Annotated in this window: 50 protein-coding genes (2 of these 50 cut by a window edge); 23 read left to right on the top strand and 27 right to left on the bottom strand. The window is 59.5% G+C overall.

The genetic code is table 11. From position 1 onward, the window contains the following. From B9Z40_RS02340 to B9Z40_RS02295, 10 genes are all read left to right on the top strand, one after another. Positions 1-372, top strand: partial view of a TRAP transporter small permease gene (locus B9Z40_RS02340; RefSeq protein WP_199172469.1) — the 3' portion only. Its footprint begins 168 nt before the window's first position; only the last 372 of its 540 coding nucleotides appear in the window; the start codon falls outside the window, past its left edge; it ends in the stop codon at positions 370-372. Between the two features lie 14 nt (positions 373-386). Further along, positions 387-1,664 carry a TRAP transporter large permease gene (locus B9Z40_RS02335; protein WP_100171705.1) on the top strand — a complete coding sequence of 426 codons (1,278 nt, stop codon included), beginning with the start codon at positions 387-389 and terminating at the stop codon, positions 1,662-1,664. Positions 1,665-1,752: 88 nt separating this feature from the next. After that, positions 1,753-2,784 (top strand): TRAP transporter substrate-binding protein, encoded by a 1,032-nt coding sequence (locus tag B9Z40_RS02330; RefSeq protein ID WP_100171704.1) that lies wholly within the window; start codon positions 1,753-1,755, stop codon positions 2,782-2,784. A 66-nt stretch (positions 2,785-2,850) separates the two neighbouring features. Beyond that, positions 2,851-3,291, top strand: coding sequence for a type II 3-dehydroquinate dehydratase (aroQ, locus tag B9Z40_RS02325; RefSeq protein ID WP_100171703.1), 441 nt, complete (start codon positions 2,851-2,853; stop codon positions 3,289-3,291). A gap of 24 nt (positions 3,292-3,315) precedes the next feature. Next, positions 3,316-4,149 carry a shikimate dehydrogenase gene (locus tag B9Z40_RS02320; RefSeq protein WP_100171702.1) on the top strand — a complete coding sequence of 278 codons (834 nt, stop codon included), beginning with the start codon at positions 3,316-3,318 and terminating at the stop codon, positions 4,147-4,149. Positions 4,150-4,171: 22 nt separating this feature from the next. Continuing rightward, positions 4,172-5,047: a 4-hydroxyphenylpyruvate dioxygenase gene (locus B9Z40_RS02315; RefSeq protein WP_100171701.1), complete on the top strand. Its 876-nt coding sequence runs from the start codon at positions 4,172-4,174 to the stop codon at positions 5,045-5,047. Positions 5,048-5,055: 8 nt separating this feature from the next. Then, the gene (locus B9Z40_RS02310) at positions 5,056-5,937 is read left to right on the top strand and encodes a sugar phosphate isomerase/epimerase (protein ID WP_100171700.1); all 882 of its coding nucleotides are present in this window, start codon (positions 5,056-5,058) and stop codon (positions 5,935-5,937) included. A 181-nt stretch (positions 5,938-6,118) separates the two neighbouring features. After that, complete coding sequence (locus B9Z40_RS02305; protein WP_100171699.1) at positions 6,119-7,483, top strand: helix-turn-helix domain-containing protein; 1,365 nt, start codon at positions 6,119-6,121, stop codon at positions 7,481-7,483. Between the two features lie 114 nt (positions 7,484-7,597). Next, complete coding sequence (locus B9Z40_RS02300) at positions 7,598-11,176, top strand: DUF748 domain-containing protein (RefSeq protein WP_100171698.1); 3,579 nt, start codon at positions 7,598-7,600, stop codon at positions 11,174-11,176. Between the two features lie 116 nt (positions 11,177-11,292). Beyond that, on the top strand, positions 11,293-12,297 hold the full coding sequence (locus B9Z40_RS02295) for an aldo/keto reductase (RefSeq protein WP_100171697.1): 1,005 nt from the start codon (positions 11,293-11,295) through the stop codon (positions 12,295-12,297). 78 nt (positions 12,298-12,375) lie between these two features. Here the strand turns inward: B9Z40_RS02295 and maiA are convergent, their stop codons facing one another. From maiA to B9Z40_RS02280, 3 genes are read right to left on the bottom strand one after another with little or no spacing between them, the layout of a single operon-like run. Next, positions 12,376-13,011 (bottom strand): maleylacetoacetate isomerase, encoded by a 636-nt coding sequence (gene maiA / locus B9Z40_RS02290; protein WP_100171696.1) that lies wholly within the window; start codon positions 13,009-13,011, stop codon positions 12,376-12,378. Between the two features lie 4 nt (positions 13,012-13,015). Beyond that, a complete protein-coding gene (locus B9Z40_RS02285; protein WP_100171695.1) occupies positions 13,016-13,717 on the bottom strand; it encodes a fumarylacetoacetate hydrolase family protein in 702 nt (233 codons plus the stop codon). A gap of 39 nt (positions 13,718-13,756) precedes the next feature. Further along, entirely contained in the window at positions 13,757-14,794 is a 1,038-nt protein-coding gene (locus tag B9Z40_RS02280; RefSeq protein ID WP_100171694.1) for a cupin domain-containing protein, read from the bottom strand. Between the two features lie 199 nt (positions 14,795-14,993). Between B9Z40_RS02280 and paaZ the strand changes: the two genes are divergently transcribed. From paaZ to B9Z40_RS02260, 4 genes are read left to right on the top strand one after another with little or no spacing between them, the layout of a single operon-like run. After that, a complete protein-coding gene (paaZ, locus tag B9Z40_RS02275; protein ID WP_100171693.1) occupies positions 14,994-17,039 on the top strand; it encodes a phenylacetic acid degradation bifunctional protein PaaZ in 2,046 nt (681 codons plus the stop codon). 24 nt (positions 17,040-17,063) lie between these two features. Further along, positions 17,064-17,468 (top strand): YkgJ family cysteine cluster protein, encoded by a 405-nt coding sequence (locus B9Z40_RS02270; RefSeq protein ID WP_100171692.1) that lies wholly within the window; start codon positions 17,064-17,066, stop codon positions 17,466-17,468. A 48-nt stretch (positions 17,469-17,516) separates the two neighbouring features. Beyond that, a complete protein-coding gene (locus B9Z40_RS02265; RefSeq protein WP_100171691.1) occupies positions 17,517-18,875 on the top strand; it encodes a hypothetical protein in 1,359 nt (452 codons plus the stop codon). Between the two features lie 32 nt (positions 18,876-18,907). Beyond that, positions 18,908-19,684, top strand: coding sequence for a dienelactone hydrolase family protein (locus B9Z40_RS02260; protein WP_100171690.1), 777 nt, complete (start codon positions 18,908-18,910; stop codon positions 19,682-19,684). 53 nt (positions 19,685-19,737) lie between these two features. Here the strand turns inward: B9Z40_RS02260 and rpoD are convergent, their stop codons facing one another. The 3 genes from rpoD to yjgA form a co-directional block, all read right to left on the bottom strand. Further along, positions 19,738-22,272 (bottom strand): RNA polymerase sigma factor RpoD, encoded by a 2,535-nt coding sequence (rpoD, locus tag B9Z40_RS02255; RefSeq protein WP_199172468.1) that lies wholly within the window; start codon positions 22,270-22,272, stop codon positions 19,738-19,740. Between the two features lie 269 nt (positions 22,273-22,541). Next, entirely contained in the window at positions 22,542-23,153 is a 612-nt protein-coding gene (mog, locus tag B9Z40_RS02250; protein ID WP_100172867.1) for a molybdopterin adenylyltransferase, read from the bottom strand. After that, positions 23,146-23,805: a ribosome biogenesis factor YjgA gene (yjgA, locus tag B9Z40_RS02245; RefSeq protein WP_100171689.1), complete on the bottom strand. Its 660-nt coding sequence runs from the start codon at positions 23,803-23,805 to the stop codon at positions 23,146-23,148. Before yjgA ends, mog begins: the two co-directional genes overlap by 8 nt. Positions 23,806-23,827: 22 nt before the next feature. On the opposite strand from yjgA, the gene pmbA reads away from it, so the two are divergent. Both pmbA and B9Z40_RS02235 read left to right on the top strand, forming a co-directional pair. Beyond that, positions 23,828-25,306: a metalloprotease PmbA gene (gene pmbA / locus B9Z40_RS02240; RefSeq protein ID WP_100171688.1), complete on the top strand. Its 1,479-nt coding sequence runs from the start codon at positions 23,828-23,830 to the stop codon at positions 25,304-25,306. Positions 25,307-25,319: 13 nt separating this feature from the next. Continuing rightward, positions 25,320-26,210, top strand: a complete 891-nt coding sequence (locus tag B9Z40_RS02235; RefSeq protein WP_100171687.1) for a DMT family transporter — start codon at positions 25,320-25,322, stop codon at positions 26,208-26,210. Positions 26,211-26,251: 41 nt separating this feature from the next. Here B9Z40_RS02235 and B9Z40_RS02230 read toward each other — a convergent pair whose 3' ends face one another. The 6 genes from B9Z40_RS02230 to B9Z40_RS02205 are packed head-to-tail and all read right to left on the bottom strand — an operon-like array spanning position 26,252 to position 32,923. Then, the gene (locus B9Z40_RS02230) at positions 26,252-27,391 is read right to left on the bottom strand and encodes a P1 family peptidase (RefSeq protein ID WP_100171686.1); all 1,140 of its coding nucleotides are present in this window, start codon (positions 27,389-27,391) and stop codon (positions 26,252-26,254) included. Between the two features lie 56 nt (positions 27,392-27,447). Beyond that, on the bottom strand, positions 27,448-28,581 hold the full coding sequence (locus tag B9Z40_RS02225; RefSeq protein WP_100171685.1) for a class II histone deacetylase: 1,134 nt from the start codon (positions 28,579-28,581) through the stop codon (positions 27,448-27,450). Further along, positions 28,578-30,077: a tripartite tricarboxylate transporter permease gene (locus tag B9Z40_RS02220; RefSeq protein WP_100171684.1), complete on the bottom strand. Its 1,500-nt coding sequence runs from the start codon at positions 30,075-30,077 to the stop codon at positions 28,578-28,580. The genes B9Z40_RS02225 and B9Z40_RS02220 overlap by 4 nt, the downstream gene beginning before the upstream one ends. A 2-nt stretch (positions 30,078-30,079) precedes the next feature. Next, positions 30,080-30,568: a tripartite tricarboxylate transporter TctB family protein gene (locus B9Z40_RS02215; RefSeq protein ID WP_233204756.1), complete on the bottom strand. Its 489-nt coding sequence runs from the start codon at positions 30,566-30,568 to the stop codon at positions 30,080-30,082. After that, positions 30,565-31,521 carry a tripartite tricarboxylate transporter substrate binding protein gene (locus tag B9Z40_RS02210; RefSeq protein WP_100171682.1) on the bottom strand — a complete coding sequence of 319 codons (957 nt, stop codon included), beginning with the start codon at positions 31,519-31,521 and terminating at the stop codon, positions 30,565-30,567. Before B9Z40_RS02210 ends, B9Z40_RS02215 begins: the two co-directional genes overlap by 4 nt. Before the next feature lie 40 nt (positions 31,522-31,561). Beyond that, a complete protein-coding gene (locus tag B9Z40_RS02205; protein ID WP_100171681.1) occupies positions 31,562-32,923 on the bottom strand; it encodes an aminotransferase class III-fold pyridoxal phosphate-dependent enzyme in 1,362 nt (453 codons plus the stop codon). Between the two features lie 81 nt (positions 32,924-33,004). Between B9Z40_RS02205 and B9Z40_RS02200 the strand changes: the two genes are divergently transcribed. Next, positions 33,005-33,577, top strand: coding sequence for a MarR family winged helix-turn-helix transcriptional regulator (locus B9Z40_RS02200; RefSeq protein WP_158238050.1), 573 nt, complete (start codon positions 33,005-33,007; stop codon positions 33,575-33,577). Here B9Z40_RS02200 and B9Z40_RS02195 read toward each other — a convergent pair. Beyond that, a complete protein-coding gene (locus tag B9Z40_RS02195) occupies positions 33,574-35,181 on the bottom strand; it encodes a GMC family oxidoreductase (protein WP_199172467.1) in 1,608 nt (535 codons plus the stop codon). The two genes, B9Z40_RS02200 and B9Z40_RS02195, sit on opposite strands and share 4 nt — an antisense overlap. Between B9Z40_RS02195 and B9Z40_RS17195 the strand changes: the two genes are divergently transcribed. After that, complete coding sequence (locus B9Z40_RS17195) at positions 35,180-35,317, top strand: hypothetical protein (RefSeq protein WP_158238049.1); 138 nt, start codon at positions 35,180-35,182, stop codon at positions 35,315-35,317. The genes B9Z40_RS02195 and B9Z40_RS17195 overlap by 2 nt on opposite strands. Positions 35,318-35,351: 34 nt before the next feature. On the opposite strand, the gene B9Z40_RS02190 is transcribed toward B9Z40_RS17195, so the two are convergent. Beyond that, on the bottom strand, positions 35,352-35,798 hold the full coding sequence (locus tag B9Z40_RS02190; RefSeq protein WP_100171679.1) for a GatB/YqeY domain-containing protein: 447 nt from the start codon (positions 35,796-35,798) through the stop codon (positions 35,352-35,354). A 117-nt stretch (positions 35,799-35,915) separates the two neighbouring features. Next, positions 35,916-36,128: a 30S ribosomal protein S21 gene (rpsU, locus tag B9Z40_RS02185; RefSeq protein WP_019428257.1), complete on the bottom strand. Its 213-nt coding sequence runs from the start codon at positions 36,126-36,128 to the stop codon at positions 35,916-35,918. A 299-nt stretch (positions 36,129-36,427) separates the two neighbouring features. Between rpsU and B9Z40_RS02180 the strand changes: the two genes are divergently transcribed. Beyond that, complete coding sequence (locus tag B9Z40_RS02180; protein ID WP_233204755.1) at positions 36,428-38,671, top strand: patatin-like phospholipase family protein; 2,244 nt, start codon at positions 36,428-36,430, stop codon at positions 38,669-38,671. Here the strand turns inward: B9Z40_RS02180 and B9Z40_RS02175 are convergent. The 11 genes from B9Z40_RS02175 to B9Z40_RS02125 all read right to left on the bottom strand — a co-directional run bounded on the left by B9Z40_RS02175 (position 38,661) and on the right by B9Z40_RS02125 (position 51,997). After that, positions 38,661-39,881, bottom strand: coding sequence for an NAD(P)/FAD-dependent oxidoreductase (locus B9Z40_RS02175; protein WP_100171677.1), 1,221 nt, complete (start codon positions 39,879-39,881; stop codon positions 38,661-38,663). The genes B9Z40_RS02180 and B9Z40_RS02175 overlap by 11 nt on opposite strands. A 23-nt stretch (positions 39,882-39,904) precedes the next feature. Beyond that, positions 39,905-40,690 carry a uroporphyrinogen-III C-methyltransferase gene (cobA, locus tag B9Z40_RS02170; protein ID WP_100171676.1) on the bottom strand — a complete coding sequence of 262 codons (786 nt, stop codon included), beginning with the start codon at positions 40,688-40,690 and terminating at the stop codon, positions 39,905-39,907. Continuing rightward, positions 40,687-41,586, bottom strand: coding sequence for a DNA-binding protein YbiB (gene ybiB / locus B9Z40_RS02165; protein WP_100171675.1), 900 nt, complete (start codon positions 41,584-41,586; stop codon positions 40,687-40,689). The genes cobA and ybiB overlap by 4 nt, the downstream gene beginning before the upstream one ends. 60 nt (positions 41,587-41,646) lie before the next feature. Continuing rightward, positions 41,647-44,493 carry a nitrate reductase gene (locus tag B9Z40_RS02160; RefSeq protein WP_199172466.1) on the bottom strand — a complete coding sequence of 949 codons (2,847 nt, stop codon included), beginning with the start codon at positions 44,491-44,493 and terminating at the stop codon, positions 41,647-41,649. A 16-nt stretch (positions 44,494-44,509) separates the two neighbouring features. Continuing rightward, positions 44,510-44,890, bottom strand: a complete 381-nt coding sequence (nirD, locus tag B9Z40_RS02155) for a nitrite reductase small subunit NirD (protein WP_100171674.1) — start codon at positions 44,888-44,890, stop codon at positions 44,510-44,512. A 19-nt stretch (positions 44,891-44,909) separates the two neighbouring features. Continuing rightward, on the bottom strand, positions 44,910-47,378 hold the full coding sequence (gene nirB / locus B9Z40_RS02150; RefSeq protein ID WP_100171673.1) for a nitrite reductase large subunit NirB: 2,469 nt from the start codon (positions 47,376-47,378) through the stop codon (positions 44,910-44,912). Positions 47,379-47,388: 10 nt separating this feature from the next. Continuing rightward, a complete protein-coding gene (locus B9Z40_RS02145; RefSeq protein WP_100171672.1) occupies positions 47,389-48,195 on the bottom strand; it encodes an ABC transporter ATP-binding protein in 807 nt (268 codons plus the stop codon). Next, on the bottom strand, positions 48,192-49,100 hold the full coding sequence (gene ntrB / locus B9Z40_RS02140) for a nitrate ABC transporter permease (protein WP_100171671.1): 909 nt from the start codon (positions 49,098-49,100) through the stop codon (positions 48,192-48,194). The genes B9Z40_RS02145 and ntrB overlap by 4 nt, the downstream gene beginning before the upstream one ends. Before the next feature lie 11 nt (positions 49,101-49,111). Beyond that, positions 49,112-50,356: a CmpA/NrtA family ABC transporter substrate-binding protein gene (locus B9Z40_RS02135; protein WP_100172864.1), complete on the bottom strand. Its 1,245-nt coding sequence runs from the start codon at positions 50,354-50,356 to the stop codon at positions 49,112-49,114. 287 nt (positions 50,357-50,643) lie between these two features. Next, a complete protein-coding gene (locus tag B9Z40_RS02130; protein WP_100172863.1) occupies positions 50,644-51,270 on the bottom strand; it encodes an ANTAR domain-containing response regulator in 627 nt (208 codons plus the stop codon). 37 nt (positions 51,271-51,307) lie between these two features. Continuing rightward, complete coding sequence (locus tag B9Z40_RS02125; protein WP_100171670.1) at positions 51,308-51,997, bottom strand: substrate-binding domain-containing protein; 690 nt, start codon at positions 51,995-51,997, stop codon at positions 51,308-51,310. Positions 51,998-52,167: 170 nt separating this feature from the next. On the opposite strand from B9Z40_RS02125, the gene tsaD reads away from it, so the two are divergent. Beyond that, entirely contained in the window at positions 52,168-53,211 is a 1,044-nt protein-coding gene (gene tsaD / locus B9Z40_RS02120) for a tRNA (adenosine(37)-N6)-threonylcarbamoyltransferase complex transferase subunit TsaD (protein ID WP_100171669.1), read from the top strand. Between the two features lie 64 nt (positions 53,212-53,275). Continuing rightward, complete coding sequence (locus tag B9Z40_RS02115; RefSeq protein ID WP_100171668.1) at positions 53,276-54,550, top strand: branched-chain amino acid ABC transporter substrate-binding protein; 1,275 nt, start codon at positions 53,276-53,278, stop codon at positions 54,548-54,550. A 26-nt stretch (positions 54,551-54,576) separates the two neighbouring features. On the opposite strand, the gene B9Z40_RS02110 is transcribed toward B9Z40_RS02115, so the two are convergent. Continuing rightward, entirely contained in the window at positions 54,577-55,035 is a 459-nt protein-coding gene (locus tag B9Z40_RS02110) for a MarR family winged helix-turn-helix transcriptional regulator (RefSeq protein ID WP_100171667.1), read from the bottom strand. 200 nt (positions 55,036-55,235) lie between these two features. On the opposite strand from B9Z40_RS02110, the gene B9Z40_RS02105 reads away from it, so the two are divergent. Next, complete coding sequence (locus B9Z40_RS02105) at positions 55,236-56,681, top strand: aldehyde dehydrogenase family protein (RefSeq protein WP_100171666.1); 1,446 nt, start codon at positions 55,236-55,238, stop codon at positions 56,679-56,681. An 8-nt stretch (positions 56,682-56,689) separates the two neighbouring features. Beyond that, on the top strand, positions 56,690-56,939 hold the 5' end (the start) of the coding sequence (locus tag B9Z40_RS02100; protein WP_100171665.1) for a thiamine pyrophosphate-requiring protein. The gene runs 1,493 nt beyond the window's last position; only the first 250 of its 1,743 coding nucleotides appear in the window; the start codon lies at positions 56,690-56,692; the stop codon falls past the right edge of the window.

Here is a 56,939-nt window from a genome sequence, read left to right as displayed (position 1 = left end):
ACCTTCTTGGGGGCCATCGTGGCCATGAAAGACGGCGCGCATCTGGGTTCGGACACGCTGGTTTCGCGGCTGCCTTTGGATGGCAAAAAGCTGTTCATGTTCATTGGCCATGCCTTGATGCTGTTTGTGTGCTGGTTGCTTTTTAAAGGTTCTTACGAACAAGCGGTCATCAATTTGGAAACGACCAGCGCCGTCATGGAGGCCTCCATGGCCATTTTTTATGGCTGCGGCATGGTGGCTGCGGTCTCGATCGCGGTGATTTTGCTCAACAAGCTGTGGCGTTTGGCGACGGGTGATTTGTCAGAAAACGAATTGGTCGGTGTACGCGAGTCGGAAGAAGAGCCGATCGATGTACCTGCCCCTTTGAAATAAGAAAAAGAAAAACCATGACCATCGCCGTTTTCCTGGGTTCTTTGCTCGCCGCCATGGCGCTGGGCATCCCGATCGCGTTTTCTTTGTTGTTGTGTGGTGTCGCCCTGATGTGGCACATGGACATGTTCGATGCGCAGATCCTGGCGCAAAACCTGATCGAAGGCTCCAACAGCTTCCCCTTGCTGGCCGTGCCGTTTTTCATGCTGGCCGGTGAAATCATGAACACTGGGGGCTTGTCCCGCCGCATCGTCGATTTCGCGATGGCTTTGGTGGGACACATCCGGGGTGGTTTGGGTTATGTGACCATCGTGGCCGCTTGCCTGTTGTCAGCCTTGTCGGGTTCTGCCGTGGCCGATGCCGCGGCTTTGACCGCCTTGCTTTTGCCCATGATGGTCAAAGCAGGCCATGACAAAGCGCGCAGCGCAGGTTTGATTGCCGCTTGTGGTGTGATCGGGCCGATCATTCCCCCATCGATTGGGTTTGTGATTTTTGGTGTGGCCGCCAACGTGTCGATCAGCAAATTGTTTCTGGCCGGTATTTTTCCGGGCATCGTGCTCAGCGCGGGCTTGTGGATCACTTGGGGGTGGTTGACGCGTAAAGAGCAATTGACACCTCCCCCGCGCCAACCTTGGTCGGAGATTTTGGCTGCGCTGCGCCGCGCCACATGGGCCTTGATGCTGCCCGTGATCATTTTGGTGGGCTTGCGCATGGGCGTGTTCACACCCACCGAGGCCGCTGTGGTGGCTGCCGTTTACGCGCTGTTTGTGGCCGGTGTGATTTACCGTGAATTGAGCTGGAAACAACTGTTTGGTGTGTTTCAAGCGGCCGCCAAGACCACCTCGGTGGTGATGTTTTTGGTGGCTGCAGCAATGGTGTCGGCTTGGTTGATCACGGTGGCCAATTTGCCGCAACAGGTCATCTCTTTGCTGGAGCCGTTGTTGAGCAGTCCCACTTTGTTGATGTTCGCCATCATGATTTTGTGCATGATTGTGGGCACGGCCATGGACATGACACCGACCATCTTGATCTTGACACCCGTGCTCATGCCGCTGGTGACTGCTGCAGGCATTGACCCGGTTTATTTCGGCGTCATGTTCATCATCAACAATTCCATCGGTTTGGTCACGCCCCCGGTGGGCACGGTACTGAACGTGGTGGCAGGTGTGGGCCGGATGCGCATGGACGATGTGACCCGTGGCGTCATGCCGTTCATGGCTGTACAGTTTGTGGTGATGTTCCTGATGGTCCTTTTCCCGCAAATTGTGATGGTGCCGGCCCGCTGGTTCTATTGATTTTGGGTCTTGTTGTCTGACCGGGTACGCCAGACAACAAGCCGCCTCATGGCAAGCGTACGACCTTTTTTATTTTTGGAGACAACCCATGAAACGTGTGTTCATCAAGTCCTTGATCGCTGCAGTCGCCTTGGCCGCTGTGGGTGTGGCTTCGGCCCAAGACAAAACCATCAAGTTCGCCAACCAAAATGCGGCGGGCCATCCCATCATTTTGGGCATGGAAAAGTTCAAAGAGATCGTCGAGAAGAACTCCGGCGGCAAGATCAAGGTCAATGTGTTCCCAGGCGGTGCCCTGGGCAGTGACCAAGCCAACGTGTCGGCCATTCAAGGTGGCTCGCTCGAAATGGCGTCCATGAACTCCGGCATCTTTGCCGCACAGGTCAAAGAGTTCGCCATTTTTGACTTCCCCTTCATGTTCGCGACCGGTAAAGAAGCCGATGCCGTGGTGGACGGTCCGTTTGGCAAGAAGCTGCACGCCAAGCTCGAAGACAAGGGCCTGATCGGTCTGGGTTACTACGAACTGGGCTTTCGCAACATCACCAACAGCAAGCGCCCGATCAACAAAGTGGAAGACCTGGAAGGCCTGAAGCTGCGCGTGATCCCCAACCCGATCAACGTGGACTGGGTCAAGGCTTTGGGTGCCAACCCCACACCCCTGCCATTCCCTGAGTTGTACGCTGCCCTGGACCAAAAAGCCGTGGACGGCCAGGAAAACCCTGTGGCCACCATCAACGGTGCCAAGCTGTATGAAGTGCAAAAAAACCTGGCTTTGACCGGTCACCAATACAACCCTCAGTCGGTCATCATCAGCAAGAAGTTCTGGGAAAAGCTGTCAGCCGCGGAGAAAAAAATCGTGGGTGACGCCGTGACCGAGTCGGCCAAATTCCAGCGCGAGAAAGCCCGTTCATTGGAAGCCAGCATTCTGGACAACTTGAAGAAAAACGGCATGCAAGTGACCCAGTTGCCAGAAGCCGAAATGGCCAAGCTGCGCGACAAGATGCGCCCTGTGACCGCCAAGTACGGCGTGACCGTCGGCCAGGACCTGGTCAAGGAACTGCAAGGTGAAATCGAGAAGGTGCGCACTGCAGCCGCAGCGCCAGCCAAGAAGTCCGGCAAGTAATTGCCCATTTGTGAGGCTTCGCCGCGTGTGCGGCGAGGCCTCTTTCATTGATCCAAAGGAATTGTCATGAAAGTCTTGATGTTGCACGGCGTGAATCACAACATGTTTGGCAAACGCGACCCCCAGCAATACGGCACCATCACCCTCGATGAGATCAATGCCAGCCTGCACCAATTGGGCCAAGAGTTGGGCGCTGAAGTCGCGTGCTACCAGACTAACCATGAAGGTGACATGTGTGAACGCATTCACCAAGCCTACTTCGACAAGGTCGATGCGGTGTTGATCAATGCCGGTGCGTGGACCCATTACAGCTACGCCATCCGTGACGCCTTGGCGGTGCTCACTTGCCCTGTGGTGGAGTTGCACATGTCCAACATCCACGCGCGCGAAGAATTCCGTCACAAATCGGTGTTTGCCGAAATCGTCAAAGGCCAGATCTGCGGCTTTGGTGCTGACAGTTATTTGCTGGCGCTGCGCGCAGGTGTGTCTGCAGCCCAAGCGGCTTGACCAGCGTTTTTTGATTCCCTGCACATGATCAACGGCAACACAGAAATCATCGCCCACATCGGCTACCCGACACACACCTTCAAGTCGCCGATGATTTACAACCCGTACTTCGAAGAAGCGGGTATCAATGCGGTGGTGGTGCCCATGGGTTGCAAACCCGAAAACTACCCCCCATTTCTCAAGTCGGTTTTTACCCTTGAGAACATTCGCGGCGCATTGATCACCATGCCGCACAAGGTGACGACCGTCGGCTTACTCGACGAAGTCACCGCCACGGTGCGTGTGGCCGGTGCTTGCAACGCGGTCAAGCGTCTGCCCAATGGCCGCTTGGTGGGCGACATGTTTGACGGTGCTGGTTTTGTGCGCGGCGTGCAGCGCAAAGGCTTTGACCTCACGGGCAAGCGCGTGTTGGTGGTGGGCACGGGCGGCGTGGGTTGCGCCATAGCTGCCTCTTTGGCCGGCGCGGGTATCGCTGCCATCAGCTTGTTCGACGTGAACGTTGCCAGCTGCGATGCCTTGGCGTTGCGCCTGAAAGACAACCACCCCCAGATTGAAGTGCGCACGGGATCGAACGATCCGGCTGATCACGACCTGGTGGTCAATGCCACACCCATGGGCATGAGCGAAAGTGACCCCTTGCCCCTGGATGTTTCACGCTTGTCGCCCCATACTTTCGTGGGTGAAGTGGTCATGCGCACGGAGATGACGGCTTTTTTGGCCGCTGCGCAGGCGCGTGGCTGCCGCACGCAGGTGGGTACAGACATGCTGTACGAGCAAATTCCGGCCTATCTGGAATACTTCGGATTGCCCACCACCACCGCTGATGTCTTGCGCCAACTGGCCAAGCTCGGTGATTGATTCGGTTTACCCAGGAGCCCCGATGACCCTGAACCCCATTGACCGTGAAGCCGTTCCAGAGATGCCCAACCGCTTGGGCATCGCTGGCATCGAATTCATCGAATACGCCACCAGCCGCCCTCAAGCATTGGGGCAAGTGCTGGAAAACATGGGCTTTCGCCCGGTGGCCCGTCACCGTTCGCGTGAAGTCACGCTGTACCGCCAAGGCGACATGAACTTGGTGGTGAACGCCAGCCCGGATGACGCCCGCGTCAGCGGTACCGTCGATGGCCAGCCGGTGATCTCGGCCGTGGCATTTCGGGTGCAAGACGCTTTGAAGGCGCACAGCCGCTGTTTGGATTTGGGCGCTTGGAGCGTGGGCAGCCACGCGCAGGCCATGGAGCTGCACATTCCCGCCATCCATGGGCCGGGGGGCAGCCGCTTTTACTTTGTCGACCGCTGGCAAGAGTTTTCGATCTACGACATCGACTTCAAACCCATCCCCACGGTGGACCCCAACCCTCCGGCGTTGGCAGGCATGAGTTACTTCGGCGTGGTGCAGTACATCGGTGCAGCCCGCAGCGCCGACTGGCAGACCTATTACGAACACATGTTTGATTTCAGCGCCATTCCTGACGAAGAGCGCTTTGGCATCTTGCCCAAAGGCAAGCTCATGAAAAGCCCGTGCGGCAGCTTCTTGTGGCAATTGATTGAGCCCGAACCTTGGATGGATGCCGACGACAGCCCCGAGTGCCTGCAGCGCATTGGTTTTGGTGTCCCCCATGTGGCCGAGGCTGTGACGGCACTCAAGGCCAGAGGGGTCGAGTTTGTAGAGTCCACCCGCTTGCATCCCGAAGACCGGGGCGCATTGACCCGAGCCACCTTGGGCTCGGTCGCGTTTGAACTTGTCCACCAGTGAGCACTTCTATGAACTTGCTCGACGGTTACGGCATGGACACCATCACCATGGCGGGCACCCTGGAGGCCAAGCTGGCCGCCATGAAAGGGGCTGGTTTTTCTCAGGTGATGCTGATGGCCCGCGATTTGGTGACGCACCCTGGTGGCGTGAAAGCCGCGGTCGAGGCCGTGCGTCAAAGCGGCATGCGGCCCACCGGGTTTCAGGTGCTGCGCGACTTTGAAGGTCTGTCGGGCCATCTGCACAGCTACAAATTGGACATCGCCAAAGCCATGCTGGAGATGTGCGCGGCCACCGGCAGCAAAGTCTTGTTGGCGTGTTCGTCCACCTCGCGCCACGCCACGCAAGACCTGGACGCCATTGCTGCTGACTTGAAAAAACTGGCGATGCTGGCCGTGCCCTTGGGCATCAAGGTCGCTTACGAGGCCTTGTCTTGGGGTCGCACCGTCAATGAATTCACCACCAGTTGGGATGTGGTCTGCCGCGCCGATTGCCCCAATTTAGGGGTTGGCATCGATTCGTTTCACATCTTCGCGTCCAAAACCTCTTTGGATGCCATCGAAGAACTGGACCCCGCCAAAATATTTTTGGTGCAACTGTCCGACTTCATGTGGCAAGAAACGCCCACGTTTGAAGAACGGATGACCACAGCACGCACCTTCCGTGTGTTCCCGGGGGAGGGCGTGCACAGCGAGCAGCTGGCCGACTTGGTGTTGCGCCTGGACCGCATCGGTTACCGGGGCGATTACAGCTTTGAGGTGTTCAACGACGACTACCAGCAACTGCCGCTGGAAACCGTGGCCGAGCGTGCCCGCAAGAGTGCAGTCTGGCTGCACCAAGATGTGCTGCACAAGTCGGCTCCGCTGCCTGCGTGGACCCGTCAACGGGCCTGAGACACAAGCAGCGGCAGCGGGTGTTGGCCCTAGCTCTGATGGCCTTGAGGTATACACCTTCAGGTGTATCTGTTTTGTCCATCCGATCAATGTTAAAAGGTTCGCGATTCGATCAACATCGGACAGAGGCGTTGGATTTGTAAGCCAACGCCCTTTTATCAACCGATGAATTGGACCGATCATGACTTACCCCATCGTCGACAGTGCTCGGCAAAATCGAATTTTGGCGGGTATCCCCTTAAGTCATTACGCGCGATTGTCTGAGCACCTCAAACCCGTTATTTTGGCGGCGGGTCAAGTGATCTGTGAGCCGGGCGAATCGCTCGAATTTGTTTACTTTCCGACCACCTGCACCACTTCTTTGCTGTCTCAAACAGCAGAGGGTGACAGTTCTGAACTCGCCATGACCGGGCGTGATGGTCTGGTGGGTGTGTCGCTGGTATTGGGCAGCCATTCGGCCAATCACCGGGTGGTGGTTCAATGTGCCGGAATAGCCTACAGAATGCCCGCTGGAGTTTTCCAATCTGAGCTGACGCGATGCCGCGAGCTGCAACAACTGGCGCTTTGCCACGTTCAAGCCTTGATCACCCAAATGTCGCAGAGCATTGTGTGCATTGGCCACCACTCGGTGCGTGAGCGACTTTGCTACTGGCTGTTGTTCAACCAAGGTGCGGTGGGCAGTGACCATTTGAAGGTGACCCACGAAACCATTGCGAACATGCTCGGCGTGCGCCGCGAATCTATTACCCAAGCTTTGGGGAAATTGCAATCGGCCGGTTTGGTCTCCAGCGGCCGCGGTCAAATTCAGGTCTTGGACCGAGAGGGGCTGACCGATGCCGTGTGCGAGTGTTATTCCTTGGTGTTGGATGAAACCGAGCGCCTGTATGAGCGTGTGAAACTGCCGTCGCAGCGCCATGTGGCGATGGACGATGCCCAAGACACATTTGAAGAGCCCGCTTCTCTGAACAAGTACCAAGACGCCTACGATTTCGCCCCCGTTGGCTTTGTCAGTCTGGACTTGGAGGGCCGGGTACTCCAAACCAATTTGTCGGGGGCCATCATGTTGGGTATTCAGCGTTCACAACGCAGCAACAGCCCGATGACCGATTTCATTCGGCCTGCTGACCAGGCCCTGTTTGTGGCGTTTCACCGCGAAGTTCTGAGTGGCAAATGCCGACGTCATTGTGAGCTGACACTGAGCCCCACCGGTCATCGGCCTGAAATGGTGGTGCGAATCGATGCCACTTTGGACGAGCAGGGGGACGAATGCCGCTTGGTGATGATCGATGTGACCGAAGACAATCAGAAGGTCGAACAGCAGCGCGACAGTGAACGGCAGCATCAGGAAATTTTGGCCCGCCAAACACTGGCGCTGTGGTTCAAGGACCAAGACGGCCGCTTGATTTCGGCCAGTGCCTCCTTGCTGACCGATTGGGACCAATTCTTGGCGGATGCAGTGAAGGACAAACCGGCCTCAACAGGTCTTCCCTCAACATACCTGCCGCAAAGCGTGATGTTTCCTGCCACTGCGCTGTTCCCCATCTAAGACATCAACACAGCGGGCCTGCGGGCTCAAGTGCTGTATTTGTATCTTGATGGTTACATCTGACGCCTTCGGATCAAGGAAAATCAACGGCATTGTTTTTACCAAAAGTTGATCATGAACATGCACCTGGTGCAACGCTGGCTGCGATGGGTGATGTGGGGTCTGCTGGGCCTGTTGGTGTTTTGGCTGATCAGCTGGGCTGCTGTCCCGTGCTGGGTTCAGTGGCAAGTTGAAAAGCAAGCCTCGCAGGCCCTAGGCCGTGTGGTCAAAATCGATGAAGTGGCGTTTCTGCCTTGGTCGATGGTCTTGACCTTGCGGGGCCTGCATTTGGCCAAGGCTGGCCCGGCAGTAGAGCCGTTTGAAGCCCAGCTGAGTGTGGACGAGGTGGAGATCAACGCGTCTGTGCAATCGCTTTTCTTTTGGGCACCCGTGGCCGATGCGATTGTGGTGCGCAACCCCGTTTTGCAGTTGTCGCACCATGGCCAAGGGCGTTTTGATGTCGATGACGTGCTGGCGCAGATCTCGTCGGCAAGCGCACAGGGCACCGGCATGCCACGCATGTCTTTGTTTAATATTTCGGTGGTGGGCGGTGCCCTCCGTTTTCTAAACGAGCCTTTGTCGGTCACCCACAGCCTGACCGATCTGCGCTTGGACATGCCATTTTTGAGCAATATCGGTGGCAAGCGTGAGGTCGCCACCCACCCCAGATTGGCCTTCAAACTCAACGGTTCGACCTTTGATACCGATGCCCAAACCACCCCGTTTGCCGCCGACCGAAATACCCATGCACGTTTCCAAGTCAAAGGCATCGACGTCACCCCTTACTTGCCATACTGGCCGGCAGCGTGGCCTGTTCAACTGTCCAAAGGACAGCTTGACATGGACTTGGCCCTGGATTTCCGGCAGCAAGACAAGCCCGAGGTGTTGATCACTGGCCATGTCGCTGTGCGGGATATGCTGCTCAAGGAGCGGTCCCAACCCCAAGATTTGCCCTTGTTGAGTTGGTCATCGCTGGATTTGAAATTGGCGTCTTGGCGACCCTTGGATGGCGTGCTGAATGTGGCGGCACTGAGTCTGGATCAACCGGTGCTTCATGTGCGGCGCGACGCGGCGGGTGTGTTGAATATGGCCCGTTTGCAAAATTTCTTGTCGACCACAGAGTCTGCCCAAAGCAAGCCCGCAAAGCCGGGTGCCTTGTTGGCGTTGGACCATTTTGAGATAGCGGGTGGACAGCTGAACTGGCAAGACGCTGCCACGAATCAGCCTGTGAATTTGTCGCTGACCCATTTGGATTTTCAAGCCCAAGGACTGAGCTGGCCAAGCCGGCAAGTGGCCACCTTGGCGGGTAAAGCCAAGTTGGCTGGCGACAGTTTGTCTTGGTCAGGTACAAGCGATCTGACGAGTGCCAAGGTGCTTTTGAAATCGCAAGAGGTGGCACTGAAAACTGCTGCACCTTACTGGGCTGAACTGTTCCGCCCTGCGTTGAATGGGAAATTGACCGCCGATGTGAACATCGATTGGCGTTCTGCCGTGGGCACCACCCCCTCCAGTTTGATCCTGAAATCCACACACATTCGTGTCTCCGATGGAGCCCTTGGGGTGACCGACCCACCCGATTTGGCGTGGTCTGAATTGGCCTTGGATCAGCTTGAGGTGGATGTGTTCCAGCAAAAAGCCAGTGCGGGTCGTGTGGGTTTAAATAGGCCGCTGGTCAACCTGACGCGCAACGCCAAAGGGCGCTGGATGGTTGAGGACTGGCGGGTGCCGGGCAAACCCACAGCCTCACCTGGGCCTGCTTCAGATGCGTGGCGATTGGACCTGGGTTCTTTGCAGATCAAGGACGGCGCGCTGACCCTGGATGACCGTGGGGTGACTGGGGGTGCGTCGTTCCATGTTCGCCACCTGAACTTGCGCACAGGGTCTTGGCAGCCTCTGCTGTCATCTCCTCAATTGACCCCAATCCAGTTGGATTTCAGCACAGGAACGGCTCAAGGAGAAACCGGCAAGTTGGCCTTTGATGGGGCTTTCCGTTGGCCAGCGCCTGGCTCGGTGACAAGTCATGACGCTGCGTTGATGGTCAAAGGGCAGTTGAAGTTGACCCGTTTTCCTTTGCACCGATTGAAGGCTTATGGGGCCGACCATGTCAACTTTGACCTCCGGCGGACCGAAGTGGGCTATGACGGCAACATGGACCTGACATGGCCAGCCCAAGGCTTGGGCTTGGATGCGCAGGGTCAGTTGACGGTGGAAAACTTGCGGGTATTCGATGCGGCACAGGGGCAAGCCTTGGTGGACATTCAAGCCTTGAATTTGAATGGTTTGAGCCTGTCCGCACGCGCGGGTGCATTGCGGCAAGTGAAAGTGTCAGACATCGCTTTGCAAGATTTTTTTGCGCGTTTGGCCATTGATGCGCAAGGCCACCTCAACTTGCAAAGCATGCTCAAAACCCATCCGCCCCAACAACAGGTGGCCAACGATCCCTCGGCTGCTGACGTGTCTCCTTTGATCGAGTTGGGGCCGATTGCGCTGGTCAATGGGCGTGTCGCGTTTTCGGACAGTTTCATTCGCCCCCGGTACTCGGCCGACATCACCGATTTGTCGGGCAGTTTGGGGGCTTTGTCGAACCGGTCGAGTGGTGCTTTGGCTGACATCAGTATGCTGGGCAAGGTGGCAGGCTCTGGCAGTTTGGAGGTCACCGGACGCATCAACCCGCTCACGCGCCCAGTGGGTTTGGATGTGCGCGGCAAAGTCAGTGATCTGGAGTTGCCGCAACTGTCACCCTACAGCAGCAAATACGCGGGCTATGGCATTGAGCGTGGCAAGTTGTCGGCCGAAGTCCATTACCGCATTGGTGCCGAAGGCCAATTGAAAGCCGACCACCAACTCACGCTCAAGCAGCTGCGTTTTGGCGAACGCTCGGACCGCGCAGATGCCCCCAATTTGCCTGTGAAGTTGGCAGTGGCCTTGTTGGCCGATCGCCATGGTGTGATCGACCTCAATTTGCCCATCAGCGGCTCCATCAACGATCCCGACTTCCGGGTGGGGCCCCTTGTCTGGCGCATGGTCTTGAGCCTGATCGGCAAAGCTGTTTTGTCTCCCTTTAGTTTGCTTTCGGGGGCTTTTGCAAGTGAAGACCAGTTGCAGCAAATTGATTTCGCGCTCGGGCAATCCGATGTGGATGCCGCAGCACGCCAGAAGCTTGAAGCGGTGGCCAAGTTGGTGATTGAAAAACCGGTCGTGCGCTTGACGGTGGTCGGTCAGGCGGATTTGGACGCTGAACGGGTCGCTTGGCGACAAGTCAAGCTGCGGGAGATGGTCGACGCTGAAAAAAGCCGACGACCGCTTGGCGAATCCAAAAACGCAAGCCCAGTCTCGGCGGTCAGCCAGGATGACTATGCGGCCCTCTTGCAAGCCGTTTACCGCCGTTCGCCTGTACCGAAGCCACGCAATGCGCTGGGGCTGGTCAAGGCCTTGCCTGCGGCTGACATGGAGGCCTTGTTGCTGGCGGGTATTGCGGTGGAGGAGGCTGATATGCGAGATTTAGCGGAGGCTCGGGCAGAAAAAGTCAGGGCGGCATTGCTGGCTTTGAACGTGCCGGCTGGACAGATCTTCCTCGGTTCGCCTGCCACGTCAAGTACAGCGAGCGCAGGCCCATTTGTGCCCAAAGCGCTCTTGGTGGTGTCGACCGACTGAGCCCTTTTGAGCGTGTGTGTTCTAGGCGCTTTGAGGCTAAAAGGGAAGGGTAGAGGCCGGGTAGAAGTCGGTGAACTGGGGGGTAAAGGCAGGTTAGAGAGGCTAAGATACGGTCCATGAAAAACCGTCAATTGGCTTCCATTTCCGTCAGCGCCATCGGCCTGGGCTGCATGAACCTCAGCCACGCTTATGGTGCGCCTGTCTCGGCCGAACAAGCCGAACGCGTGCTGCTCACCGCCTTGGACCAGGGCGTCACTTTTTTCGACACGGCTGCTTTGTATGGCTTTGGTGCCAACGAAACCTTGGTGGGCAAAGTCCTCAAGCCCCACCGCAGTCGGTTCACCCTGGCCAGCAAATGCGGCATGCAAGGCGTGGAACAAAACGACGGCACCAAAGTGCGCGTGATCGATGGCCGCCCAGAGACCCTCAAAAAGACCTGTGAAGACGCACTGCGTCGCCTGCAGACCGATGTGATTGACCTGTATTACCTGCACCGTTGGGACAAAAAAGTACCCATCGAAGACAGCGTCGGGGCATTGAGCGACCTGGTGCGCGAAGGCAAGATCCAAACCATTGGTTTGTCAGAGGTGTCGGCCAGCACGCTGCGCAAAGCCCATGCGGTCCACCCGATCGCCGCGGTGCAAACCGAATATTCCTTGTGGACGCGCAACCCCGAGATCGCCGTGTTGCAAGCCTGTCGCGAATTGGGTGCGGCCTTTGTGGCTTTCAGTCCTGTGGCGAGAGGGTTTTTGTGTGGCGCGACTTTGGACATCGCGGGGTTCGACGCCAAAGACATTCGCCGTAACATGCCGCGCTTTACCCCAGAGAATTACGCGGCCAACCTGAAACTCCTGCCCGCCTACCATGCGCTCGCAAAAGAGGCCGGTTGCAGCCCCTCTCAGTTGGCGCTGGCTTGGTTGCTGCACAAGGGCGATGACATCATCCCCATTCCAGGCACCACCTCGGTGAACCATCTTTTGGATGATTTGGCGTCGGTGGACGTGAAGTTGGACGCGGGTCTCATGGCGCGCTTGGAAGCCCTGATCAACCAGAACACCGTGGCAGGCGACCGCTACAACGCACAGGCCAACAGCGAAGTCGATACGGAGACCTTCGCCTGAGGACCTTTCCCCCTGTAGGAGCGACGCCCCCGTCGCGATCTGCTTCTCAGAGGCAGACCGAGACTCAGGCTTCAGTCATCACGCATCAGGTTGTGCCATGGGCGCTGCCTGCTTGAAGGCATCCAGCTCGCCACATGCTTGATCGATGGCGCTGATGAGCGGCCAGCGGGCCATGTCCACGTTGAAGCGACGGGCGCTTTCAACTTGGGGGATCAAATACACATCGGCCAGTGTGGGCGTGTCGCCAAAGCTGAAACGCCCGCGCGTGGTGTTTGCAGCCAACAGGGCTTCATAGGCGTCAAACCCGTCGCTGATCCAGTTGCCGCACCAGGCGTTGACCGCGGCTTCGTCGGCCCCAAACTGCTTGCGCAGGGTTTGCAAAATGCGTCGGTTGTTGAGGGGGTGAATGTCACAGCCCACCATGGCCGCTAAGGCCCGCACATGGGCTCGAGCCTCTGCACCTTGGGGCAGCAGGGCGGGTGTGGGGTGTTTTTCTTCCAGCCACTCGATGATGGCGGGTGACTGGATCATCACCTGATCGCCGGTGTCCAGCGCAGGCACCAAGCCTTGGGGGTTGATGGCCTTGAACGCCTCTTTTTGCTGCTCATCGACCCTCAGATCCACCGCCACATAGTCGGTGGCAATGCCTTTGAGGTTGAGTGCAATGCGCAAGCGGTGCGAGGTGCCGCTTCGGAAAAAACTGTAAAGCTTCATGGGTTTACTCCGCTGCGCCGATGGTCAAGGCGAGCTCGGCCACACCTTCCACGCGACCGGTGATCTTGTCACCAGGCACCACGGCGCCCACACCTTCAGGTGTGCCGGTGTAAATCAGGTCGCCCGGTTGCAGGTGGTAGTAAGTGGACAGGTCGGCGATGATTTCGCGGATGTTCCAGATCAGCTTGTCCACGTCAGACGACTGTTTGGTGGTGCCGTTGACTTCCAACGCAATCGTGCCGTTCTCGATCACCACGCCGGGCATGGGCACGATCTCGGTGCAGACCGAGCCTTGCTCGATGTCTTTGCCCGTGTCCCAAGGGCGGCCTTTGTCGCGGGCCACCAGTTGCAGGTCGCGGCGGGTCATGTCCAGGCCTGCGCCATAACCGTAGACCAGCTCATGCGCGTTGGCTTCGCTCACGCGAAAACCGGCTTTGCCAATGGCCAGCACCAGCTCCATCTCGAAGTGGTAGTTGTTGGTGCGAGGTGGGTAAGCCACTGTTGCGCCGCTTTCCACCAGGGTCTGGGGCGACTTGGTGAAATAAAAGGCCTGTTCGACGCTCTTGTCGACGGGGCGGCCCATTTCAACGGCATGTGCATGGTAATTGCGGCCGACACAAAAAATGCGGTTGACGGGGAAGCGTTCCTTTTGGCCACGGATAGCCAAGGACTGGACGGCAGGGGGGGTGAACAGGTAAGAGGTCATGGAGTTTGCAGTGGTGATGGTGTGGGGGCGGAGTAAAAATCAGCCGCGATTCTCGTACACACCCAGCTTGCGGTGCAGGGGTGATTCGTCGGCGATGAAGATGAAGGCAGGTTTGTCCGTCTGAAGGTTCTTAAGTGTCACGGCCTCATAACCAGGGGCGCAGCAGGTGTCGGCTTCGACCATTTGGAAAGTCTTGTCCACGATGTGGGCTTCGACCTGGCCTTCGATGACATGGAACACCTGGGCGGGAGAGCGCGCGGGCATGCGCAGGCTCTGGCCAGGGCGCAGCATCAGCGCGTAAAAACCCAAGATGTTTTCAGCATCACCACCGGTTTCGGGGTTGGTGTAGGTCACTTGCACCTGCTCCAAACCGGCATCGTCAGAGGCCAGGGATTCGAGCGCGGCCTTGGCGTCTTTCCAGGCGTAGCGCAGCATGGGGTAGGCCTTCTTGCTGCGCTCAAACACATGCGATGGCACCACACCGCCACGGGCGTATTGCTTGTCGCCTTGGCCGGGCACCACGGTCTGGCGGTCGCCGTTGATGTGGTAGCTCGCCTCCATGTAATAAACCAAGGGCAGGTCCAGCACATCCAGCCAGATCACGGGATCGGTGCCGTCGTGGCCGTGCTCGTGCCACAGGCCCGTGGGCGTCAGGATCAAGTCGCCTCGACTCATGGGGCATTTCTCGCCGTCCACGGTGGTCCAGGCGCCTTCGCCTTCCACCACCATGCGCACTGCGTTGGGGGTGTGGCGGTGGCTAGGGGCCCACTCGCCGGGCATGAGCAGTTGCATGCCCAAGTACATGGCGGCCGAGGCTTGCATCTTGTCGAGGCCATGGCCGGGGTTGGCCAGTACCAGCACGCGGCGCTCGGCTTTTTCAATCGGGGTGAGTTCGCCCGCTTTGAGCAGCAGGGGCTTGATGTCTTTGTAAGCCCAGCAAGTGGGTTGTGTCTGGCGGGTGGGCACTTTGGGGGGCAGCACGCCGCGCAGGCTGGGCCACAGAGGCACCAGGTTCAGGTCGCGCAGGTCCTGCACATAGTCTTTGGGCAGGTCTTCGAGTCGTCCGAGATCGTTCATGAGGCGTGTCCTTGCAATCCATTGTTTTGTGCGGCATCGAGGCCATTGCCGACATTCCAGCCGTACAGCCATTGCCCCGCATCATAAAACCATCGGCCAGCCGACCGCGCCACACCCGGCAAAGCGACTAAAATTCACCGACCGCCCGGTTGGTTAATTCGAACAGACCGGGTTTGTACTTTTCAGAAAGCGCTTTCCCATGTCCCAAGTCCTGCAAAGTTTCATCGGTGGCCAATGGATCGGCCAACAAGGCGCGCAAGCCCTGCGCAGCGCCATCAACGGTCAGACCGTGTACCAAACCCATGCCGAAGCCCTCGACTTTGGCGACGCGGTGCATTACGCCCGCACCGTGGGCCTGCCCAATTTGCTCAAGCTCGACTTTCAGGAGCGCGCCCAGCGCCTCAAGGCCCTGGCCAAGTACCTGGGTGAGCACAAAGAGCAGCTCTATGCCATCTCGGCCCACACCGGCGCCACACGCGCCGACAGCTGGGTGGACATCGAAGGCGGCGCGGGCACGCTGTTCGCCTATTCGGGCATGGGCAGCAACGAATTGCCCAGCGGCAACCTGATCCACGAAGGCCCGGCATTCCCTCTGGGCAAAAAAGGCGGCTTTGCGGGCACGCACATCCTGGTGCCGCGTGGCGGCATCGCGGTGCACATCAACGCCTTCAACTTCCCCATCTGGGGACTGCTTGAAAAGTTCGCGCCCAGCTTCCTGGCGGGCATGCCCTGCATCGGCAAACCCGCTTCATCCACCAGTTACCTGACCGAAGCCATGGTGCGCCTGGTCGAGCAATCGGGCATCTTGCCTGCGGGCGCTTTGCAACTGGTGATCGGCTCCACCGGTGACTTGCTCGACCGCCTGAACGGCCAAGACGTGGTCACCTTCACCGGCTCGGCCGACACCGCAGCCATGCTGCGCGTGCACCCCAATGTGGTCAAACACAGCATCCCCTTCAACGCCGAAGCCGACTCGCTCAACTGCGCCATCCTCGCGCCCGATGTGACGCCCGACGACGAAGAGTTTGACCTGTTCGTGAAAGAAGTCGCCCGCGAGATGACCGTCAAGGCGGGCCAAAAATGCACCGCGATCCGGCGCGCCATCGTGCCGCGCCAGCACCTCGATGCTGTGGTTGAACAGCTCAAGGCCCGCTTGGCCAAAGTGGTGGTGGGCGACCCGTCGGTCGAGGGCGTGAAGATGGGTGCTTTGGCCTCGCATTCCCAACAAGCCGACGTGGCCGAGCGTGTGGCGCTGCTGCGCCAAAGCGCTGAGCTGGTGTTTGGCGGCGGTGCCGATTTCAGTCCCGTGGGGCATGGCGTCGAGGGCGGTGCTTTCTTCCAGCCCACACTGCTGATGTGCCAAAAGCCTTTGCACACCAACAGCGTGCACGACGTGGAAGCCTTTGGCCCCGTGAGCACGCTCATGCCTTACGACGGCATTGACGAAGCCCTGCAGCTGGCCGCACGCGGTCAGGGCAGTTTGGTCGGCACGCTGGTCACCAAAGACCCCCAAATCGCCGCCCGCGTGATCCCAGTTGCGGCCGCTTTGCATGGCCGCCTGCACATCCTCGACCGCGAATCGGCTGTGGAATCGACCGGTCACGGCTCACCTCTGCCCCCGCTCAAACACGGCGGCCCTGGCCGTGCAGGTGGCGGTGAAGAACTCGGCGGCATCCGCGCCGTCAAGCACCTGATGCAGCGCACCGCGTTGCAGGGCTCACCCACCATGATCGCTGCCGTCACGGGCGAGTACATGCGCGGTGCCAAGTTGATCGAGACCGAGGTGCACCCCTTCCGCCGCTATTTCGAAGAGTTGCAAATTGGCGAGAGTTTGCTGACCCACCGCCGCACCGTGGGCGAGGCCGACATCGTGGCCTTTGGTGGCCTGTCGGGTGACTATTTCTACATGCACTTCGACGAGATCGCGGCCAAGGATTCGCCCTTTGGCAAGCGCATCGCGCACGGCTACTTTGTGCTGTCGGCGGCGGCGGGCCTGTTTGTCTCGCCCGCGCCCGGTCCGGTGCTGGCCAACTACGGTTTAGACACGCTGCGCTTCGTCAAGCCCGTGGGCATTGGCGACACCATCCAGGCCCGCCTGACGGCCAAACGCAAGATCGACCGCCAGAAAAAAGACGCCAACGGTGTGGGCCAAGGCGTGGTCGCTTGGGACGTGGAGGTCACCAACCAGCTCGGTGAGGTCGTGGCCAGCTACGACATCTTGACGCTGGTGGCCAAGAAGGGCTGAGGCCCATCCGGGATAATCTTCAGCATGAGATCACCTATTGCCGTTGTGGATGTCGACCGTTGTGACACTTGGACCCGTTACAAGGCCGGCTTGTGCGACACCTGCGCCGCCAATTGCTGCACCATGCCGGTCGAGGTCAAGCTGGCCGATCTGGTGCGCTTGGGGTTGGTTGATCCGTTTGAGGCCGAGCACGATGACGCTAAAAAAATCGCCAAAAGGTTGGATAAAGCGGGCCTCATTGAGCACTTCAATTTTAAGAACAGCATTTTTATGCTGTCCCGACGGGCCAGTGGCGATTGTCAATTTTTAGATGCGCAAACCCGACGCTGCACGGTGTACGCCAAAAGACCCGACACTTGTCGTTTGCACCCGCAAATAGGGCCTCGGCCGGGGCATTGTCCGTTTGGGTCCAAGCTCCAGAGCCGTTGAGCCTCTAAACCGTTAAAATCATCAGAAGTTATTTTCAGAACATACCTCATGGATTCGCAACATTACATCTCCAAATGCCATGCCGAGCTTCAGCTCGCAGTGGCCTCATTGGGGGGAGATGCGGCATCTCCTCGGTTGTTCGACATGGCTGAATTGATCATTCAGTCCATGACAGGGCCATGGCGCTCTTTCCATACCCCCGAACACATCTTTGACGTCGGCTCTGGTGGAACACCTGTCGAAGTGATTGCCGCCCTTTTCCATGATTTGGTGTATGCCCAAGTGGACTCCGGTATCCACGTTAACTTGGCGCGCTATTTGGCTTCTTATGTTCGCGAAAACGCCAAGGGCTTGGTGATCGATCCCACAGACGACGCACCCGCTGAAGATCTTGAATTGGTGATGACTTTGTTTGGTTTTGAGCGGGGGCAAGTCTTGTCGCCTTTCGCTGGGCTCAATGAATTCCTCAGTGCTTTGTTGGCCGTCCGTATCTTGGAGTGTGTGCTGCCTAAACCTGTGCGCGCTCAGATCGCCGCTTGCATTGAAGCGACCGTGCCATTTCGCAGCGCCCAAGCAGACGGCAAAACCTGCTCGCAACTGTTGTTCGAGCGTTTGATGCTGGCCAATCAAAACCATGCACTCGGGTTGGACGACGCCAGCTGCAAGGACACAGTGCTGATGGGCGTGAGGGTGGCCAACCGTGACATTGGCAACTTTGCCAGTGAGCACCCCTCCGAGTTCCTCAACAACACCTGGAACTTGATCCCCGAGACCAACCACGATTTGGTCAGCACCAACACTTACACCGTCAAGGGGTACCGGATTTCCTTGCAGAAGATGGAGGGTTTCCTGGGCTTTTTGCAGCCACCCGCCGTGTTCAGGCAGTTCGCGCAAGAGCCCTCAGACCAAGAGCATCAACGCCGGTTGGATTTGACTTTGCGCAATTTGGAAGTGGCACGCCTTTATTTGCGTCTCAAATTGCTGTCGATCGCTTTGATCGAGTCTTTGTCCCTGAGTTTGGGAGAAGAAGTTTCTTTGTCCTCGATCATGGGCAAGTTACCGGGCAAGGTCGATTTCCCAATTCAGTTTGAAAACTACTTGCCTGTCATTGCGAATCCCTATCAAGCTCAAAACGATCAAGAAGTGATCGTGATGGACTTGCTGGAAACGGGGCGCTCGGCCGAATCTGTGCACGATGCACGGCACTCGCCTGTGGCCAGTTACATGGTCAAAGCCATGGGCATTCAGGCCAGTCTGCAGTTGCTGGAGCAAGCCCGGGGTTTCTTTGCCGGAAAAATCACCGGTGATGATTTGTTGAACCATGCCCCTGCTGAGGTGGTTCAAGGTTTGCGCGGTGCCATGGTCGAGGTATTTGAGCGACGCGCTGATCTGTACCGCGCGAATTGAATTTCAACCCACCTGATTGCCCATAGACACCCATGGGCCAATACACGAAGTTCACAGCGCCAGACAAACACCTGTTCAGGGCTTATGTTGCGCACCCATCAAGTCCCCCGCGAGGTGCTTTGGTTCTCTTGCATGAGATGGATGCAAGGTCTGTCAATCGTGTGGATTCGGGTTTAAGACAAAACCCGATGCCTGGGGTGAGCCAGCGCATCCGGAATTTGGCCAAAGAACATGCGTCCAGGGGCTATCTGGTGGTTGCGCCGTCTTTGTTTGGCAGAGGTCGGGCAGGGCAAGACCATGGGTACCGATACCAGATGACTGCCACAGGCGAGCAATTGCTGAAACCGTTGCAGCCCATCGAATCAAGCCGAGCGATGGCGGATATTCAGACGGTGGTCACTTGGGCCCAGTCCCAGATTCCTCAGGGCAAAGTGGGCATCATGGGATTTTGCTGGGGAGGCTTGCTCGCCTGGCAAGCTGCATGCACTATCCCGCAAGTTTTCGCAGCGACTTCTTTTTATGGGGGCGGGATGACGAACCCGCAAGTCCTCAACCTGCAACCGATGTGTCCCGTCCTGGTCCATCTGCCAGCCAACAGCTTGTGGATGACACAAGAGTCGATGGATCAATTTGTGGCTGCGCAGCATGATCTGCATGAGGCGCAACAACTGGCATCCTCAGGTCATACCCCTCCCATGGTTCAAATTCACCGGTACGAGAAGGCAGCTTATGGCTTCGATCACGGCGGCAGCCGGCAGCACGATCTGGTGGCCTCGCAAGCGGCCATCGAAATGACGAGTGCCCAATGAAAAAGCCTTCCCGCTTTGCAGCGGGAAGGCTTTTTGTTTTGGAGCGAAGACGTTTACATCGTGTCGATGAAACTGCGCAGCTTGTCTGAGCGGCTGGGGTGCTTGAGCTTACGCAGCGCCTTGGCTTCGATCTGGCGGATGCGTTCGCGGGTCACGTCAAACTGTTTGCCCACTTCTTCCAAAGTGTGGTCGGTGGACATCTCGATGCCAAAACGCATGCGCAGCACTTTGGCTTCGCGTGGCGTCAGGCTGTCCAAGATGTCCTTGACCACATCACGCAGACCCGCTTGCAATGCCGCGTCGATGGGCGCTGTGTGTGTGCTGTCTTCGATGAAATCGCCCAAATGGCTGTCGTCGTCGTCACCGATCGGCGTTTCCATGGAGATCGGCTCTTTGGCAATCTTCATGATCTTGCGGATCTTGTCTTCCGGGATTTCCATCTTTTCGGCCAGGACAGAGGCATCGGGCTCAAAGCCGAATTCCTGCAAGTGCTGACGCGAAATGCGGTTCATCTTGTTGATGGTCTCGATCATGTGCACCGGGATGCGGATCGTGCGGGCCTGGTCCGCAATGGAGCGGGTGATGGCCTGACGGATCCACCAGGTGGCGTAGGTCGAGAACTTGTAGCCGCGGCGGTATTCGAACTTGTCCACCGCCTTCATCAAACCGATGTTGCCTTCCTGGATCAAGTCCAGGAACTGCAGACCGCGGTTGGTGTACTTTTTAGCGATGGAGATCACCAGACGCAAGTTGGCCTCGATCATTTCCTTCTTGGCATCGCGTGAAGAGCGTTCGCCCGCGTTCATGCGTTTGTTGATGTCCTTGAGTTCATCCAGCGGCACCACCACCTGAGATTGCAGGTCCATCAGCTTTTGCTGGAGGTCTTGCACGGGCGGGATGTTGCGGCCCATGACGGCGCTCCAGCTCTTGCCCGCAGCGGCTTGTTTCTCAATCCACTTGAGGTTGAGCAACTGCGACTCCACGCGCTTGCCGTTCTTGTCGCGACCGCTGAAGTCGGCAATGAAGTTGTCTTGTGGGTAGCCGCATTTGTCCACGATGATGCGGCGCAGTTCGCGCTCTTTCTTGCGAACGTCGTCCACCTGGCCGCGCACCATATCGCACAGCTTTTCGATGGTTTTGGCGGTGAAACGGATCGTCATCAGCTCTTCTGACAAGGCCGATTGCACCTTGACGTAAGCAGGCGTACCCCAGCCTTCTTTGTCGTACACCTTGTGCACTTTTTCGAAGTATTCGGTGATGCGCTCAAAGCGTTCCAGGGCCTGGTTTTTCAGCTCTTCGAGCTTCTTGGTCAGGGCCTTGGAGCCGCCTTTGCCATCGTCGTCGTCGGCTTCGTCGAACTCGTCAAAATCTTCTTCGGCCACGTAATCATCGGCTTCGTTCAAGTTGGCGAAACCGTCCACCACGGTGGAGATGACGACCTTACCTTCACGGATTTCGTTGGCCATGCGCAGAATTTCGGCGATGGTGGCAGGCGATGCGCTGATCGCAGCCATCATGTCCATCAAGCCGCCTTCGATGCGCTTGGCAATTTCAATTTCGCCTTCGCGGGTCAGCAATTCCACGGTGCCCATCTCGCGCATGTACATGCGCACGGGGTCGGTGGTGCGGCCAAATTCGCTGTCCACGGTGGACAGGGCGGCTTCAGCGGCTTCTTCGGCTTCTTCTTCGGTCGAGCCTGTCGGCGCGTTGTCCGTGATGATCAGGCTCTCGGCGTCCGGCGTTTGCTCGTACACCGCCACGCCCAGGTCGTTCAAGGTGGCGATCACCACTTGCAGGGTTTCGGCATCGACCAGTTTGTCTGGCAAGTGGTCGCTGATTTCACCGTTGGTGAGGTAGCCACGGGTCTTGCCCAGTTTGATCAGGGCTTTCAGACGGTCGCGGCGTTGCACCATCTCGGCTTCGGTCAGGACGGTTTCGTCCAAGCCAAATTCTTTCATCAAGGCGCGCTCTTTGGCCTTGCTGATCTTCATGCGCAGGGGCTTGACCTTCTCGGTGGAGTCGGAAGTGGCTTCGGCGACCGGTTCGCCTTCCAAGTCAGCTTCTATTTCGAGTTCATCTTCCAGACTCGGCTCTGCGATGCTGCCTTTTTTCTTGGGACCACGCTTGGCGCCGGTCACGACTTTTTTGGCCGCTGGTTTTTTGTCTTCGGCCGGAGCAGCCTTGGCTGCTTTGGCGGTTTTTTTCACTTCCACTTCGACCGCAGCTTCTTTGGCTTTGGGGGTGGTCTTCTTGTCGGTTACTTCAGATTTCTTGGCGGGCACAGATGCGGCTTTCTTCACAGGCTTGGCAGGAGAGGCCGGGCTAGCCGTTGCTTTGACTGGGCTGGGTGCTGCCTTCGCGACTGGTTTGGCTGCCGTTTTCGCTGCGGGTTTTGCAGCGACTTTGGCAGGTGCCTTGGCCTTGCTCACCACAGGGGCGGGCTTTTGGGCTGGGGCTTTAGCAGTTGCAGGGCTTTTTGCTGTGGGCTTGGCGACGGGCGCGGGGGCTTTTTTGGCAACAGCGGTCTTGGCAACGGGTTTGGATTTGGCTTGGGCCTGGGCAGGCTTCTTCGACTTTTGAGCAGGCATGGACACCTCAGAACATCAAAACAGACAAGGAAACGGACACAGTCAGCGCCAAATACATCCCGGCGCGGGCGTGGGTTAAGGACACAGATCAACCCCCAATATGGGTGTCAAAACTGCAATGGCAAGAAGGTGGGCGAACATTTGGAATGCAGTCCTTGCGGAACGGTGACCGGCCCACATGGGGGCGTCGCGCTGGTGGCGTTGGTCTAGCCGGAGGTGCTGCTGTCGCTCTTGCCGAAAAAAGTGGATTATACCGAAGGATGGAACGGTCAGCGGGCAGGGCGAATGGCTGTTTTGGGGCGAAAGGCCTTACAAATGTCGTCCTTGGTTTCCATGTACGGGCCGCCAATCAAGTCGACGCAATAGGGCACTGCCGCAAAAATGCCGTGAACCACCTGTTTGCCATCAACGTCCTTTAGGCCTTCCAGGGTCTCAGCAATCGACTTGGGCTGGCCCGGCAGGTTGATGATCAGGCTTTGTCCACGGATCACCGCCACCTGGCGCGAAAGAATGGCAGTTGGCACAAATTTCAGGCTGATCTGGCGCATTTGTTCGCCAAAGCCGGGCATTTCTTTGTCGGCCACGGCCAGTGTGGCCTCGGGCGTCACGTCGCGCAGGGCAGGGCCTGTGCCGCCGGTGGTCAGCACCAGTGAGCAACCGGCATCGACCAGCTCGATCAGGGTGGCGCTGATGCTGTCTTTTTCGTCGGGAATCAAGCGGGGCTCGAAGCTGATCGGGTTGTGCAGTGCCTTCGTCAACCAGTCTTGCAAAGCAGGCAGGCCCTTGTCTTCGTAGACACCCGTGCTGGCCCTGTCGCTGATGGACACGATGCCGATCTTGATCGGGTCAAAAGCGTTCAGGTCTGCAGGGGTTTCACTCATTTTCAGCATCCTCTTCGGCAGTTTCATCGCTTTGGCCGCCGGTCAAAACGCTGCGCACCATCTTGAACATTTCGCGGTAAGCGCGGCTTTGGCGTGGGGCCAGTCCTTGCGATACGGCGGCATTGCTCACCGGTACAGCGTCTTTTCGGGCTTGGCGCACCAAGGCGCGCAGCTGCTGGATATCGGTTTGTGGATAGTGTGCGATCCACTCACCCACCGCCGCATCGTCGGCAATCAAGCGGTCGCGCCAGGCTTCGGCCAAGTGCAGGGCTTGTGTGTCTTTGGCGCTGCCCAAACGCTGGATGTCAAGGGCTTCGCGAACGGTCTGCAACGTTTCAGGGCTGAGCAAACGCATTTGCTTGCCGATGAATTGCATCTGGCGGCGCTTGCCTTCAAAGTTGGTGATGCGTTTGGCTTCGGCCAAGCCATCGACCAGTTTGTCAGGCAGGGCCAGGCCCTCCATCAGGTCGCGGCGCAGGGTCAGCAGCTCTGTGCCCAGGTCCTGCAGCTCGGTGCTTTCGCGCTTGAGTTCGGTGCGGCTGGGGCCGTCTAAGCCACCTTTGAGCTCTCGCTTGTAATCCAGGTCCAGTTCGCTGCCTTCGGCAACAAATTGACCACGGACGAAATAGCCTTTTTTGGGTTTACGGGACATGACTGGGGGAACTCGTTTTCAGATGCAGCGCTGGGGCAGGGTGGCAAGTATCATAGCGGTCACTGCGAGCCCGGTGCCCGCCATTTTTTTCGAGACCCCTTCCGTGAAAAAAAACGCCTCTGTACGCGCTTCGTCTTCGCAACCCCATGACGGTTTCAGCTACTCGCGTGACCATTTTGAAGAGCTGGTCGACACCGCCTTGCACCATGCCAAAAAACTCGGGGCCACCAATGCGGGTGCCGAAGCTTCTGAGGGTTGCGGCCTGTCGGTCAGCGTGCGCAAGGGCGAGTTGGAAAACGTGGAGCGCAACCGCGACAAATCGCTGGGTGTGACGGTTTATGTGAAGCATCGCCGTGGCAATGCCAGCACATCGGACTTTTCCAAAGCCGCGATCGAGCGCACGGTGCAAGCCGCTTACGACATTGCCCGTTTCACGGCCGAAGATCCGACAGCCGGTTTGCCGGACGAAGCCGACATCGAAATCCATCACCGCGATCTGGACCTGTTTCACCCGTGGTCCATCAATAGCGAAGAAGCAGCCCGCATCGCGCTGCAATGCGAGGCTGCTGCACTTAAAACCAGCCGCCGAATCACCAACAGCGACGGCGCTGCTGTGTCGGCCCAGCAAAGCCATTTTTTCAGTGCCCACACGCACGGTTTTCGAGGCGGTTATGCCAGCTCGCGCCACAGTGTCTCGGTGGCACCCATTGCCAAACTGCCGGGGCGCAACGCCGAAATGCAACGCGACGCCTGGTACACCTCGATGCGATCGGCCCAAGAGTTGGCATCGGTCGAGGCCGTGGGCCGTTATGCCGCTGAGCGCGCTTTGTCGCGCTTGGGTGCACGCAAGATCGCCACCACCGAATGCCCAGTGCTTTTCGAGTCACCCGTGGCTGCTGGCTTGTTGGGTGGTTTTGTCCAGGCCGTGAGTGGCGGGGCGCTGTACCGAAAGAGCAGCTTTTTGCTGGACTCGCTGGGCAAAAAGGTGTTTCCCAAGCACATCGACATCGAAGAAGATCCGTTTGTGCTGCGCGGCAAAGGCAGCTCGCCCTTTGACGACGAAGGTGTGCGTTCGGTCAAACGCAAAGTGGTCAAGGGGGGGCGCGTTGAAGGTTACTTTTTGAGCAGCTACTCGGCCCGTAAGCTGGGCATGAAGACCACCGGCAACGCGGGTGGCTCACACAACATGACCCTGACTTCTCGATTGACGCAGGCGGGCGATGATCTGGATGCCATGCTGAAAAAGCTGGGCACAGGCCTGTTTGTGACCGAGTTGATGGGTCAGGGCGTGAACTACGTCACCGGTGACTATTCACGCGGGGCCAGTGGTTTTTGGGTCGAAAACGGCCAGATTGCCTACCCGGTGCATGAGATCACCATCGCGGGCAACCTGAAAGACATGCTCATGGGCATTGAGGCTGTGGGCTCGGACACTTACAACATGGGTGCCAAAACCACCGGCTCCATTTTGGTCAACCGCATGAAGTTGGCAGGCAGCTGAGGCCCGCCGCGCTGTGCAGGCTGAACTCTTGGCGGCGTTGGCCGCCTTGTCGTGGGCGGTGGGCAGTTTGTTTTCTGCAGCGGCATCCAGCCGCATGGGTGCGTTTGCTTTCACCCGTTGGCGTTTGTTTTTTGCGCTGACCTTGCTTTGGGCATTGGCAACCTTCACAGGGCAGTGGCGCACCCTCGACACCGCGAGTGTGGGCTTGCTTGCTTTGTCCGGCCTGATTGGCATTTTCATTGGCGACACGGCCTTGTTCGCCTGCATGAACCGTCTGGGGCCTCGGCGCAGCGGCGTGCTGTTTGCCTCGCACGCTTTGTTTTCCACCTTGCTGGCTTGGTTGTTTCTGGGGGAGACCCTGTGGGGCTGGACTTTGGTCGGTGGCAGTTTGCTGGTCTCGGGCGTGATGGTGGCTATTGTGTGGGGCCGCCGCGAGAGTGAAACCCACGCTTGGGAAAACACCCAAGGGTCTTTGTGGACGGGGGTTGTGCTGGGCTTGTTGGCGGCGGTGTGCCAGTCGGTCGCCACCTTGATGGTCAAGCCTTTGATGGCCTCAGGCGTGGATGCTGTGGCGGCTTCTGCTGTGCGCACATCGGCCAGCTTTTTGGCGCATTTGGTCTTGCTGTGGGCCGGGGCCAAGGTGGCGCGCGTGCAAAACCCTTTGAATGCCAAAACCCTGCTCAACACCTGGGCCAGTGCAGCAGTGGCGATGGCCTTGGGCATGACTTTGATCTTGCAGGCGCTGCAGACCGGTCAAGCCAATTTGGTGGGCATTTTCTCGTCGCTGACCCCGATTTTGCTTTTGCCACTGCTGTGGGGGGTGTACCGCCGCCGCCCAGCTTGGGGGGCTTGGGGTGGGGCGGTATTGGCGGTGGCCGGGGCGGCGCTGATCTTGCAGGCTTAGCCCCTTTTTGGCATCAGCCCGCCAGTTGGGTTTTACATGTTTCAGCTGGGCCGAGCCTCACGCATCAACGCCATGAACAGGTTGCTGTCCAGGGCGTGCAGTGTGCCCTGTGGCTTGTGCGTCGGCATGGATTGCGCTGCAAAAAGCGCATTCATGATGGCCTCTTCGGTGACTTGAATGGTGGCCTCGTACACCGGGTCCAGCGCCGATTCGTCCAATGCCTGAACTGGGTGTAGGAGTGGTCCGGGCCGCCTCACGCCTCGGGCTTCACGGGCATTGGCGGTTGAAAAGGCCAAGGTGATTTCACCCGAATAGTTCCCCGCGCTGCCGCCCAACAAGGCGACCCCCATGGGCACACGCCCAGCCACCAGCGCCAGTTGTTTGGCGTCCAGAGGCAAGTCGGTGGCGACGATGGTGATCAGTGAGCCCGTTTCTGCCATGCCTTGGGAAAATGGCGAAGGCTGAGGCCACAGCCGACCCAAGGGTTGGCCGCGCCAGCAAAATTGGCCTCGGCCCCCAAAATTGGATTGAACAAAGACACCCAGGGTGCCTTGCAGGCCCTCCAGTTGAATGGTTCTGGAGCTCGATCCACTGCCGCCCTTGAAGCCAAAGGTTTGCATGCCCATCCCGCCCCCGCAATTGCCTTGCGCAATGGGGCTTTTACCCAATTGATGTGCCCGTTGTGCGCAAGCCCACGCTTGTTCCAGTGCAAGCCGGGCATGCTCAGGTCGAACCTGCAGGGCCAAAATATCATTGGTAAAGCCGTCGTAGGTTTCGGCGACAACGGGCATGGCCCAAAAATGGTCATTTTCAAACAGGTCTTTGTAGCGTTGAGCCATCCAGTTCACTGCGGCCTCGTGTGCCGCCCCCACCGCGTGGGTGTTGGTGATCAACACAGGGCTGTTCAGGCGTCCACTGTCTTTGATCCAATGGCTGCCAGTCATTTCACCATTGCCGTTCTGCGAATGAATGGCAGCAGGACAAGACATCAACAGGGTTGAATCCCCCATAGGCAAGATGGCGGTCACACCCGTGCGAAAGGGTCGACCCTCTGCATTCAAACCGTCGTGGTCCCAATAGCCCACCGACACATCGGCCACATCGACGATGGAATTGGTCGCGCCAGGGGTGCCAGAAAACGCAAGGCCGCATTCTCGTGGAGATGGACGAAGAGCATTCAAAAGTTCGATTTCCTGTGTTTTAGGTCTTGACCGGTTTGACCGGAAGGCGCTGGGCTTTATCGCCAGTGGCGTTGCCTGATGTCTTCAAAATGCGAGGCCCATTGACGCGTCAAGTCGCGTTGGTAGTCTTGCAGTTTTTGCGCTGGCATTTGATCGTGCTGGGGCGTGAAGGGGCAGGGCGCTTCAGTTTTGTGGCCAGACAATTGCTCCAGCACGGCAAGGCCCCAAAAAGGAACAGACACAGGGCAGTAGCCCCCTTCGTGGGTCATGACCAAACGACCTTGTGCATGACGGCGAGCCACATCCATGACCGCATCGGTCATCCACCTGAACGCGACGCCATCGAGCAGCATGCGGCCCAAGGGGTCAAAACGCCCGGCATCGTAGCCACAAGCGACGATGATCAACTCGGGTCGATAAGCCTCCAGAGCGGGCAAAACGACTTGTTCAAAGGCCTCGCGGTAAGCGCCGAAGCCACAACCGGGTGGCAAGGGGAGGTTGAGGTTGTAGCCCAGTCCTTGGCCTGTACCCAGCTCGTCGGCTTCGCCTTTGACAAACAAATAGCCTGCCTGTTGGTGCACCGAAACGGTCAGCACATCGCTTCGGTTTTCAAAGCACTTTTGGGTGCCGTTGCCAAAGTGCACATCCCAGTCAACGATGGCCACTCGCTGCAAACCATGGACTTCAATGGCATGGGCTGCAGCCAAAGCGGCATTGGCAAACACGCAAAAACCCATGCCTTGCTCAGGTTCTGCGTGGTGGCCGGGCGGTCGGGTCAAGGCGTAGGCGGTTTGGGCCTGGCCCAGCATCACGGCATCGACGGCGCTCAGGGCGCAACCTGCGGAACGTCTGGCCGTGTCCCAGCCGTTGGACGAAATGGGCGCGCCGATGCCGGTGTCGCCGCCGCCTTGTTGGGCAATGGCTTGGACTTTGCTGACGTAATCGGCGCTGTGCAGACGGGTGAGTTCGTGCACTTGGGCGTCCCGCGCTGGCATCATCTGCAGCTGCGACATCATGCCGCTGGTTTGCAGCAAGTTGTGCAGCCGCCGCTTGGGGTCGGCGTTTTCGATGTGGCGGTTGTAAGGCTCCACAAAGCCGCCGGGCTTGAGCATCAGGGCGTAGTTGCCCGGGTCATGCCAAAAGCACAATTCGTCGGTGATGTAGGCGGTGGTGTGTGCTTTGGCGTTCATGTGATGGGTTGGCGTTTGGCAAACAAGTCCGACACAAGCGGCCACACCAGCAGCACCAAAGTGGTGGCGACCAGGATGGCCGAAATGGGGCGCTCGATAAAGGGCAAAAAGGAGCCTTCGCTGCGGCCCAAGGTTTGGCGCAAGGTGGCTTCGAGGGTGTCGCCCATGACCATGCCCAAAATCAGGGGAATGGTCGGGATGTTGGCCCGAGCGCACACCAAGCCCAGCACGCCGAAGACAGCGGCGATGATCACGTAATACATATTGTTGGCCGCTGAAAACGCACCGACAAAACACAGCGCCAATATGGCCAGTCCCAAAATGCGCGGGTTGACATAGGCCAGGCGCGCCAAGGGTTTGACGGTGAGCACCAGCAAGGCCAGGATGACCACGTTGATGACCAGCAAGGAGGCCAGAACACCGTTGATGATTTCGGGGCGGTCCATGAACAGCGAGGGTCCGGGCACGATGCCATGCACCACGAACACGCCCATGATGATGGCGGTGATCGCATCACCCGGGATGCCCAGCGTGAGCACGGTGATCATGGCGCCACCGGAGTTGGAATTGTTGGCACATTCGGCGGCCACGATGCCCTCGGGGTTGCCTTGGCCAAACGGGGTGGGGTCTTTGGCACCGCGTTGAGTCCAGAAGTAGGCCAATGAAGTGGACAGCGCCGCACCCACAGCCGGCAGCACGCCAATGGCCGAGCCCATGAACAAGCCCTTGGCCATGGCTTTGGGGTATTTGAAAGGCTCCAAAAATCCGCGCCAAGACACGCCTGCGTTCTGAATCAGCGAAGCATCAAATCGGGGAACCGGCGAACTGACCATGACCAGGGCTTGCGCCATGCCAAACAAGCCCACCGCCACAGGCACCAGCGGAATGCCACTGAGCACGCCTGCGATGCCAAAGGTGTAGCGCTGTTCGTTGGAGTTAGGGTCAATCCCCACAGTGGCCAAAAAGAAACCCAAGCCCATCATCATCATGGCCGAGGCGAATTGCCTGCGGTAGGCTTTGCCCACACACACGGCCGCCAGCACAATGGCCATGACACTTTCTGGCGCGCCAAAACGGGCCGCAAAGCCGGCCATGGGCCTGGCCGCCAGCCCCAGCAGCAAAGCGCTGACGATGCCGCCCGCAAAGGCCGACATGAAGGCCAGCGACAGTGCCCGCTGTGCTTGGCCGTTTTTGGCCATCGGGTAGCCATCGAACATGGTCATGATGGAAGATGCTTCGCCGGGCGTGCGAATCAGGATAGAGGTGACAGCTCCCCCATAAAAAGCGCCGCAATAAACACCCAGCAGCAGCGAGATACCCGCCAGCGGGGCCATGCCGTAAGTGAAGGGCAGCAGCACGGCAATCGTCACGCCCGGCCCCACACCGGGCAAGACGCCCACCACGATGCCCAAGGCCGCACCGATGAGCAAGGCGATGGCGATTTGCCAGGTCCCTAAAGAGGCAAAGCCCTGACTCAGGCTGTCAAAAAATTCCATGATCAGATCAACCAGCCATGGCCGAAGTAAACCTTCAGCACTTTGACAAACACCACCCACATGCCCAAAGAGAGCAGCACACTCAGGCCCAGCGTGGCGCGCCGGCTCAGGCCCAGCCAGGCCCCGCTGGCCGTCAAAAAGAGCCAGGTGCTCGACAGGTAGCCCATCCATGGCACTGCCAGCATGTACAGGCCAAACAAGGCCAGCATGCCCAAAGCCTGCCTGATGTTGGCGGCGCTGGAGTCGAGTTCATCCGAGTCGGCCAGCTCCAGCGCATTTCTGCGTTGGTACAACTCGAACAAGCCCGCCATGCAGGCCAAACCCAAAGTCACGCGCGGGAAAAAAGCCGCCGATTCAAACCAGGCGGCTTGTGCTGGGTAGGGCGTGATCAGCTGAGGTGTGGCCATCAGCACCGCGGCTGCAACCAAGGACAGGAGCAAGACCAGCCCCTTGTCCCATGACCACGTCAAATTGTCGGATGCAGAGTTCACTTTTTGGCAAAACCCAGCTCGGCCATCAACTCGGCGATCCATTTGGTGTCATCAGCCACTCGCTTGGTCATTTGATCGGCCGTCATAGGCAGCCCTGGGATGCCTGCCTTCTTGAATTGGTCTTGCACGGGTTTATCTTTGAGAGCCTCCATCATCACCGCAGACAACTTGTTGACAATGTCTTTGGGGACACCGGCTGGTGCAGCCATGCCGCCCCAAGAATAGATTTCGCCATAGCCTTCTTCTGCGGGCGTGGCCACGTTGGGAAACACTGGGTTGCGAGAGGGCCCCCAGGCCGACAGGATTTTGATCTGACCTGCTTTGGCGTAAGAGACGGCGCCCTCTGCGCCTGCCGTAGTCACATCGGCGTCCCCTGCCACCAGCTCTTTGGCGGTGGGGTTGGGGAAAGCCACGACTTTGTAAGCCCAGCCGTCTTTTTTGGCGATCTTGGCCGCAATCAAGGCGGGCACGGCCGCAGGTGCATAACTGCCGATGGTGACCGGTTTGCCCGATTTTTTGGCCCAAGCGGCAAACTCTTTCAGGTTGTTGGCCGGAATGTCGCCACGTGCAGCCAACACGAAGTCGTTGATCAACATGCCGCCCACGGCTTGGTAGTCGGCCATTTTGTAGGGGGTGTTGCCCGCAACGATTTGCGAAATGCCAGGGCCGGGTGTCCAGGTGCCGATGGTGTAGCCATCGGGTTTGGCGCGGGTCATTTCGGCAAAGCCCACCACGCCGCCGCCGCCGGGCTTGTTGATCACTTGCACCGGCACGCCCAAGCGCTTGCTCATGCCTTCGGCCAGCAATCGCGTCACCACGTCCATGTCGTTGCCCGGTGGGTAGGGGTAGATGATCTCGATGGGCTTGCTGGGCCATTTGTCTTGCGCCATGGCGGGCAGGGCGACGGCAAGGGCCATGGCTGCGAGGGTGATCAGTCGGATGCGATGGGTCATGGTTGTCTCCAGTCAGTTGAGGGCAATGGGGATGGGGGCATTAAACTTTTTCGGCCGCTGAGAACGCAAGGTGTAAAACCCTGAGAGATTCGTCGACGTTCTCTCGGGTGAAGACCAGGGGTGGCGACAGGATCAGCCGGTTGCCTTGCACGCGGATGATGGCGCCTTCGTGGCGGGCTGTGCCGACCAGGGTCTGGATGTAGGCCGAAGGCGGCACCAGCATGGCCTTGCTGGCTTTGTCGGTCACCAGTTCGACGGCGGCCATCAGGCCTTTGCCGCGCACTTCGCCCACATGGGCGTAACGCATCAACTCTTGCAGCTTGTCTTGCATGTAAGCCCCCACGCGGCTGGCGTTGCCGGGCAGGTCTTCGCTGGCCACAATGTCCAGATTCGCGTTGGCCGCAGCGCACGCCAGCGCATGGCCTGAATAGGTGTAGCCGTGCATCAGCGCAGCGGGCACGCCGGGCTGGTTCCAGGCGCTGGCCACACGTTCGTTGATGAGGGTGGCGCCCAAAGGCACATAGCCCGAATTGATGCCCTTGGCCATGGCCATGATGTCCGGGGCCACGCCCCAAGCGCGGGCGCCGCACATGGCGCCGATGCGACCAAAGCCGGTCACGATCTCGTCGCTGATGAGCAAGATGCCGTGCTGGTCGAGCAGTTGCCTCAGACCTGGCCAGTAGCTGTCGTGCGGCACGATCACGCCACCAGCGCCTTGCACCGGCTCGGCCACCAGGGCGGCGATGTTGTGCGCCCCAACTTGCGCGATCAGCTGGGCCAATTGGTCAAGGCACAGCTGAGCGAGCTTTGCCGGGTCAGTTTCGTTCCAGGGGTTGCGGTAGGTGTAGGGCGTTTCGGCCAAGTGGCAGCCCGGCATCAGGGGCTCGTAGGCGCTGCGGAACATCGGGTTGCCGTTGATGGACGCGCCACCAAAATGCACCCCGTGGTAGCCCCATTTGAGCGAGATGAACTGGTGACGATCGGGCTGGCCGTTCAGCTTCCAGTATTGGCGCGCCAGTTTGAGCGCGGTCTCGACCGCGTCCGAGCCACCGGAGGAAAAGAACACCTTGTTCATTTTTTCCGGCGCGAACATGCGCATCAGCCGGGCCGACAGTTCGATGGCGGGCGGGTTGGAGGTGTTTTGAAAGGTGGAGTAGTAAGCCAGTTTGTCCAGCTGCGCCTTAATGGCGTTGATGACCTCGGGGCGGTTGTGCCCCACGTTCACGTTCCACAGCGAAGCCACGGTGTCCAGGTAGCGCTTGCCGTCAATGTCGTAAACATAGACGCCTTCACCCCGGTCAATGATCAGGGGCGGCGAAGCCTGCACCGCCTTGGGGTCGATCATGGGATGGTACATGTGCTGCGCGTTGGCACTGCGGATGTCGATGCTGTTGGAATTCATAGCCCTCAGCATAGGCATCAAGGGGGTAATGGAAAAAATCCATTATCCTCAGGTCTTTCCCGTAGACAGGTTGTTGAAACCATGGGTTTTCCCAAGTCATCCCTGGCGGCCCCCGATCCGCTGCCCCATTTTGAAAACCCGCAGTCGATCTTCGATCTGCTCAATTTTCAGCTGCACGAGTTCCTGGGGATCAGCGGCTCATTGGTGACCCGCATCTGCGAAAACGAGTACGGCATAACCCGCGAGGAGTGGCAGTTTGTGGCGATGTTGGCCGAACTCGGGGGCATGTCACCTTCGGCTTTGGCGGCCCGCACCACGGTGGACCGATCCCAAGCTTCTAAAACCCTGCGTGGCTTGATGGTCAAGGGCTTGGTGGACCGCCAGCCCGTGCCTGGAGACGGCCGTAAGGCGAGGGTCTTGCTGAAAGAGGCCGGCATGCAGTTGTACCGTCAAATCTTTCCCCGCGTGGTTCAGGTGCACTGCGAGGTCATGCAAGACCTGAGCACCGAAGAATGTGAGGCGCTGGCCCGTGCCATGCACAGCCTGCGTGCGCGGGCATCGGCCGTGGCGCAAAGGCACAAACCCGAAGGTGCCACTGGGCGCAGGCTGGGTGGCAGCCGCGCCCATTGGAAATCAACGTCCTTGGCCGATTAAGCCCGCAGGTCCGCGCGGATCAGGTCAGCGGCTTTCTCGGCCAACATGATGATGGGCGCATTGGTGTTGCCTGACACGATGCGCGGCATGACCGCGCCATCCACCACACGCAAACCTTGCACACCGTGCACCCGAAGTCGGGCATCGACCACCGACATTGGGTCGCTTTCTGGGCCCATGGCGCAGGTGCCCACCGGGTGAAAAATGCTGCCAGCGCGGCGGCGCACCCAATCGAGCAGATCGGCCTCACTTTGGCTTGCTGCACCGGGTTCATGCTCTTGCACGATGAAATCGGACAACGGTGCCTGGCTGGCGATCTCGCGCATTTTTCGCACCATCTGCACGGCCAGGCGCTGGTCGTTTTCGGCGCTCAGGTAATTGGCCTGGATCTCGGGTGCAGCCAAGGGATCGGCGCTGCGCAGCTGGATACACCCCCGGCTTTCCGGCCGCAAAATGCAGGCCGACAAGGTGATGCCCGGAAAAGGGTGAGGCGGTTGGTGGGGGCGGTCAAAGCTGACCAGACCGAAATGGATCTGCACATTGGGCCAGTGGGGCTGCTGTGCATTGTCCAGTGACAAGAACGCGCCGGCCCGGTAAACCCCGGTGGCCAGAGGCCCCGAGCGGGTGAGCTGGTAAAGCAGGAAGTCACGGGCACTTCGCCAACGGCTGTTGGCCACATCGTTCAATGTTTCCACCCCTTCGCAGCGAAAGGACGGACGCACCTGCAAATGGTCTTGCAGGTTTTCACCTACGCCTGGCAAATCGACGACCGGTGCAATTTGGTGCTTGGCAAGCAAGGTGCTTGGACCAATGCCGGACAGCTGCAAGAGTTGCGGTGACTGGATGGCGCCTGCGCAAAGCACCACTTCATGCCGGGCATGCAGGGTGTGGCTGTGCCCGTTTTGAATCCAGCTCACACCTTCTGCCCGTGTCCCCTGCATCAGGATGCGGGTGACCTGCGCCCCACTGATGACCTGTAAGTTGGGGCGTTGCATGGCGCGCCGCAAATAGGCCCGCTCGGTGCTCATGCGTTGGCCGTGGCGCGTGTTCATGCGAAAGTAGCCGGCGCCCGAGTTGTCACCGCCATTGAAGTCGGCGGTAGGCCTAATGCCGCAATGACCAGCGGCCGCGACAAACGCATCGGACAGCGGATCATGGGGCACTTCAGAAACCCACAAAGGCCCCTCTTGGCCGTCACCGGGATAGGCTCGGTCGGTATTCATCGAGCGCTGGAAATAGGGCAACACATCGGCCCAGGACCAGCCCGGGTTGCCCAGGGCTTGCCAACAGTCATAGTCCTGTTGGTGGCCACGCAAATACAGCATGCCATTGATCAGACTGGAGCCACCTGGGCCCTTGCCTCGGGGCCAAGGCAATCGCCGATCGGCCATGCCGGCTTCGGGCTGTGTTTCAAATTGCCAATCGTGTGCCGGGTTGCCGACGGTTTTGAAGTAACCGATGGGAATGCTGAGCCATGGGTATTTGGAGGGCGTGCCAGCCTCGATCAAGGTGACCTGCAGGTTCGGGTCTTCGCTCAATCGGGCAGCCAGGGTACAGCCAGCTGAGCCAGCTCCGACAATGACGATGTCACAAGGGGCGTCCATGGTGCTCATTCAATCGGCCTTGATTTTTGTAGGTTCAGGTCAAATCAGTGTACGACTGCTGGCCATGGTTCTCAACTTGAGTCGGTTTGCAGACATCCTTTACGCCACCCGCTCACCCAGCGGGCTGCCAGAGTGACAGTGCCCTCAGTCTTGCCGTCTGAATCCCGGGTTCAGCCCGCCAGCGCAGCCTTGACGGCAGCGGACACCTGACCCATATCGGCCTTGCCCGCCAACTGAGCCTTGACGGCACCCATCACTTTGCCCATGTCACCCGGACCTTTGGCGCCCAAGTCGGCCACGATGGCTTGCACCGCTGCCGTGACCTCTGCGGCCGACATGCGTGCTGGCAGGTAGCCCACCAAAACAGCCATTTCGGCCTTTTCTTTGTCGGCCAAGTCTTGGCGTGCGGCTTGTTCAAACGCAGTAATCGAGTCTTTGCGCTGCTTGATCAACTTGTCCACGATGGCGACCACGGCCACATCGTCCAGCTCGATGCGCTCGTCCACTTCCTTTTGCTTCATGGCCGACAGCAGCAAGCGGATGGTGCCCAGACGTTCGGCGTCTTTGGCGCGCATGGCTGTTTTCATGTCTTCGGTGATTTGTTCTTTCAGGCTCATGAGGGGCTCCTGGGGTGGGTGTTCAATAAGTGGAGGGGATCAGAAACAACAAAGCCCGCCTGAGCGTCCTCCAGCGGGCTTGTTTGCAGACCTTTGCAGGTCATACAAAACCGAAGATCAATACATCTTCTTGGGCAACTGCATGCTGCGCACACGCTTGTAGTGGCGCTTGACGGCAGCCGACTTCTTGCGCTTGCGCTCGGTCGTTGGCTTTTCGTAGAACTCGCGGGCACGCAAGTCAGTCAGCAGACCGAGTTTTTCGATGGTGCGCTTGAAGCGTCGCAGTGCAACGTCAAACGGCTCGTTTTCTTTCACGCGGATGGTGGTCATTGAATCAAAGTTTCCAAAAATGTGCCGGCTGCGCAAGCAAGGGAGATCGGGCCCTTGAAAGCCAGTTTCGGCGGTTCCCCGTCACGAACTAGTATTTGGCAGACGGGGGTTTGCCAGCAAAGCTTGCGATTATAGCCCTATCCAAACCGCTTTCCTCCCCAGGTGGGACAGTTGTGATCATCTCTCGGTGGAGCCGCGTCATCGTCCTCGGGCATTCAATGTGGTGATTGTGATTTCAGGGTTTTGAATTTAATAAAATAAATACTAAACGTATAAATTAAAACATGACAATTTTTAAAATGACCCCTCGTCAATGGTTGCTGGCAGTTTTGTTGTCTTGTGTCGGCGGGTTGTGGGGTGGGCCTGCGCTGGCTGTGGATTCGCCACCCAAGGTGGTGGTGGTTTTGGCTGGAGGCGGAGCCAAAGGATTTGCACATTTGGCCGTGCTGCGTCAATTGGAGCGTGATCAGATTCCGATTGCCCGCATCGTGGGCACCAGCATGGGGGCTGTGATCGGCGGTTTGTACGCCAGTGGCATGTCTACCGATGACATCGAACGCATGGTCGGCAGCTTAGACCCTTCCAAAGTGGCTTTGGATCAACTCAACCGATTGGAGTTGCCCTCACGAACCCGCGCCTACCAGCAAAAATACCCGGTTGAGCTCGAGTTCGGCATCAAGGATGGCGGGGTGAGCTTTGCCCGCGGCGTCAGCGATGGGCAGCGATTCTTGGCTTTGTTGCAGGCCTTGACGGTGCATGTACCGCCGGATGTCGATTTCAATGATCTAAAAATTCCTTTTCGTGCGGTGGCCACCCGTTACCGCGACGGCGAGATGAAGGTGTTTGATCGGGGCGCTTTGCACCTGGCCATTCGGGCCAGCATGGCGGCTCCAGCAGTGTTTGCCCCGGTCGATGTGGATGGAGAGACTTATGTCGACGGTGGACTGGTCGCCAATTTGCCGATCGAGGTGGCCTTGCGTGAGGGGGCTGATGTCATCGTGGCTTCTTTTTTGGGTGCCCAAGACGGGGAATATAAAACGCCAGAAGCCAGCCATGCACTGGTGGTGGCCAACCGGATGCTGGACATCCTGATTCGTCAAAACGAAAAGCGCAACTTGGCGTTGCTGCGTCCCCAAGATGTGCTGGTGCAGCCTGCTGTGCAAGACATCGGCTTTGTCGACTTCAACCGCGCGGCCGAAATTGTCCGGCGCGGTCAACAAGCTTTGCTGCCTGTGCAAGCCCGGCTGGCGGCTTTGGGCAATGCTTGGGCAGGGCAAGCAACGCCCACAGGCGCGAGGTCCTTGTCGTTTGACCATCGTGAAAAGCGCATCGTGGCGATCGAAGCGCAAGGTCACAGGGATGTGTCACAGACCTACATTCAGGCCATGCTGTCGCCCATGCTGGAACAAGAGTTTTCGGCCCAGCTGGCTGAGCGCCACATGGATGAGCTCTACACCAGTGGTTACTTTGACATGGTCAGCTACAGCTTGGAGCAGCTGCAAGGTGATCGCTACAAACTGATCGTCAAAGTGCGTGAGAAGCCTTACAGCCCCCACTTTTTCAAGACCACTCTGGGTTTTTCGACCGAGGTCGATGGTGTGACGCAATTCACGGTGGGTGCTGGTTACCGTCGCCCCTGGTTGACCCCGTCCGGGTTGGAGTTTTCGCTCGATGCGCGTTTGGGCACGCAGTCGGAATTAGCGGCGCGCTTGCACCAACCCCTGTCTCGCGGTTGGAGTGTGGAGACAGGGGCTTCATGGGACCGCAATTACCTGCCTTTGTACCGCAGCGCGATTTTCAGGAACGAGCAGAACAATCAGAAACTGGCCTATTTCAGCCAAACGGTTCAAAGCATGGATGCCCAGCTGGTCTATGATTTTGAGCGCAAGGCGAACATCAAGCTGGGGCTCACCGCCAGCGCGATCCGCAGAAGCTTTGACACCACGATCGATTGGAACGACGCTCAGTTGCCCAGTACCGACTTGGTGAAATACAGTGGCCTCAAAACCCAGTTTCAGGTCGATCAGCTCGACTCCTTGAGTTTCCCGACCCAGGGTTATTTTTGGGGTGGTAGCTTGGAGCAAGGGGTGAGTGGTGCCATTTACAGCGGTGGACGCTTGACGGCCAAGTGGGCCCATTCGGTCGGGCCGCACATTTTTAACTTGGGCATGGACCTCGCACAAGACCGCGTTACACGCGATTGCAACAACTGCCGCTCGCCCAGTCAGTTGATTTTGGGGGGCTTTCAAAACATGGGTGCCTACCGCATGGGGCAGTTGGCCGGTGACCAATTGGCGCACTTGCAAACCACTTACATGTACCGCTTGACCGATGGCGGGCTATTCAACCAAAGAACGTATGTGGGAACAGTGCTTGAAGCGGGCGACGCCTGGTTCAAGGGTGACGCGATTCGCTGGCGTTACAGCGGCACCTTGTTTGTGGCCGTCGACAGCAAAATTGGCGATATTTATCTGGGCGCTGCAAGGGGTTCGGGCAACGGTTACAACGTGTTTTTGCAGCTGGGTCGGCGTTTCAGCTATTGAGATGGCTGGGCAGCGCTTGAGCGCAAGCGTGTGCGCTGGCCCAAGCCCACTGAAAGTTGTACCCCCCCAGCCAGCCGGTTACATCGACCACTTCGCCAATGAAGTACAGGCCTTGCTGCTTCGATTCCATGGTCTGCGAAGACAAATCGCGCGTGTCCACGCCACCCAAAGTCACTTCGGCTTTTTTGTAGCCTTCGCTGCCGTTGGGCGTGAGTGTCCAATTGGACAAGGCTTCGGCCAGTTTGTTCAAAGCTTTGTCGGGCACCTCGGCCGATGTGCGTTGCAAGGCCGGGTCTTGGCTGACCCAAGCCTCGGCCAAGCGGTTGGGCACCAAGGTGGCCAACTCGTTGCCCAACAATTTTTTGGAGCGTTGCTTGGCGTCCTGCAGTCGTTCCGGCAGGTTGACCTCGGGGGCCAGGTTCAGGCGGATGGGGGAGCCTTCTTGCCAATAGCTTGAAATTTGCAGCACCCCCGGGCCTGACAAACCCCGGTGGGTGAACAGCAGGTCTTCGTCAAAGTGCATGCGGGTTTTCTTCTCGCCAGTGCTGATGCCCACAGGCAAAGCCAGTCCGGCCAATTGCGCATAAGGCGCCCAGGCGGCACCGTCAAACGTCAAGGGCACCAAGCCAGCACGGCGCTCCACCAAGCGCAAGCCAAACTGCGTCGCCACCTCGTAGCCCCAGCCAGTGGCACCGATTTTGGGAATGGACAAACCACCCGTGGCCACTACCAGAGACCGTGTTTGGATAGCGCCTTGTGAAGTGTCCAGTTGGTAGCCACTACCTTCTAAAAGCTTCACGGCTTGGACGCCGCAGCCCATTTTCAGGGTCACCCCGCCCGCTTCGCATTCGGCCAACAGCATGCGGATGATGTCTTCGGCCGAGTGGTCGCAAAACAGCTGGCCCTTGTGTTTTTCATGGAAGGCGATACCGTGCTTTTGCACCAAATCAATGAAGTCTTGGGGGGTGTAGCGCGACAGGGCCGAGCGGCAAAACTGCGGATTCTGGCCAATGAAGTGCTTCTGTGGGGCGGACGCGTCGAGCAATCTGTTGGTGAAATTGCAGCGCCCGCCGCCCGAGATGCGGATCTTTTCGGCGATCTTGTCGCTGTGGTCGAGCACCAGCACCTTGAGGCCGCGCTGGCCAGCCACGCCTGCGCAAAACAAACCGGCAGCCCCGGCACCCACGATCACAGCATCCCATGTATTCATGGGTCAGGAGTGTAAGGGGGCGCTCAAGCTGTGCGAAGTGATGCGGCCTCTGGCTGGGCCTGCCGCCAAGCCCGCGCACCTTGCACCACATCACCCACCACGATGATGCTTGGGCTTTGCAGGCCTTCGCGCGCTATGGTGTTGGCCACTTCACCGAGTGTCGTCAGCGCTTCACGCTGCTGGGGCAAGCTGGCGTGCTGCACGATGGCCACGGGTGTGTGTGCGGGAAGGCCTTGCAACAAACCAATCCTGATGTGCTCCAGACTGCTCACGCCCATGTAGATGACCAGCGTCAGTTTGGCCTGTCGAGCGGTTGCAGCCAGTTGAGCCCAATCGGTACCGCTGTCGCCGGGTTTGGCATGACCGGTCACAAACACCACGCCATGTGCGTGTTCGCGGTGGGTCAGCGGTGCACCCAGGCTGCTCATGCCCGCCAAACCCGAGGTGATGCCGTTGACCACCTCGACGTCGATGCCTGCTGCGCGCAGATGCTCAACTTCTTCACCGCCCCGGCCAAAGATGAACGGGTCGCCGCCTTTGAGGCGCACCACCAGCTCGCCTTCTTGCACGGCGGTGATCATCAACTTGTCGATGAAGGCCTGAGGCGTGCTCTTGCAGCCGCCGCGCTTGCCCACGTGCACGATGCGGGCGGTGGGCGAGGCGTGTTCGAGCACGGCGTCGTTGACCAAATCGTCCACCAAAATGACCGTGGCACTGGCAATCGCTTTCACGGCTTTGAGGGTCAGCAGCTCCGGGTCGCCGGGGCCTGCGCCGACCAAGGTGCAGCGGCCAGTGCTGGTTGTGTTCATGGCTTCACCTCGTGCAGGATGTGTTGGACTTGCAGTGCAATCGCCTGTGGCACGGGCAATTCACCGCGCAAAACGCGCTGGATGTAAGCCGCCGTGGCCACCGCGTTTGGGTTGGGCAACTCAGGCACTTGCATGAGCGAGCCTTCTTGCGGGGTCTGCACACGCCGCGTTTGCCCGTCTTTGAAAACATCCATCGCAGGCGTGCGCCGGGCATCGGCCACGCTTTCGCCTTCGGTGCCGCGCAGCAACAGGGCGTGTTGTCCGGTCAGTGCAAAGGTGGCCGACATGGACAGCAAATATTCGGGGTGGGTGTAGCTGCTCACCACCAGAGCTGGGCCATCGCAGGGGTTCATCAGCTTGACCAAGCTGTGCCCGGGGTTGCGCAGGCCCACCACGCGGCGAACGGAAAGAAGGCGCTCGAGGCCCGCGTTCAGCACGCCCGTAGGCACAAACACCGTTTCACCGGCTTTCACTTGCGGTGAATGGCCAGAAGCAGCCATGCCCAACTTTGCAATTACCGCTTGGCTGCTCACGCGTTTGTCTTCGGTGGCCGTGCCGTGCATGACCACCGCCACGCCTTCACGCGCCAGCAGCAGGGCCAGCAAGGGTGTCAGCACCGGCAGCTTGCGAGCACCGTTGTAGCTGGGCAGCACCACGGTTGGCACTTGGCCCGTGTGGACCTTGTTCAGCCGAGCATGGGTAGCGTCCAGAAAGCCGGCCATCTCTTCGGGCGTCTCGCCCTTGATGCGCATGGCGATGCAAAACGCGCCCAGCTCCAGGTCACTCACTTGCTGGTCGAGGATCAGGCCCATCAGGTCAGCGGCTTGTACGCGGCCGAGCGCACGCGCGCCGTCTTTGCCGCGTCCGATGTCCTTGATGTAGTGGCCGATTCCCATTGGCTGGATTGTGAAGGAAGTCAGATAACTGTTCGTTATATGGGTATGTGTGTTCAGGCTTCAGGCAGCCTGTGCCACCAGCCGGATGATCTTGCGCAACTCGGGCACACACGAGCCGCATTGGGTGCCGCAGCGCAATTGGCCCTGCAGCCCGGCCAGCCGTTGGTCTTCGCTGCCTGATTGGGTTTGCAGGCAGGCCGCGATGGCGTCTTCGCGCACATTCAGGCAGCTGCACACCTGGCGGCTGACGGGGGCTGCGCCTTCGGGTGGTGCGTCGGACGCCATCAGCCATTGGCGGGCGGGCCAGTTCAGCGGTGTGGCTTCGTGCAGCAAGGTTTTGAGCCAGCGGGCTGAGCGGCTGTCGCCAGCGACCAGAAAGCCTTGCAGCTTGCGCTGGCCATTTTCATGGGGTGTGCTCAGCTTGACCGATCGTCGCTGCACGCGCACCGCGTCCTGGTAGTGCAGGGTGTCTGGGCTGTTCAGTCCCAGGGCCTCGGCCACGGTGTGCAGCAGCGCTGCACCGACAGGTTGGCTGCAGGCCGTGCGCAGGATCAAGCCGGTGCGCGGGGTCTGGTCGGCCAGAGCCGCGCTGGCATCGGTGAAGGGCACCAGGTAAGCAAAATCGAATTGCGGCAGCAGTTTTTGCAATTGCTGGCGCACGGTCCAGACGGTGTCCTTGGGCAGCCAAGCCATGGCTGACATTTGCCAGGTGGCATCGGTCGACAGGGCGGCGCGGGTAATTTGCACTGCCGCGTGTTTCAGTTCGGGTTGTTTGGAGGTGGCGCAGTAGCTCGATGTGGTGAGCACGTTCACGCCCAGCCCAGCTTCGCCTTGTGCATCCCGGCCACTGAGCACTTCAGGGCCCCAGTGCATGGCGATGAAGGCCTGCGAGGCTGCCACTTGCGCACTGGCCTGCACCGGCAGCACCAGGCTGCCCCGCTTGCTGCGCACTTGCACCAGCTCGCCGTCTTGCAGGCCAAGGCGCTGTGCGTCTCGCGGATTCATTTGTACGCAAGGCTCGGGGCTGTGGGCAAACAGGCGACCTGCGGTGCCGGTGCGGGTCATGCCGTGCCACTGGTCACGCAGGCGGCCTGTGGTCAGAGAAAACGGGAACTGCGACACGCGCTCTTCGGCCACGGGCTGCCAGCTGACGGAGGCAAAGCGGGCGCGGCCGTCGGCTGTCGGGAATCTCCCGTCGGCATACAAACGGGCTTGCCCGGTGCTGGCACCTTCGGGCAGCGGCCATTGGGCGGGACCAGTGGTTTCCATTTGGGCGTAGCTGAGGCCCGTGATGTCCAGATCGCGCCCCCGGGTGCTTTCGCGGTGCTCGTTCCAGACCGACTCGGGTGTGGTGAATGCCACCAAACGGGCGTCTTGCGGGCGGCCCAGCGCCACCGCCAAGCGTTGGCCCAGGTCAGCGGCAATCGCCCAGTCTGCCCGAGCCTGGCCAGGTGCCGCCACGGCGGCGCGCACACGGCTGATGCGCCGCTCGCTGTTGGTCACCGTGCCTTCTTTCTCGCCCCATGTGGTGGCGGGCAACAGCAGGTCGGCGTAGTCGCAGGTGGCAGCCGTGGCAAATGCTTCTTGGACCACCACGAACTCGGCACGTTGCAGAGCGCGGCGCACCGTTTTCTGGTCAGGCATGGACTGCGCGGGGTTGGTGCAAGCGATCCACAAGGCTTTGATTTGCCCGTCGGCAGCGGCTTCGAACATCTCTACAGCAGTGAGGCCCGGTTTGGCGGGCACATCGGCCACACCCCAGAGCGCGGCCACTTCGGCACGGTGCTGCGGGTTGGCCAGGTCGCGGTGGGCCGACATCAGGTTGGCCATGCCGCCGACTTCGCGCCCACCCATGGCGTTGGGCTGGCCAGTCAATGACAGGGGGCCTGCGCCGGGGCGACCGATTTGCTGCGTGGCCAAGTGCAGGTTGATGAGCGCCGCGTTTTTGGCGGTGCCGTTGCTCGACTGGTTCAGGCCCTGGCAATACAGGCTCAGGGTGGGGGTGCGGTCAGCGCTTTCCTCTTGAACACCCGCAAACCAGCGGGCGGCGGTGTAGAGGTCGGCTTCGGGCACGCCGCAAATCTGCGCCACATGCGCAGGCGTGTGGTCGGCCACCAGCACTTGAAGGGCTTCAAAGCCGCTGGTGTGGGCGGCGATGTAGCTTGCTTGCGTCCAGCCTTGGCTCAGCATGATGTGCAGCAGACCGTGGAACAGCATCACGTCGGTGCCGGGCTGGATGGCCAAGTGCAGGTCGGCCATGTCGGCGGTGTCGGTTCTGCGCGGATCGACCACGACCATCTTGAGCGCCGGGTTGGCACGCTTGGCGTCTTCGATGCGGCGAAACAAAATAGGGTGCGCCCAAGCGGCATTGCTGCCTGCGATGAACAGGCACTGCGCGTGCGCGATGTCCTCGTAGCACGCGGGCGGGGCGTCGGCCCCCAGCGTCATCTTATAACCCGCCACAGCGCTGCTCATGCACAGGCGTGAGTTGCTGTCGATGTTGTTGGTGCCTAAGAGGCCTTTGGCCAGTTTGTTGAAGACGTAATAGTCTTCTGTGAGCAGCTGACCCGAGATGTAAAAACCCAGCGCGTCTGGCCCGTGGCTTTGCACGATGGCGGCCAGGCGTTGGCTGGCCATGTCCATGGCGTCGCTCCAGTCCATCGCCTGGGTGGCCTCACCCCGCAAAGGCCGCCACTGGGGCGTGAGCAAGCGGGTTTGTTCGGTGACTTGGGGCGCGGCCGTCAAGTGCAGCGACTGGCCCTTGGTGCACAAACGGCCGAAATTGGCCGGATGGTCTGGATCCCCGCGCACGCCGGTGATTTGCGCGCCCTGCGATGCGATGACCACACCGCAGCCCACGCCGCAATAGGGGCAGGTGGATTTGGTTTCTTGCAGGATGGGGATCATGGGCGTGGGTTCAGGCTCAAGCCGTTTTGCGAGAGACCGGGCCTGCAATGGGCCGCGTCAGGTCGGTGGCATGACCGACCAATTCGTCTGCATTCAAAAACACCACGCCGGCCTCCACCTTGACGTCAAAGCGCGGCGTGCAACCTTCGTCGGGGGCTTGCGCCTGGCCGTCGCACAGGTCGATGGTCCAGTTGTGCAGCGGGCAGGCCACCCGGGTGCCAAACACGATGCCTTGCGACAGCGGCCCCCCTTTGTGGGGGCAGCGGTCGAGCAGGGCGAACACCTCATCGGCGTCGTTGCGGAACACGGCCACGTCGAGTCCATGGTCACGCGCCACGCGGCGAGAGCCCAGCACTGGGATGTCTTCCATCCGGCAGATTTCTGTCCATGTGGTCATGGGAATTCCTTGTCTTGATTCAGGCGGTGGTCAGGGGCGCGAACTGGCGGGTGTCCACCTTGGCTTCTTGCAACTCAAACCACGGGTCAGGTTCGCCGTCGAGCGCGGCTTGCAGCTTGGCCCACAGGGCTTGGCGCAAACCGGCGTCTTCCAAGATCTTTTTCTTCACGTAGTCCAGACCCACCCGGTTGATGTAGTGCACCGTGCGCTCCAAGTACCAGCCTTCTTCGCGGTACAGCTGCATGAAAGCGCCGGTGTACTCCAGCACCTCTTCGGCGGTCTTGAGCTTGGTGAAAAAATGCGCTACTTCTGTTTTGATGCCACCGTTGCCGCCGACATACATCTCCCAGCCTGAGTCCACGCCGATGATGCCCACGTCCTTGATGCCCGCTTCTGCACAGTTGCGAGGGCAGCCCGACACCGCAAACTTGACCTTGTGCGGCGCGTACATGCGCCACATGGCTTTCTCCAGGTCCTTGCCCATTTGCGTGCTGTCTTGCGTGCCCATGCGGCACCACTCGCTGCCCACGCAGGTTTTGACCGTGCGCAGGGCCTTGGCATAAGCGTGGCCGCAAGGCATGCCGATGTCTTTCCACACATCCACCAGGTCTTCTTTTTTCACACCCAGCAAGTCGATCCGTTGACCGCCCGTGACCTTGACGGTCGGGATCTGGTACTTGTCGACCACATCGGCGATGCGGCGCAGCTCGGCGGCGGTGGTCTCGCCCGCCCACATGCGTGGGATCACGCTGTAGGTGCCGTCTTTTTGGATGTTGGCGTGGCTGCGTTCGTTGATGAATCGGCTTTGCGGGTCGTCCTGCGCCTCTTTGGGCCAGGTGCTGATCAGGTAGTAGTTGACGGCGGGCCGGCAGCTGGCGCAGCCATTGGGCGTGCGCCAGCCCATGAACTTGAACACGCCACCCACCGTGAGCAGTTTGTTGTCGCGCACCGCATCGCGCACCGCCTGGTGGCCGTGCTCGGTGCAACCGCACATGGGTTTGAGTTTGGGTGTGGCCGAATAGTCGCCACCGGCGGTGAACATCAAAATCTGCTCGACCATTCCGGTGCAGGAGCCGCAGCTGGCGCTGGCCTTGGTCTGTTTGCGCACTTCGTCGAGTGTGAACAGACCTTTGTCCTTGATGGCCTTGCAGATCGCGCCCTTGGTCACGCCGTTGCAGCCACACACTTCGTCGGTGTCGGCCATGGCGGCGGCTTTGCTCTGGCCCTGGTGGCCCACGTCGCCGATGTTGGACTCGCCAAACATCAGCTTGTCTCTGATATCGGCCACGCTGCGCCCGTCACGCAGCAACTTGAAATACCAGCTGCCGTCCACCGTGTCGCCATACAGGCAAGCACCCACCAGCTGGTCACCCTTGAGCACCAACTTTTTGTACACGCCGCCGGCGGGGTCGCTCATGACGATCTCTTCACACTCGGGGCCACCCATGAAATCGCCCGCGCTGAACAAGTCAATGCCGGTGACCTTGAGTTTGGTCGAAGTCAGTGACCCGGTGTAGCGGCCAATACCGAACTCGGCCAAGTGGTTGGCCAGCACTTTGCCTTGCTCAAACAGCGGGGCCACCAGACCGTAGGCAATGCCTCGGTGTGCGGCGCATTCGCCCACTGCCCAGATGCGCGGGTCGGTCACGGTTTGCAATGTGTCACTCACCACGATGCCCCGGTTCACATGCAGGCCCATGCTTTCGGCCAGCGCTGTGTTGGGGCGGATGCCCACGGCCATGACCACCAGGTCGGCGCGCACATGCGTGCCGTCCCTGAATTCAACTTGGTGGACCCGTCCCGTCTCGTCTCCGATCAAGGCTGCTGTTTGAGCGTTCATGCGGAACTGCATGCCGCGTGCTTCAAGCGAGGCTTGCAGCATTTGCGCGGCCACTTTGTCGAGTTGGCGTTCCATCAACCAATCGCTCACATGCACCACGGTGACTTGCATCCCTCGCTTCATCAGGCCGTTGGCCGCTTCCAGGCCGAGCAGGCCTCCGCCGATGACGACCGCATGCTTGTACTGCGTTGCCGCGTCGATCATGGCTTGGGTGTCGGCAATGTCGCGGTAGGCCAATACGCCTTGTAAGTCTTTGCCGGGCAAGGGCAGGATGAAGGGGTTGGAACCAGTGGCGATCACCAGTCGGTCGTAAGGCGTCGTCAGCGTTTCGCCTGCGGCGTTTTCGGCGCTCACGGTGCGCTGGACGCGGTCGACTGCCGTGACTTTCCAACCCGCGTGCAGTGTGATGCCGTTGTCTGTGTACCAGGGCCAGTCGTTGAGCACGATTTCGTCCAGCGTTTGCTCCCCGGCCAGCACGGGCGAGAGCAGGATGCGGTTGTAGTTGGGGTGCGGCTCGGCGCCGAACACGGTGATGTCGTACAGGTCAGGGGCGAGCTTGAGCAGCTCTTCGATGGCCCGAACCCCAGCCATGCCATTGCCGACCATGACCAGTTTCATTTTCTCTTTCGCATTGACACGCATGTCCATGGTCTTCTCCTTAAGCGGTTTTTTCCACATGCGCTTGGCGCGTGTAGAGGAAGTCGATCACCGCTTTGCGGTAGCGCTGGTATTCAACGCTTTCGGCCAGTTCCACGCGTTGGCGGGGGCGTGGCAAGTCCACCCTCAGCACCTCGCCAATCGTGGCTGCGGGGCCATTGGTCATCATCACGATCTTGTCGGACAGCAGCACGGCCTCGTCCACATCGTGCGTGACCATGACCACGGTGCTTTGGGTACGGGCCACGATCTCCAGCAATTCGTCTTGCAGCTTGGCGCGGGTCAGCGCGTCCAGAGCGCCAAAGGGCTCGTCCATCAGCAACACTTTGGGCTCCATGGCCAAAGCTCGGGCAATGCCCACGCGCTGCTTCATGCCGCCTGAGATTTCGCCGGGACGCTTTTGCGCGGCATGGGTCAGGCCCACCATGGCCAGCGCCGCATCGGTACGGGCGCGCAGCTGGGCTTTGTTTTCGGTTGCACCAAACACCCGCTCGATGCCCAAGTGCACGTTGTCAAAGCAGGTGAGCCACGGCAGCAGCGAATGGTTTTGGAACACCACCGCACGCTCGGGGCCCGGGCCCGCGATCTCGCGGTTGGCGCACAGCAGCACACCGGCCGTAGGTGTGGTCAGTCCGGCGATGAGGTTGAGCAAGGTGGACTTGCCGCAACCGGAGTGTCCGATCAGAGCCACGAACTCGCCTTTGGCGATGTCTAAGTGGATGTCACGCAGCGCTGGGAAAAAGCCTTTGTTGGTTTTGAACGTTTGCTCGACGCTCTGAATCTGGATGTACTTGCTGTCGTTGTTCATGATTTGACATCCTCAAAAGTGAAGGCCGTGGCGATGCGGATCAGGGCGTATTCCAGGATCAAGCCCACGCCGCCGATCACAAAAATCGCGATGATGATGTTCTTGACGTTGAGGTTGTTCCACTCGTCCCAGACCCAGAAGCCAATGCCCACGCCGCCGGTCAGCATTTCTGCCGCTACGATGACGAGCCACGCGGTGCCCACGGCCAGCCGCACGCCGGTCAGCATGTAAGGCAGCACTGCGGGGAACAAGATGGTGGTGGCAATCTTCCACTCGGACAGGTTGAGCACCCGGGCCACGTTCAGGTAATCCTGCGGCACGCGCTGCACACCCACAGCCGTGTTGATGATCATCGGCCAGATGGAGCAAATGAAAATCGTCCAGATGGCGGCGGGGTTGGCCCCTTTGAACACGAGCAAACCGATCGGCAACCAAGCCAGTGGCGAGACCGGGCGCAACAAGCTGATGAGCGGGTTGAACATGCGCGAGAGGAAGGTGAAACGCCCAATCACAAAGCCCGCTGGGATGCCAACGAGTGCCGCCAAGCCAAAACCCACGGCTACGCGTTCGAGCGACATCAGCACGTTCCAGCCCACGCCCTGGTCGTTGGGGCCTTTGCGGTAAAACGGGTCGCTGAAGATCTCGACCGCTTGCACGCCGGTGTCATACGGGCTGGGGATGCTGCCCTTGGTGGTGATGGACACCAACGCCCACAGTCCGATCAAGAGGCCCAGACCCATGAGCGGCGGCAAGACCGCCATCCAGAAGTTGTGCCACAGGCGGGCGCGTTGCATTTGCGCGGCAGCCACGGCATGGGCTGTGGCCACCTCAGCTTCGGTGAGGGGCACGACCGATGCGGGAGCGGCTTTGCTCCCCGTGGGTGAATGGAAAACGGCGCTGACCATGGTGCTGTCCTTCAGGCTTTGACTTTGAAACCGTCGGCGTATTTTTTGGGATCTTTGCCGTCCCAGACCACGCCATCAATGCCTTTGTGGCTGCGCATGTCGCTCTTGGGAACGGCTGCTTTGGCCGCGGTGGCCGCGTCTTTGTAGAGGGCGATTTGATTGACCTGCTTGGCCACACCCAAGTAGTCGGGGTGGTCTTTGAGCAAGCCCCAGCGCTTGTGCTGCGTCATGAACCACATGCCGTCGGACAGGTAGGGGAAGTTCACCATGCCTTCGTTGTAGAACTTCATGTGGTTGGGGTCGTCCCAGGTCTTGCCCATGCCGTTTTGGTACCGACCCAGAATGCGCTGGTTGATCGCGTCAACACCGGTGTTCACGTAGGATTTGTCGGCCACGGTCTCTGCCATCTTGAGTTTATTTTGCAAGCTGGCATCGATCCACTGACCGGCCTCGATGATGGCCGCTGTCACAGCGCGTGCAGTGTTGGGGTATTTGTTGACGAATTCGGCCGTGGTCCCCAAGACCTTTTCAGGGTGGTCTTTCCAGATGTCCTGTGTGGTTGCAGCCGTCACCCCGATGCCGTCCATGATGGCGCGGTGGTTCCAGGGCTCGCCCACACAAAAGCCGTCCATGTTGCCCACCCGCATGTTGGCCACCATTTGTGGTGGCGGCACGGTGATGACCTTGGCGTCTTTGATCGGGTTGATGCCGTAGCTGGCCAGCCAGTAATACAGCCACATGGCGTGCGTGCCGGTGGGGAAAGTCTGCGCAAAGGTGTATTCGCGCTTTTCGCTGGCCATGAGTTTGGCTAGACCTGCGCCATCGACCGCGCCTTTGTCAGCCAACTTTTTGGACAGCGTGATGGCCTGGCCGTTGTGGTTCAGGTTCATCAGCACGGCCATGTCTTTTTTGGGTCCAGAGATGCCCAAGTGCACGCCGTACACCAGGCCATAAAGTACGTGGGCAAAGTCGAGTTCGCCGTTGACCAGTTTGTCGCGCACACCGGCCCAACTCGCTTCTTTGCTCAGCACGAACTTGACGCCGTGCTTGACGTCCAGACCCAGCACCGAGGCCATGACGACGCTGGCGCAATCGGTCAGCGGAATGAATCCGATCTTGACTTCCTTTTTCTCGGGGGCATCAGAGCCTGCGGCATACACCACAGAGCGCAAGGCGGGAGAAATGCCTGCTGCACCGACGGCGGCGGCTTGCAACACATTGCGGCGGGTCAGGCTGTTTTTGAGAAAGTCGGTCATGGCCATTTCCTTGAAAATTTCGGAAAACAAAAACAAAAAGGCGTCCACATGTCACTCGCGCCTGTTGTACAGGGCGCGAACGCATGAGGACGCCTTTGTCCGGTGTGCAAAAGTCACCCGCCTTTGGGTGCTGTTGCGCTAGACCTCCGTTGGTCTTATTTCAGGTGATGCAATCCGCGTGCCAGGGTTTCCCTGGGGTTTGGCAGTTGATTTTTCGGCTTTGTTGCTTTGATCTGCACCTTGGTGGTGCGATTGCACTTGAATGGTGCCGAAATGGTGCTTCGCTGTCAGCCCAACAATTCGGCCATTTCGATCATTTGCTGTGCGATGTCGGCCAGCTTCACGCCTTTGTTCATGGCCGCTTTGCGCAATCTGGCATAGGCCTCTTGCTCGCTCAGGCTCTGGCGCTGCATCAACAGGCCCTTGGCACGGTCGATCCGTTTGCGGTCACTCAGTTCCAGTCGGGCGCTGTCCAGCTCAGCCAGCAAAGCTTGCTCGTGTTTGAAGCGCGCCATCGCCACCGTCAAGATGGGGTGGATGCGCTCGGGTGCCAGTCCGGCGACGATGTAGGCCGTCACGCCTGCGGCCACGGCCTCGTTCATCGGGCGGGTGTCGCTGTCGTTGGTGAACATCACGATGGGGCGTCGCTCATCGCGTGTGGCCATGACCACATGCTCCAGCGCATCGCGGGCATCGCTCTCGGCATCCACAATGACCATATCGGCCTGCAGTTGCGCCAAGCGCTCGGTCAAAAATACATCGGCGGGCAGGGTGGCCACCAGGTTGTAGCCTGCTTCGAGCAAGCCAATGCGCAAGAGGCGCGAGCGCTCTTCAATGGCATGCGCCTGTTCATCCCCCTCGGCCACCAAGGCGGGGTCTGAAATGATGACGACGATTCGTAGGGCTTCCTGCATGGGCAGGGTCATGCAAGAAGCGCGCCGTGCGCCTGACTCAGGCCGGCGCCATGCCGTGCTGGCGCTTGAGCGCGTCACACGCTGGCGACTGCCAGAAGGCCAGCAGCGCACGCATGGCCTCAGGCTGGGCGCAAGACGCCGCCATCGAGCCCGAAAAGGTGGTAATGATCTCCACCGCGGGTGGTAGGCCGCCTACGATGGTGATGCCTTGGACGCCCAGCATTTCGCTCAGCTGCTGAAAGCCCAGCGCCACCTCACCCTGGGCCACCAGTGAGCCAACGGGCACGCCCGGCTTGGCTTGCACGATGCGGGGGGCGATGGTATCGGCAATGCCCCACGCCTCAAACTGTTTGGCCAACTGCACGCCGCTTGGGCCGGTGGAATACCCCAGCGTGGTCGCGGCAAGAACAGCGGCTTTGAGTGCAGCTTCGGTCGAGATGTCGGGCACGGGCTGGCCCGCAGGCACGGCCACCGCCACACCCGAGCGCACCAGGTCGGCACGGCTGCCCGCCAGCACATGGCCGCTGGCGACCAGTTTGTCGATGGCGTCGCTGGCCAACACCACGCCGTCAAAGGCTTCGCCCGCCTGCACGCGCTTGGCGGCATCGACGCCGCCAACCGACTCGACCAGCACTTGAACGTCGGGCGCTTGCGCTTGGTACAGCGCCAAGAGATCGGCCAGCAAGGGCTTGGTGGCCATGGAAGAAATCAGTCGGAGAGTGGTCATGGTGTGGGCTTTGAAGGAGGGACTTTTGTGGGAGCGGTGCCCTCGTCGCGAAAGCTTCTTCGAGCGCTAGGAAAGGTTAAAAAAACTCATTCGCGACGAGGGCGTCGCTCCCACAAAGGATTATGGCCAAGGGCAGGGCGAGCGACCATGCCCCGCTTAAACTACCTGTTATGCGAATTTTGGGTATCGAATCATCTTGCGACGAGACGGGCGTGGCCCTGGTAGAGACCACGGGCGAGGCTTTGCCGCGCCTGTTGTCGCACGCGCTTTACAGCCAGATCGAGATGCACCAAGCCTACGGCGGCGTGGTGCCCGAGTTGGCCAGCCGCGACCACATCCGCCGGGTGTTGCCCCTCACGCGCCAAGTGCTGGCCGAGTCGGGGGCCACTTTGGCCGACATCGACGTGGTGGCTTACACGCGTGGCCCAGGCTTGGCTGGGGCCTTGCTGGTGGGCTCAGGCGTTGCTTGTGCGTTGGCGGCTTCTTTGGGCAAGCCTGTGCTGGGCGTGCACCACCTCGAAGGCCATTTGCTCTCGCCGTTTTTGAGTGCCGATGCGCCTGAGTTCCCGTTCATCGCCTTGCTGGTCTCGGGTGGCCACACCCAGTTGATGCGGGTGGAAGGCGTGGGCCGTTACGAACTTTTGGGCGAAACCATTGACGACGCCGCAGGCGAAGCCTTTGACAAGTCGGCCAAGCTCATGGGCTTGCCTTATCCGGGCGGGCCGGGCCTGTCGCGTTTGGCTGAGCAGGGCAATCCGGCGGCTTACAAGTTGCCTCGGCCTTTGCTGCACAGCGGTGACTTTGATTTTTCTTTTGCGGGCCTCAAGACGGCGGTGCTCACCCAAAGCCAAAAGATTGGCCCCGCTGCCCACACCGAAGGCGCGCCCGAGCGGGCCGACTTGGCTGCTTCCACCCAGGCGGCGATTGTGGAAGTCCTGCTCAAAAAATCCATGAACGCGCTCAAGGCCACGGGCATGAAGCGTTTGGTGGTGGCCGGTGGCGTTGGGGCCAACCGCGAGTTGCGTGGGCAGTTGAATGCTGCTTGCGCCAAAGCTGGGGTGCGCGTGCACTACCCCGAGCTCCACCTGTGCACCGACAACGGCGCCATGATCGCCATGGCCGCCGCCATGCGCTTGCAATCCGGCGCGCAAGTGGCCGAGGCGCGTTACAGCTTCGACGTCAAGCCGCGTTGGCCTTTGCACGAACTGGTTTAAACCGAGCCGTTAAACTGCGCGGCTTTCGGCCTTGACCCGTGTGAGTGCGGGTTCTATTTTCAATATGCGTTTGTCTTTGATTTCTTCCCGTCGTGCGCTGATTTCCTTGGCTGCTGCTCTTTTCTTCCTGCCCGCTATGGCGCAGTCGCCTGCCCCCATCAAGCTGGCGCTGATTGAAGGCCTGAGTGGCCCCTTTGGCAACACAGGCGAGGCGGTGGTGCGCAACATCGCTTGGGCGGTGGAGCGCGTCAACGCGCGTGGTGGCGTCAAAACCGCGCAGGGCATGCGGCCCATGTTGCTGGAGCGCTATGACAGCAAGGGCCAAAGTGAAGAGGCTTTGTCGTCCCTCAAGTCGGCCATCGACGACGGCGCGCAGGTGGTCTTGCAAGGCAATTCCTCGGCCAATGCCTCCGCCTTGATCGATGCGATCAACAAACACAACGAACGCGAACCGAGCAAACGCGTGCTCTTCTTGAATTACTCGGCGGTGGACCCGGCGCTGACGAACGAGAAGTGCAGCTTCTGGCACTTCCGTTTTGACGCCCACGCCGACATGCGCATGACGGCGCTCATGCAGGTGTTTCGCGAAGACAAAAAAATCGAAGCGGCTTATTTGATTGGGCAGGACTATAGCTTTGGCCAAGCCGTGCTGCGTGAAGCACGCAAACAAATTGGCGAACTGCGTCCGGATGTGAAAATTGTGGGCGAAGAGCTGCACCCGATTGGCCGCGTGAAAGACTTTTTGCCTTATGCCGCCAAGATCAAAGCCAGCGGCGCACAAGCGGTCATCACCGGCAACTGGGGCAATGACTTGACATTGCTGGTCAAGGCTGCCCGCGAGGCGGGTTACAACGGCAAGTTTTACACCTTTTATGGCAATGCATTGGGTGCGCCAGCTGCCTTGGGTGATGCCGGTTTGGACCGTGTGATCGCCGTAGCCGACTGGTTGCCCAATGTGCCGGGCCAAGCCAGCGCGGCTTTTTACCAATCTTTTCGCCAGCGTTTCAGCAAGCCCTCAGAAGACTATGTGCATGTGCGCATGCAGCTGATGGTCGAGGCGCTCGCGCAAGCGGTTGAAAAAGCGGGCAGCACCGAGCCGATTGCTTTGGCGCTGGCACTTGAAAAAGCCCGCGTCAGCATGGCTGGACAAACCGGTTTCATGCGGGCCGAAGACCACCAGTTTCAGCAGCCGCTGGTGGTGGGCGTGATGCAGCGCCAAGGTGAACCCGGCGTGCCGTTTGATGTCGAAGGCTCAGGCTATGGCTTCAAGGTGGTGCGGCAGATCAAGGCCGAGCAGGCCCGCTTGCCCAGCACTTGCAAGATGGTACGGCCTCAATGAGCCTGAAATCTGCCCCGAAATAGGCCTTAAACAGAACGCGGATCAAACGGGGTGCGCGCCTCGGCTTCCAGTCCTTGACAGAGTTTTTCCAGCAACAGGATCAGTTGCTGTTGTTCACCGCCGTCCAGAGGCGACAGAAGCTGCTCAGAGGCTTGGTGTGCCAAGTCTTGGGCTTGCAAAAAAACAGCCTTGCCTTCGTCGGACAGCGTCAATGTCCACCTGCGGCGGTCTGTGACGCTGGCTTGTCGGGTGAGCCAGCCGCGTGTTTCAAGACCCCTCACCACATGCAACACCGTCACTTTGTCCAAACCCAAACTTCGGGCCAGGCTGGCTTGGTCCAGGGCCTCACTGTGCATCAGCATGTGCAGCACGCCAAACTGAGGCGGTGTCAGTTTCAGTGTTTGGCACTCGTGTTCGAACAACCCGACCGAGAGCTGGTGTGCGCGTCTGAGCAAAAAACCGGGGCGTTGGTAGAGAGAGGACATGGCAGCCAGGTGACAGGTATTCAGGGTTTGACCCAATTGGCAGGGGTCGCTTGCTGCGTAGCATCAGAAGGCTTCATATGGTTAGCATGCTAACCAATAAAACCATGACTTGTCACTCCGGACAAGCCCTGAAATCGTGTCGATGCTTCCCCAACAGGTGACAGGGTCAAGCTCGGCAGCACAAGGCACAGCCAATCACCATGCACATTGCAGAAAATTACATCTCGGGCCAGTGGATCAAGGGCTACAACCCAGCCATGTGTGGCGATTCGATCGATCCCGCCACGGGCGAAAAAGCGGCCCGATTTGTGGCCGCGAGTGTGCAAGAAGTTGACCACGCCATCGCTTGCGCTCGCACAGCATTCGAGACCACCACCTGGGCGCAGCAGCCCAAGCTGCGCGCAGACGTGCTGCGCCTGTTTGCCGATCGCCTGGAGCACAACAAGGCCCAAGTGGTCCAGACCCTGGTGCAGCTCAACGGCAAGTTGCAGCGCGAGGCCGAGGGCGAAGTCATGGCCGGTATTTCCGAGCTGCGTTATTACGCCGGGCTGGCGCGTAACCTGTTTGGCCGCGTCATTGAGATGGAGCCCGATGTTTACTCGCACATCGAGCGCGAAGCGATCGGCGTGGCCGCCATCATCGTGCCCTGGAATGCACCTGTGACTTTGCTGGTGCGCTCTTTGGCCCCAGCGCTGGCCGCAGGCTGCACCGTGGTCATCAAGGCCGCACACCAAACCGCGTTGGTGCACACCCAGGTCATGGCCTGTCTGGTGGCCGACGAGCGCATTCCGGCAGGCGTCATCAACTCCTTCATTGAGCAAGACATCGTGGCCACGCAGCACCTGTGCGCGCACCCCGAGGTGGATGTCATCAGCTTCACGGGTTCGACCCATGTGGGCAAACAAATTGCGCTGTCGACGGCCAAGAACCTGACCCGCCTGTCGCTGGAGTTGGGTGGCAAGGCCCCGGCCATGGTGCGCTCAGATGCCGACCTTCAGGCTGCTGTGCGCGGTATTGTGGGCGGCGCTTGTGTCATGGCGGGGCAAATGTGCACCGCCATCAGCCGTGTCTTGGTGCACGAATCGGTGGCGGCTGACTTTTCTGCGCAACTGAGCTTGGCTTTGTCACAGGTCAAAGTGGGTCCCGGCAACCAGCCCACTTCGGCCATGGGCCCCTTGATTGACCAGCGCAACCAGGCCCGCTTATTGGAAGAGGTGCGCGCGGCCGCGACAGACTGCCGCGTGCTGCTGGCGGGCCAAGTGCCCGCAGACACACCCCGCGGCGGCGCGTTCATCACGCCGTCGCTGGTGGCCACGCAAGACCTGAGCAGCCATTTTGTACAGGACGAAATTTTTGGTCCACTGATCACACTGGAGACCTTCAGTTCAGACGATGAAGCGGTGCAGCGTGCTAACGCGACACGTTACGGTCTGGCCGCATCGGTGTGGACGCAGGACTACCGCGCTGCCCGCAACATCGCCCGCCGCATCAAGTTTGGCAATGTCTGGGTGAACGCACACAACCGCTTGTTTGCCGAAATCGAGACCGGTGGCTACCGCCAAAGCGGTTTTGGCCGTTTGCATGGCGTGGAAGGCCTGAACGACTTCATGGAAACCAAGCATGTGTTCATGCCTTGCAACGATTGACCCGACCCATGACCGATTCCACTGCTACAGGCACTCAGCACACCACGGCCCGTTACTTTTTGGAGGGTCTGCAAGAGACCGGGATTCGCTACCTGTTTTCCAACCTGGGCACCGACCATGTGACCCTGATCGACGAAATGGCTCGCCTGCAAGTCGAGGGCCAGGCCATGCCCGAAGTGGTGCTGTGTCCGCATGAAAACGTGGCCATCCACATGGCAGGCGGATACGCTGCCGTCACCGGCCAAGGGCAGGGCGTCA

It is taken from the genome of Limnohabitans sp. 15K (genome assembly GCF_002778285.1).
Lineage (GTDB): Bacteria > Pseudomonadota > Gammaproteobacteria > Burkholderiales > Burkholderiaceae_C > Limnohabitans_A.
Note: the sequence above shows the minus strand (reverse complement) of the source record. Positions and strands in the feature narration are given on the sequence as shown.

What these genes read in the sequence shown, in the direction of transcription:
- B9Z40_RS02335 (WP_100171705.1), top strand. Translation starts at nt 387, where the DNA reads ATGACCATCGCCGTTTTCCTGGGTTCTTTGCTCGCCGCCATGGCGCTG.
- B9Z40_RS02330 (WP_100171704.1), top strand. Translation starts at nt 1,753, where the DNA reads ATGAAACGTGTGTTCATCAAGTCCTTGATCGCTGCAGTCGCCTTGGCC.
- aroQ (WP_100171703.1), top strand. Translation starts at nt 2,851, where the DNA reads ATGAAAGTCTTGATGTTGCACGGCGTGAATCACAACATGTTTGGCAAA.
- B9Z40_RS02320 (WP_100171702.1), top strand. Translation starts at nt 3,316, where the DNA reads ATGATCAACGGCAACACAGAAATCATCGCCCACATCGGCTACCCGACA.
- B9Z40_RS02315 (WP_100171701.1), top strand. Translation starts at nt 4,172, where the DNA reads ATGACCCTGAACCCCATTGACCGTGAAGCCGTTCCAGAGATGCCCAAC.
- B9Z40_RS02310 (WP_100171700.1), top strand. Translation starts at nt 5,056, where the DNA reads ATGAACTTGCTCGACGGTTACGGCATGGACACCATCACCATGGCGGGC.
- B9Z40_RS02305 (WP_100171699.1), top strand. Translation starts at nt 6,119, where the DNA reads ATGACTTACCCCATCGTCGACAGTGCTCGGCAAAATCGAATTTTGGCG.
- B9Z40_RS02300 (WP_100171698.1), top strand. Translation starts at nt 7,598, where the DNA reads ATGAACATGCACCTGGTGCAACGCTGGCTGCGATGGGTGATGTGGGGT.
- B9Z40_RS02295 (WP_100171697.1), top strand. Translation starts at nt 11,293, where the DNA reads ATGAAAAACCGTCAATTGGCTTCCATTTCCGTCAGCGCCATCGGCCTG.
- maiA (WP_100171696.1), bottom strand. Translation starts at nt 13,011, where the DNA reads ATGAAGCTTTACAGTTTTTTCCGAAGCGGCACCTCGCACCGCTTGCGC.
- B9Z40_RS02285 (WP_100171695.1), bottom strand. Translation starts at nt 13,717, where the DNA reads ATGACCTCTTACCTGTTCACCCCCCCTGCCGTCCAGTCCTTGGCTATC.
- B9Z40_RS02280 (WP_100171694.1), bottom strand. Translation starts at nt 14,794, where the DNA reads ATGAACGATCTCGGACGACTCGAAGACCTGCCCAAAGACTATGTGCAG.
- paaZ (WP_100171693.1), top strand. Translation starts at nt 14,994, where the DNA reads ATGTCCCAAGTCCTGCAAAGTTTCATCGGTGGCCAATGGATCGGCCAA.
- B9Z40_RS02270 (WP_100171692.1), top strand. Translation starts at nt 17,064, where the DNA reads ATGAGATCACCTATTGCCGTTGTGGATGTCGACCGTTGTGACACTTGG.
- B9Z40_RS02265 (WP_100171691.1), top strand. Translation starts at nt 17,517, where the DNA reads ATGGATTCGCAACATTACATCTCCAAATGCCATGCCGAGCTTCAGCTC.
- B9Z40_RS02260 (WP_100171690.1), top strand. Translation starts at nt 18,908, where the DNA reads ATGGGCCAATACACGAAGTTCACAGCGCCAGACAAACACCTGTTCAGG.
- rpoD (WP_199172468.1), bottom strand. Translation starts at nt 22,272, where the DNA reads ATGCCTGCTCAAAAGTCGAAGAAGCCTGCCCAGGCCCAAGCCAAATCC.
- mog (WP_100172867.1), bottom strand. Translation starts at nt 23,153, where the DNA reads ATGAGTGAAACCCCTGCAGACCTGAACGCTTTTGACCCGATCAAGATC.
- yjgA (WP_100171689.1), bottom strand. Translation starts at nt 23,805, where the DNA reads ATGTCCCGTAAACCCAAAAAAGGCTATTTCGTCCGTGGTCAATTTGTT.
- pmbA (WP_100171688.1), top strand. Translation starts at nt 23,828, where the DNA reads ATGCAGCGCTGGGGCAGGGTGGCAAGTATCATAGCGGTCACTGCGAGC.
- B9Z40_RS02225 (WP_100171685.1), bottom strand. Translation starts at nt 28,581, where the DNA reads ATGAACGCCAAAGCACACACCACCGCCTACATCACCGACGAATTGTGC.
- B9Z40_RS02220 (WP_100171684.1), bottom strand. Translation starts at nt 30,077, where the DNA reads ATGGAATTTTTTGACAGCCTGAGTCAGGGCTTTGCCTCTTTAGGGACC.
- B9Z40_RS02210 (WP_100171682.1), bottom strand. Translation starts at nt 31,521, where the DNA reads ATGACCCATCGCATCCGACTGATCACCCTCGCAGCCATGGCCCTTGCC.
- B9Z40_RS02205 (WP_100171681.1), bottom strand. Translation starts at nt 32,923, where the DNA reads ATGAATTCCAACAGCATCGACATCCGCAGTGCCAACGCGCAGCACATG.
- B9Z40_RS02200 (WP_158238050.1), top strand. Translation starts at nt 33,005, where the DNA reads ATGGGTTTTCCCAAGTCATCCCTGGCGGCCCCCGATCCGCTGCCCCAT.
- B9Z40_RS17195 (WP_158238049.1), top strand. Translation starts at nt 35,180, where the DNA reads ATGGTGCTCATTCAATCGGCCTTGATTTTTGTAGGTTCAGGTCAAATC.
- B9Z40_RS02195 (WP_199172467.1), bottom strand. Translation starts at nt 35,181, where the DNA reads ATGGACGCCCCTTGTGACATCGTCATTGTCGGAGCTGGCTCAGCTGGC.
- B9Z40_RS02190 (WP_100171679.1), bottom strand. Translation starts at nt 35,798, where the DNA reads ATGAGCCTGAAAGAACAAATCACCGAAGACATGAAAACAGCCATGCGC.
- rpsU (WP_019428257.1), bottom strand. Translation starts at nt 36,128, where the DNA reads ATGACCACCATCCGCGTGAAAGAAAACGAGCCGTTTGACGTTGCACTG.
- B9Z40_RS02180 (WP_233204755.1), top strand. Translation starts at nt 36,428, where the DNA reads ATGACCCCTCGTCAATGGTTGCTGGCAGTTTTGTTGTCTTGTGTCGGC.
- B9Z40_RS02175 (WP_100171677.1), bottom strand. Translation starts at nt 39,881, where the DNA reads ATGAATACATGGGATGCTGTGATCGTGGGTGCCGGGGCTGCCGGTTTG.
- cobA (WP_100171676.1), bottom strand. Translation starts at nt 40,690, where the DNA reads ATGAACACAACCAGCACTGGCCGCTGCACCTTGGTCGGCGCAGGCCCC.
- ybiB (WP_100171675.1), bottom strand. Translation starts at nt 41,586, where the DNA reads ATGGGAATCGGCCACTACATCAAGGACATCGGACGCGGCAAAGACGGC.
- B9Z40_RS02160 (WP_199172466.1), bottom strand. Translation starts at nt 44,493, where the DNA reads ATGATCCCCATCCTGCAAGAAACCAAATCCACCTGCCCCTATTGCGGC.
- nirD (WP_100171674.1), bottom strand. Translation starts at nt 44,890, where the DNA reads ATGACCACATGGACAGAAATCTGCCGGATGGAAGACATCCCAGTGCTG.
- nirB (WP_100171673.1), bottom strand. Translation starts at nt 47,378, where the DNA reads ATGGACATGCGTGTCAATGCGAAAGAGAAAATGAAACTGGTCATGGTC.
- B9Z40_RS02145 (WP_100171672.1), bottom strand. Translation starts at nt 48,195, where the DNA reads ATGAACAACGACAGCAAGTACATCCAGATTCAGAGCGTCGAGCAAACG.
- ntrB (WP_100171671.1), bottom strand. Translation starts at nt 49,100, where the DNA reads ATGGTCAGCGCCGTTTTCCATTCACCCACGGGGAGCAAAGCCGCTCCC.
- B9Z40_RS02135 (WP_100172864.1), bottom strand. Translation starts at nt 50,356, where the DNA reads ATGACCGACTTTCTCAAAAACAGCCTGACCCGCCGCAATGTGTTGCAA.
- B9Z40_RS02130 (WP_100172863.1), bottom strand. Translation starts at nt 51,270, where the DNA reads ATGCAGGAAGCCCTACGAATCGTCGTCATCATTTCAGACCCCGCCTTG.
- B9Z40_RS02125 (WP_100171670.1), bottom strand. Translation starts at nt 51,997, where the DNA reads ATGACCACTCTCCGACTGATTTCTTCCATGGCCACCAAGCCCTTGCTG.
- tsaD (WP_100171669.1), top strand. Translation starts at nt 52,168, where the DNA reads ATGCGAATTTTGGGTATCGAATCATCTTGCGACGAGACGGGCGTGGCC.
- B9Z40_RS02115 (WP_100171668.1), top strand. Translation starts at nt 53,276, where the DNA reads ATGCGTTTGTCTTTGATTTCTTCCCGTCGTGCGCTGATTTCCTTGGCT.
- B9Z40_RS02110 (WP_100171667.1), bottom strand. Translation starts at nt 55,035, where the DNA reads ATGTCCTCTCTCTACCAACGCCCCGGTTTTTTGCTCAGACGCGCACAC.
- B9Z40_RS02105 (WP_100171666.1), top strand. Translation starts at nt 55,236, where the DNA reads ATGCACATTGCAGAAAATTACATCTCGGGCCAGTGGATCAAGGGCTAC.